At 63.4% G+C, this 55,644-nt stretch carries 58 protein-coding genes (1 of these 58 only partly in view); 29 read left to right on the top strand and 29 right to left on the bottom strand.

All coding sequences use genetic code 11. The annotated features are described in order from the left end of the window. Window positions 1-284: 284 nt before the first annotated feature. The 8 genes from AC0L25_RS15280 (at window position 285) to AC0L25_RS15315 (ending at window position 6,284) form a co-directional block, all read left to right on the top strand. Window positions 285-644 (top strand): endonuclease domain-containing protein, encoded by a 360-nt coding sequence (locus tag AC0L25_RS15280; RefSeq protein WP_473596265.1) that lies wholly within the window; start codon window positions 285-287, stop codon window positions 642-644. Further along, window positions 641-1,027, top strand: a complete 387-nt coding sequence (locus AC0L25_RS15285) for a VOC family protein (RefSeq protein ID WP_473596266.1) — start codon at window positions 641-643, stop codon at window positions 1,025-1,027. Before AC0L25_RS15280 ends, AC0L25_RS15285 begins: the two co-directional genes overlap by 4 nt. A gap of 4 nt (window positions 1,028-1,031) precedes the next feature. After that, window positions 1,032-1,523 (top strand): GFA family protein, encoded by a 492-nt coding sequence (locus AC0L25_RS15290; protein WP_473596267.1) that lies wholly within the window; start codon window positions 1,032-1,034, stop codon window positions 1,521-1,523. Continuing rightward, entirely contained in the window at window positions 1,520-1,996 is a 477-nt protein-coding gene (locus AC0L25_RS15295) for a GFA family protein (RefSeq protein WP_473596268.1), read from the top strand. The genes AC0L25_RS15290 and AC0L25_RS15295 overlap by 4 nt, the downstream gene beginning before the upstream one ends. Continuing rightward, on the top strand, window positions 1,993-2,949 hold the full coding sequence (gene pip / locus AC0L25_RS15300; protein ID WP_473596269.1) for a prolyl aminopeptidase: 957 nt from the start codon (window positions 1,993-1,995) through the stop codon (window positions 2,947-2,949). Before AC0L25_RS15295 ends, pip begins: the two co-directional genes overlap by 4 nt. 2 nt (window positions 2,950-2,951) lie before the next feature. After that, window positions 2,952-4,568, top strand: a complete 1,617-nt coding sequence (cimA, locus tag AC0L25_RS15305) for a citramalate synthase (protein WP_473596270.1) — start codon at window positions 2,952-2,954, stop codon at window positions 4,566-4,568. A gap of 83 nt (window positions 4,569-4,651) precedes the next feature. Beyond that, window positions 4,652-5,581, top strand: coding sequence for an EamA family transporter RarD (gene rarD, locus AC0L25_RS15310; protein ID WP_473596271.1), 930 nt, complete (start codon window positions 4,652-4,654; stop codon window positions 5,579-5,581). Between the two features lie 16 nt (window positions 5,582-5,597). After that, entirely contained in the window at window positions 5,598-6,284 is a 687-nt protein-coding gene (locus tag AC0L25_RS15315; protein ID WP_473596272.1) for a glutathione S-transferase family protein, read from the top strand. 9 nt (window positions 6,285-6,293) lie between these two features. Here the strand turns inward: AC0L25_RS15315 and AC0L25_RS15320 are convergent, their stop codons facing one another. Continuing rightward, on the bottom strand, window positions 6,294-7,295 hold the full coding sequence (locus tag AC0L25_RS15320; protein WP_473596273.1) for a transporter: 1,002 nt from the start codon (window positions 7,293-7,295) through the stop codon (window positions 6,294-6,296). 207 nt (window positions 7,296-7,502) lie between these two features. Here AC0L25_RS15320 and AC0L25_RS15325 point away from each other — a divergent pair, with 207 nt between their 5' ends. Beyond that, window positions 7,503-8,834 (top strand): PQQ-dependent sugar dehydrogenase, encoded by a 1,332-nt coding sequence (locus AC0L25_RS15325; RefSeq protein ID WP_473596274.1) that lies wholly within the window; start codon window positions 7,503-7,505, stop codon window positions 8,832-8,834. A gap of 115 nt (window positions 8,835-8,949) precedes the next feature. Here AC0L25_RS15325 and AC0L25_RS15330 read toward each other — a convergent pair whose 3' ends face one another. Beyond that, the gene (locus AC0L25_RS15330; protein ID WP_095496658.1) at window positions 8,950-9,561 is read right to left on the bottom strand and encodes an LOG family protein; all 612 of its coding nucleotides are present in this window, start codon (window positions 9,559-9,561) and stop codon (window positions 8,950-8,952) included. A gap of 147 nt (window positions 9,562-9,708) precedes the next feature. Between AC0L25_RS15330 and AC0L25_RS15335 the strand changes: the two genes are divergently transcribed. From AC0L25_RS15335 to AC0L25_RS15345, 3 genes are all read left to right on the top strand, one after another. After that, window positions 9,709-11,082 carry a LysM peptidoglycan-binding domain-containing protein gene (locus AC0L25_RS15335; protein WP_473596275.1) on the top strand — a complete coding sequence of 458 codons (1,374 nt, stop codon included), beginning with the start codon at window positions 9,709-9,711 and terminating at the stop codon, window positions 11,080-11,082. 62 nt (window positions 11,083-11,144) lie between these two features. Beyond that, window positions 11,145-11,471 (top strand): ArsR/SmtB family transcription factor, encoded by a 327-nt coding sequence (locus AC0L25_RS15340; protein WP_473596276.1) that lies wholly within the window; start codon window positions 11,145-11,147, stop codon window positions 11,469-11,471. Between the two features lie 77 nt (window positions 11,472-11,548). Further along, window positions 11,549-13,435 (top strand): ABCB family ABC transporter ATP-binding protein/permease, encoded by a 1,887-nt coding sequence (locus AC0L25_RS15345; protein WP_473596277.1) that lies wholly within the window; start codon window positions 11,549-11,551, stop codon window positions 13,433-13,435. Window positions 13,436-13,439: 4 nt separating this feature from the next. On the opposite strand, the gene AC0L25_RS15350 is transcribed toward AC0L25_RS15345, so the two are convergent. Continuing rightward, on the bottom strand, window positions 13,440-14,312 hold the full coding sequence (locus tag AC0L25_RS15350; RefSeq protein ID WP_473596278.1) for an SMP-30/gluconolactonase/LRE family protein: 873 nt from the start codon (window positions 14,310-14,312) through the stop codon (window positions 13,440-13,442). Window positions 14,313-14,569: 257 nt separating this feature from the next. Here AC0L25_RS15350 and AC0L25_RS15355 point away from each other — a divergent pair, with 257 nt between their 5' ends. The 3 genes from AC0L25_RS15355 (at window position 14,570) to AC0L25_RS15365 (ending at window position 16,606) form a co-directional block, all read left to right on the top strand. Beyond that, window positions 14,570-15,268, top strand: a complete 699-nt coding sequence (locus AC0L25_RS15355; protein ID WP_095483175.1) for a phosphatidylserine decarboxylase — start codon at window positions 14,570-14,572, stop codon at window positions 15,266-15,268. Between the two features lie 3 nt (window positions 15,269-15,271). After that, window positions 15,272-16,087: a CDP-alcohol phosphatidyltransferase family protein gene (locus tag AC0L25_RS15360; RefSeq protein ID WP_473596279.1), complete on the top strand. Its 816-nt coding sequence runs from the start codon at window positions 15,272-15,274 to the stop codon at window positions 16,085-16,087. Window positions 16,088-16,342: 255 nt separating this feature from the next. Beyond that, the gene (locus AC0L25_RS15365; protein WP_473596280.1) at window positions 16,343-16,606 is read left to right on the top strand and encodes a hypothetical protein; all 264 of its coding nucleotides are present in this window, start codon (window positions 16,343-16,345) and stop codon (window positions 16,604-16,606) included. Between the two features lie 3 nt (window positions 16,607-16,609). Here AC0L25_RS15365 and AC0L25_RS15370 read toward each other — a convergent pair whose 3' ends face one another. Continuing rightward, entirely contained in the window at window positions 16,610-18,832 is a 2,223-nt protein-coding gene (locus tag AC0L25_RS15370; protein ID WP_473596281.1) for an AMP-binding protein, read from the bottom strand. A 176-nt stretch (window positions 18,833-19,008) separates the two neighbouring features. Then, complete coding sequence (locus tag AC0L25_RS15375) at window positions 19,009-19,416, bottom strand: tautomerase family protein (protein ID WP_352955475.1); 408 nt, start codon at window positions 19,414-19,416, stop codon at window positions 19,009-19,011. Between the two features lie 110 nt (window positions 19,417-19,526). Here AC0L25_RS15375 and AC0L25_RS15380 point away from each other — a divergent pair, with 110 nt between their 5' ends. Beyond that, a complete protein-coding gene (locus tag AC0L25_RS15380; protein ID WP_473596282.1) occupies window positions 19,527-20,390 on the top strand; it encodes a LysR substrate-binding domain-containing protein in 864 nt (287 codons plus the stop codon). Window positions 20,391-20,511: 121 nt separating this feature from the next. Here AC0L25_RS15380 and AC0L25_RS15385 read toward each other — a convergent pair whose 3' ends face one another. Beyond that, window positions 20,512-21,426, bottom strand: coding sequence for a DMT family transporter (locus AC0L25_RS15385; RefSeq protein WP_473596283.1), 915 nt, complete (start codon window positions 21,424-21,426; stop codon window positions 20,512-20,514). A gap of 75 nt (window positions 21,427-21,501) precedes the next feature. Beyond that, window positions 21,502-21,756, bottom strand: coding sequence for a hypothetical protein (locus tag AC0L25_RS15390; RefSeq protein ID WP_473596284.1), 255 nt, complete (start codon window positions 21,754-21,756; stop codon window positions 21,502-21,504). A gap of 258 nt (window positions 21,757-22,014) precedes the next feature. Between AC0L25_RS15390 and AC0L25_RS15395 the strand changes: the two genes are divergently transcribed. After that, window positions 22,015-22,521 carry an OsmC family protein gene (locus AC0L25_RS15395; RefSeq protein WP_473596285.1) on the top strand — a complete coding sequence of 169 codons (507 nt, stop codon included), beginning with the start codon at window positions 22,015-22,017 and terminating at the stop codon, window positions 22,519-22,521. Window positions 22,522-22,532: 11 nt separating this feature from the next. On the opposite strand, the gene AC0L25_RS15400 is transcribed toward AC0L25_RS15395, so the two are convergent. From AC0L25_RS15400 to AC0L25_RS15465, 14 genes are all read right to left on the bottom strand, one after another. Further along, the gene (locus AC0L25_RS15400) at window positions 22,533-22,736 is read right to left on the bottom strand and encodes a hypothetical protein (protein ID WP_473596286.1); all 204 of its coding nucleotides are present in this window, start codon (window positions 22,734-22,736) and stop codon (window positions 22,533-22,535) included. Window positions 22,737-22,868: 132 nt separating this feature from the next. Next, window positions 22,869-23,498, bottom strand: a complete 630-nt coding sequence (locus AC0L25_RS15405; RefSeq protein ID WP_473596287.1) for a hypothetical protein — start codon at window positions 23,496-23,498, stop codon at window positions 22,869-22,871. Between the two features lie 81 nt (window positions 23,499-23,579). Next, complete coding sequence (locus AC0L25_RS15410; RefSeq protein ID WP_473596288.1) at window positions 23,580-24,326, bottom strand: SDR family NAD(P)-dependent oxidoreductase; 747 nt, start codon at window positions 24,324-24,326, stop codon at window positions 23,580-23,582. 112 nt (window positions 24,327-24,438) lie between these two features. Then, the gene (gene purF, locus AC0L25_RS15415) at window positions 24,439-25,908 is read right to left on the bottom strand and encodes an amidophosphoribosyltransferase (protein ID WP_473596289.1); all 1,470 of its coding nucleotides are present in this window, start codon (window positions 25,906-25,908) and stop codon (window positions 24,439-24,441) included. Window positions 25,909-25,986: 78 nt separating this feature from the next. Continuing rightward, the gene (locus AC0L25_RS15420; RefSeq protein ID WP_473596290.1) at window positions 25,987-26,640 is read right to left on the bottom strand and encodes a CvpA family protein; all 654 of its coding nucleotides are present in this window, start codon (window positions 26,638-26,640) and stop codon (window positions 25,987-25,989) included. Between the two features lie 27 nt (window positions 26,641-26,667). Next, a complete protein-coding gene (radA, locus tag AC0L25_RS15425; RefSeq protein WP_473596291.1) occupies window positions 26,668-28,071 on the bottom strand; it encodes a DNA repair protein RadA in 1,404 nt (467 codons plus the stop codon). 251 nt (window positions 28,072-28,322) lie between these two features. Continuing rightward, window positions 28,323-29,813: a replicative DNA helicase gene (locus tag AC0L25_RS15430; protein ID WP_473596292.1), complete on the bottom strand. Its 1,491-nt coding sequence runs from the start codon at window positions 29,811-29,813 to the stop codon at window positions 28,323-28,325. Between the two features lie 248 nt (window positions 29,814-30,061). Further along, window positions 30,062-31,024, bottom strand: a complete 963-nt coding sequence (locus AC0L25_RS15435; protein WP_473596293.1) for a small ribosomal subunit Rsm22 family protein — start codon at window positions 31,022-31,024, stop codon at window positions 30,062-30,064. Window positions 31,025-31,027: 3 nt separating this feature from the next. Then, on the bottom strand, window positions 31,028-31,351 hold the full coding sequence (locus AC0L25_RS15440) for a YnfA family protein (protein WP_091590534.1): 324 nt from the start codon (window positions 31,349-31,351) through the stop codon (window positions 31,028-31,030). Window positions 31,352-31,438: 87 nt separating this feature from the next. Then, on the bottom strand, window positions 31,439-32,728 hold the full coding sequence (locus AC0L25_RS15445) for a class I SAM-dependent methyltransferase (RefSeq protein ID WP_473596294.1): 1,290 nt from the start codon (window positions 32,726-32,728) through the stop codon (window positions 31,439-31,441). A 277-nt stretch (window positions 32,729-33,005) separates the two neighbouring features. Continuing rightward, complete coding sequence (gene rplI, locus AC0L25_RS15450) at window positions 33,006-33,590, bottom strand: 50S ribosomal protein L9 (protein ID WP_473596295.1); 585 nt, start codon at window positions 33,588-33,590, stop codon at window positions 33,006-33,008. A 210-nt stretch (window positions 33,591-33,800) separates the two neighbouring features. Then, on the bottom strand, window positions 33,801-34,049 hold the full coding sequence (gene rpsR / locus AC0L25_RS15455; RefSeq protein ID WP_006203718.1) for a 30S ribosomal protein S18: 249 nt from the start codon (window positions 34,047-34,049) through the stop codon (window positions 33,801-33,803). After that, window positions 34,049-34,543, bottom strand: a complete 495-nt coding sequence (gene rpsF, locus AC0L25_RS15460; RefSeq protein ID WP_029354402.1) for a 30S ribosomal protein S6 — start codon at window positions 34,541-34,543, stop codon at window positions 34,049-34,051. The genes rpsR and rpsF overlap by 1 nt, the downstream gene beginning before the upstream one ends. A gap of 302 nt (window positions 34,544-34,845) precedes the next feature. Then, the gene (locus tag AC0L25_RS15465) at window positions 34,846-36,771 is read right to left on the bottom strand and encodes an LTA synthase family protein (protein WP_473596296.1); all 1,926 of its coding nucleotides are present in this window, start codon (window positions 36,769-36,771) and stop codon (window positions 34,846-34,848) included. A 268-nt stretch (window positions 36,772-37,039) separates the two neighbouring features. Between AC0L25_RS15465 and fabD the strand changes: the two genes are divergently transcribed. From fabD to gmk, 9 genes are all read left to right on the top strand, one after another. Continuing rightward, window positions 37,040-37,993, top strand: a complete 954-nt coding sequence (fabD, locus tag AC0L25_RS15470) for an ACP S-malonyltransferase (protein WP_473596297.1) — start codon at window positions 37,040-37,042, stop codon at window positions 37,991-37,993. A gap of 69 nt (window positions 37,994-38,062) precedes the next feature. Next, the gene (gene relB / locus AC0L25_RS15475; protein ID WP_473596298.1) at window positions 38,063-38,284 is read left to right on the top strand and encodes a type II toxin-antitoxin system RelB family antitoxin; all 222 of its coding nucleotides are present in this window, start codon (window positions 38,063-38,065) and stop codon (window positions 38,282-38,284) included. Beyond that, window positions 38,268-38,534, top strand: coding sequence for a type II toxin-antitoxin system RelE family toxin (locus AC0L25_RS15480; RefSeq protein ID WP_473596299.1), 267 nt, complete (start codon window positions 38,268-38,270; stop codon window positions 38,532-38,534). The genes relB and AC0L25_RS15480 overlap by 17 nt, the downstream gene beginning before the upstream one ends. Window positions 38,535-38,574: 40 nt before the next feature. Next, window positions 38,575-39,312: a 3-oxoacyl-[acyl-carrier-protein] reductase gene (gene fabG / locus AC0L25_RS15485; protein WP_473596300.1), complete on the top strand. Its 738-nt coding sequence runs from the start codon at window positions 38,575-38,577 to the stop codon at window positions 39,310-39,312. 189 nt (window positions 39,313-39,501) lie between these two features. Then, window positions 39,502-39,738 (top strand): acyl carrier protein, encoded by a 237-nt coding sequence (locus tag AC0L25_RS15490; protein WP_006203723.1) that lies wholly within the window; start codon window positions 39,502-39,504, stop codon window positions 39,736-39,738. 34 nt (window positions 39,739-39,772) lie between these two features. Beyond that, a complete protein-coding gene (gene fabF, locus AC0L25_RS15495; protein WP_473596301.1) occupies window positions 39,773-41,035 on the top strand; it encodes a beta-ketoacyl-ACP synthase II in 1,263 nt (420 codons plus the stop codon). Between the two features lie 102 nt (window positions 41,036-41,137). Beyond that, the gene (gene mltG, locus AC0L25_RS15500; RefSeq protein WP_473596302.1) at window positions 41,138-42,379 is read left to right on the top strand and encodes an endolytic transglycosylase MltG; all 1,242 of its coding nucleotides are present in this window, start codon (window positions 41,138-41,140) and stop codon (window positions 42,377-42,379) included. Between the two features lie 175 nt (window positions 42,380-42,554). Beyond that, window positions 42,555-43,445 (top strand): YicC/YloC family endoribonuclease, encoded by an 891-nt coding sequence (locus AC0L25_RS15505; RefSeq protein WP_473596303.1) that lies wholly within the window; start codon window positions 42,555-42,557, stop codon window positions 43,443-43,445. Window positions 43,446-43,450: 5 nt separating this feature from the next. Next, window positions 43,451-44,125, top strand: coding sequence for a guanylate kinase (gene gmk, locus AC0L25_RS15510; RefSeq protein WP_167378860.1), 675 nt, complete (start codon window positions 43,451-43,453; stop codon window positions 44,123-44,125). A 137-nt stretch (window positions 44,126-44,262) separates the two neighbouring features. Here the strand turns inward: gmk and rsmA are convergent, their stop codons facing one another. The 6 genes from rsmA to lptF form a co-directional block, all read right to left on the bottom strand. After that, window positions 44,263-45,102 carry a 16S rRNA (adenine(1518)-N(6)/adenine(1519)-N(6))-dimethyltransferase RsmA gene (rsmA, locus tag AC0L25_RS15515; protein ID WP_473596304.1) on the bottom strand — a complete coding sequence of 280 codons (840 nt, stop codon included), beginning with the start codon at window positions 45,100-45,102 and terminating at the stop codon, window positions 44,263-44,265. Window positions 45,103-45,124: 22 nt separating this feature from the next. Beyond that, window positions 45,125-46,159 (bottom strand): 4-hydroxythreonine-4-phosphate dehydrogenase PdxA, encoded by a 1,035-nt coding sequence (gene pdxA, locus AC0L25_RS15520; RefSeq protein WP_473596359.1) that lies wholly within the window; start codon window positions 46,157-46,159, stop codon window positions 45,125-45,127. Continuing rightward, entirely contained in the window at window positions 46,156-47,088 is a 933-nt protein-coding gene (locus AC0L25_RS15525) for a SurA N-terminal domain-containing protein (protein ID WP_473596305.1), read from the bottom strand. Before AC0L25_RS15525 ends, pdxA begins: the two co-directional genes overlap by 4 nt. Window positions 47,089-47,324: 236 nt before the next feature. Continuing rightward, window positions 47,325-49,613, bottom strand: a complete 2,289-nt coding sequence (locus AC0L25_RS15530; protein WP_473596306.1) for an LPS-assembly protein LptD — start codon at window positions 49,611-49,613, stop codon at window positions 47,325-47,327. 128 nt (window positions 49,614-49,741) lie between these two features. Beyond that, window positions 49,742-50,824, bottom strand: coding sequence for an LPS export ABC transporter permease LptG (gene lptG / locus AC0L25_RS15535; protein ID WP_473596307.1), 1,083 nt, complete (start codon window positions 50,822-50,824; stop codon window positions 49,742-49,744). Window positions 50,825-50,840: 16 nt separating this feature from the next. Further along, window positions 50,841-52,043 carry an LPS export ABC transporter permease LptF gene (gene lptF / locus AC0L25_RS15540; RefSeq protein WP_473596308.1) on the bottom strand — a complete coding sequence of 401 codons (1,203 nt, stop codon included), beginning with the start codon at window positions 52,041-52,043 and terminating at the stop codon, window positions 50,841-50,843. Window positions 52,044-52,333: 290 nt separating this feature from the next. Between lptF and AC0L25_RS15545 the strand changes: the two genes are divergently transcribed. The 3 genes from AC0L25_RS15545 to AC0L25_RS15555 all read left to right on the top strand — a co-directional run bounded on the left by AC0L25_RS15545 (window position 52,334) and on the right by AC0L25_RS15555 (window position 54,577). Beyond that, entirely contained in the window at window positions 52,334-52,495 is a 162-nt protein-coding gene (locus AC0L25_RS15545) for a hypothetical protein (RefSeq protein WP_473596309.1), read from the top strand. Window positions 52,496-52,596: 101 nt separating this feature from the next. Then, complete coding sequence (locus AC0L25_RS15550) at window positions 52,597-54,108, top strand: leucyl aminopeptidase (RefSeq protein WP_473596360.1); 1,512 nt, start codon at window positions 52,597-52,599, stop codon at window positions 54,106-54,108. A gap of 19 nt (window positions 54,109-54,127) precedes the next feature. Then, a complete protein-coding gene (locus AC0L25_RS15555; RefSeq protein WP_473596310.1) occupies window positions 54,128-54,577 on the top strand; it encodes a DNA polymerase III subunit chi in 450 nt (149 codons plus the stop codon). A 51-nt stretch (window positions 54,578-54,628) separates the two neighbouring features. Here the strand turns inward: AC0L25_RS15555 and AC0L25_RS15560 are convergent, their stop codons facing one another. Both AC0L25_RS15560 and AC0L25_RS15565 read right to left on the bottom strand, forming a co-directional pair. Continuing rightward, complete coding sequence (locus AC0L25_RS15560; RefSeq protein ID WP_473596311.1) at window positions 54,629-55,381, bottom strand: haloacid dehalogenase type II; 753 nt, start codon at window positions 55,379-55,381, stop codon at window positions 54,629-54,631. Between the two features lie 159 nt (window positions 55,382-55,540). Continuing rightward, window positions 55,541-55,644: the final stretch of a RidA family protein gene (locus tag AC0L25_RS15565; RefSeq protein ID WP_473596312.1), read on the bottom strand. 385 nt of this gene lie beyond the right edge of the window; 104 of the gene's 489 nt are visible here — the last part of the coding sequence; its start codon lies beyond the right edge, outside the window; the stop codon is at window positions 55,541-55,543.

Raw genomic sequence — 55,644 nt, forward strand, 5'->3', positions numbered from 1 at the left:
ATCCACAACCCGCCAATTGGCAAGCAATTTCCCATCTACTCAAACGCGATTCCCCTGCCACAAGGGGGGAGATTGGCTGTTTCGCCGCCGGCGCCTCTCTTTCGACGTTGGCGATTGGCGAAACCAGTGATGACGGCCGATCTCCCCCCAAGTGGGGGAGATGTCCGGCAGGACAGAGGGGGGCGCCGTAGAGCGGCAACCTCAATTGTCCCGAAATCTTGCGGGAGGCACTGACGATGCCTCACACGTCATTGCCACCACGAAGTCGCGCAAATGCCAAGTCGATGCGCAAAGCCTTGACCGATGCCGAATTGAAGCTCTGGAACGAGCTTCGCGCACATCGGCTGATGGGGTTTGGGTTCCGGAGACAATTTCCGATCGCCGGTTACATCGTCGACTTCGCTTGCCCGAAGAGGAAACTCATCGTCGAAGTCGACGGCTCGCAGCACGCCGACGCGAATGCATCTGCAAGTGATGAAGCGAGAACAAAGCGTCTGGAACAGGACGGCTGGACCATCCTGCGTTTCTGGAACGACGACGTCATCCGCGATATCGACAATGTCTGCCAGCACATAGTGATCGAGGCCGGCTTGGCCGCTGCCGAAATGCCGGCCGGCGAACCAGCAAGGGAGGTAGTTCCATGATCGACCATCTTGGCATCACCGTTTCCGATTTCGACGTGTCGAAAGCTTTTTACGACAGGGCGATGGCGCCGCTCGGTGCCTCGCTGCTCTACATGGTGCCGCAGGAATACACCGGCGGCGCCAAGGTCGGCGGCTATGGTCGCGACCGGCCGGTGTTCTGGCTGCATGCCGGCAAGGACAAGCCGAAGGACCGTCAGCACGTCGCCTTCACCGCGCGCAGCCGCGCTGAGGTCGATGCCTTCCACGCAGCCGCCGTCGCCGCCGGCGGCAAGGACAATGGCGGGCCGGGCCTGCGTCCGCACTATCATGCGAACTACTATGGTGCCTTTGTCTTCGACCCCGACGGCAACAATGTTGAAGCCGTGTGCCATGCCGCGGAGTGAAGCAATGAGCCTAGACAACAGACCAGTCTACACAGGCGGTTGCCAGTGCGGCGCCGTGCGCTTCCGTGTCGAAGGCGCGCTGGGTGACGCCTCCGTCTGCCACTGCCGCATGTGCCAGAAGGCAAGCGGCAATTTCTACCTGCCGCTGGTGTCCGTGCATGGCGCAAAACTCGACTGGACGCGCGGCGAGCCCAAACGCTTCCGCTCCTCCAACGCCGCTTGGCGTGGTTTTTGCGCCGATTGCGGCACGCCGCTGACCTTCGAGGCGCCCGATGGCATCGCCCTCGCCATCGCCGCCTTCGACGATCCGGAGGACATCGCGCCGACCATCCAGTGGGGCATCGAAGCAAAACTCGCCTATGTCGATCACATCCACGAACTGCCCGGCGAGGACACGATGGCCGATATTTCGTCGTCCTCCTATCTTGCCGATCTCGTCTCTTACCAGCACCCCGACCACGACACCGAACAATGGCCGCCGGAGGAAAGATCATGACTGAAACCGTTCGAACCGGCGGCTGCCAGTGCGGCGCCGTACGTTTTCGCATTCGTGGGGCGCTTGGACGCCCGTCCATCTGCCATTGCCGTATGTGCCAGAAACAGTTCGGTTCCTTCTTCGGCGCGCTGGTGACGGTGCCGAAGGACGGCGTCGAATGGGTGCGCGAGGAGCCGAGCTATTTCCAGTCGTCGGTCAACATCGATCGCGGCTTCTGCGCCCGCTGCGGCACGCCACTGACCTATCGGCAGCCCGGCGGGCTCGAAATCGCCATCGGCGCTTTTGACGATCGCTCCGACCTCGCACCGCAGATCCAGATCAACTACGCCGCCCGGCTGCCCTGGGTGGAGAAGATCTTCGACGCGCCGATCCATGACGATCCCGACTACTACACCCGGCAGGAATCGATCATCTCCTTCCAGCATCCGGATCACGAGACGGCCAATTGGCCGCAGCAGGGCCTGAAATTATGAGCAGTGAACTGCGCACCCTCTATCCCGAGATAGAGGCCTACGAGTCCGGCATGCTGGATGTCGGCGACGGCCATCAGGTCTACTGGGAGCGTTCCGGCACCAGGGGTGCCAAGCCGGCCGTATTCCTGCATGGCGGACCGGGCGGCACGATTTCCCCGAAGCACCGGCGGCTGTTCGATCCGAAGCTTTACGATGTCATCCTGTTCGACCAGCGCGGCTGTGGGAAGTCGACGCCCAACGCCTCGCTCGAGGCCAACACCACCTGGCATCTGGTCGCCGACATCGAGCGCCTGCGCGACATGTGCGGCTTCGACAAATGGCTGGTGTTCGGCGGCTCGTGGGGCTCGACCTTGGCGCTGGCCTATGCCGAGACGCACCCCGAGCGGGTCAGCGAACTGGTCGTGCGCGGCATCTACACGCTGACGCGCGCGGAGCTCGAATGGTATTACCAGTTCGGCGTCTCGGAAATGTTCCCCGAGAAATGGGAGCGCTTCCTGGCGCCGATCCCCGACGCTGAGCGCGGCGACATGATGGCCGCCTATCGCAAGCGGCTGGTCGGCACCGACCGCAACGCACAGGTCGAGGCCGCCCGCGCCTGGAGCCTGTGGGAAGGCGAGACGATCACGCTGTTGCCCGATCCGGAAACCAGCGGCCCGTTTGGCGAAGACGACTACGCGGTCGCCTTCGCCCGCATAGAGAACCATTATTTCGTCCATGCCGGCTGGCTGGAGGAAGGGCAGCTGCTGCGCGACGCCTTCAAGTTGAAGGACATCCCCGGCACCATCGTCCATGGCCGCTACGACATGCCGTGCCCGGCGCGCTATGCCTGGGCGCTGCACAAGGCGTGGCCGAAAGCGGATTTCCACCTGATCGAGGGCGCCGGCCATGCCTATTCGGAGCCGGGCATTCTCGACCGGCTTATCCGGGCGACGGATCGGTTTGCGGGGAAATGATCATGAGCCGCGAACGCCTCTATCTCTTCGACACGACACTGCGTGATGGCCAACAGACCCCCGGCATCGACTTTTCCGTCGAGGACAAGATCGCCATCGCCGGGCTGCTCGACGAGTTCGGCGTCGACTACGTCGAGGGCGGCTATCCCGGCGCCAACCCGACCGACACCGCTTTCTTCGCCGAGCACCGCACGGCCAGTGCCAAATTCGTCGCCTTCGGCATGACCAAGCGGGCAGGGGTGTCGGCTTCGAACGATCCAGGCCTTGCCGCGCTGGTCCAGTCGAAGTCGGACGCCATCTGCTTTGTCGCCAAGAGCTGGGACTACCATGTCCGCGTCGCGCTGGGCTGCACCAACGAGGAAAACCTCGCAGCGATCAAAGCCTCGGTCGAGGCGGCGGTTGCCGCCGGGAAGGAAGCACTGGTCGACTGCGAGCATTTCTTCGACGGCTTCAAGGCCAATCCCGATTATGCGCTGGCCTGCGCCAGGACCGCTTACGACGCCGGCGCGCGCTGGGTGGTGCTGTGCGACACCAATGGCGGCACGCAGCCGTCGGAAGTGCGCGCTATCGTCGAGAAGGTCATCGCCTCAGGCATTCCCGGAGACCATCTAGGCATCCATGCCCATGACGACACCGGTCAGGCGGTGGCGAATTCGCTGGCCGCCGTCGAGGCCGGCCTGCGCCAGATCCAGGGCACGCTGAACGGCATCGGCGAGCGCTGCGGCAACGCCAATCTGATCTCGATCGTGCCGACTCTGGCGTTGAAGCCGGCCTTTTCCAATCGCTTCGAGACAGGCATCTCGGCCGAAGCATTGGCCGGCATATCGCGCCTGTCCCGCGCCTTTGACGAATTGCTGAACCGCGCGCCGGAAGCGCAGGCGCCCTATGTCGGCGCTTCTGCCTTCGCCACCAAGGCTGGCATCCATGCCTCGGCGCTGGCCAAGGAGCCCGCTACCTACGAGCATGTGCCACCGGAAGCGCTCGGCAACCGCCGCCGCGTCATGGTCTCGGACCAGGGCGGCAAAGCCAATTTCCTCGCCGAGTTGAAAAGTCGCGGCATCGACATGCCGAAGGACGACCACCGGCTCGATGCGCTGATATCAGTGGTCAAGGAGCGCGAGGCCGAGGGCTATGCCTATGAGGGTGCCGATGCCAGCTTCGAGCTGCTGGCGCGCAAGATGCTGCACGGCCTGCCGGAATTCTTCAGCGTCACCTCGTTCCGCTGCATGGTCGAGCGCCGCTTCGACGCCAACGGCCAGCTGAAGACGGTCTCGGAGGCAATCGTCAAGGTGCTGGTCGACGGCGAGGAGAAGATGTCGGTGGCGGAAGGACATGGCCCGGTCAATGCGCTCGACATCGCGCTGCGCAAAGATCTCGGAAAATTCCAGAACGAGATCGCCGACCTCGAGCTTGCCGACTTCAAGGTGCGTATTCTCAATGGCGGCACCGAGGCTATCACTCGCGTGCTGATCGAATCACATGATGCAACCGGCGCCCGCTGGTGGACGGTCGGCGTCTCAGAAAACATCATCGACGCCTCGTTCCAGGCGCTGATGGATTCGATCGTCTACAAGCTGATGAAGAACCGCGAGATGGCCGGGCTGGTTGCGGCGGAGTAGGATTGAACCATCAGCGAAAGTCCATTGATCCATCAGAACTTTGCGATGGTCTTGGCACGGCGGCTGGCGCATAGCGTTGGGCCATGGCCACGCAAGCAATTCAGCTCGAAGCAGACTCAAAGGCCCGGCGTGGCTTCCTGCTGGCGCTGGGCGCCTATCTCCTGTGGGGGCTGCTGCCCTTCTACATGAAGGCGGTAGCACATCTGCCGCTGGTCGAAGTCATCGCGCACCGCATCGTCTGGTCGGTGCCGATCGCGGCGGCCGTTTTGATCTGGGCCGGCCGCACGGCGGATTTCAAAGCAGCGTTGCGTTCGCCGCGCGTCATTTCTATGGCGGCGCTGACGGCGGCGCTGATTTCAGTCAATTGGGGCATCTATGTCTGGGCGATTGCGGTCGACCGTACCATCGAAACCGCGCTTGGCTACTATATCAACCCGCTTGTCAGCGTCGTTGTCGGCGCGCTGCTGCTCGGCGAACGGCTCGACCGGCTGCAGATCGCGGCGGTGGTGCTGGCGGCCATCGCGGTCGCGGTGCTGACGATCGACGCCGGCAAGCTGCCCTGGGTGTCGCTGGTGCTGGCGGTTTCCTTTGCCGCCTATGCCTTCTTCCGCAAGACGCTGCCAATTGGTCCCAGCCAGGGCTTTTTGCTTGAGGTGCTGTTGCTGTCGGTGCCGGCGCTCGGTTACATCATCTTCCTCATCGTCACAGGGCAGGACCATTTCGTCTCCAGCTCCCTGAGCGACACCTCACTGCTGATCGGCTGCGGCCCGGTCACTGCTATACCGCTGCTGCTGTTTGCCTTCGGGGCCAAGCTGTTGCGTCTCTCCACCATCGGCATCATGCAGTATATCGCGCCGACCATTGTGTTCCTGATCGCCGTGCTGATTTTCGGCGAACCTTTCGGCAGCACCCCGGCCATCGCCTTCGGCCTGATCTGGACGGCGCTGGCGATGTATTCGTGGTCGATGTTCCGTGGCCGGGAGATCCGGCCTGCCGCAACGGCAGCGCGGTAAAGGCGAGGGGTTTCCGATGTATGTCCTGCATATCGCCAACAAGAACTATTCCTCATGGTCGCTGCGGCCATGGGTGCTGATGCGAGAGCTGGGCATTCCGTTCGAGGAGCGGCTTACGCCGTTCCCGACCGGATCGAGTTGGAGCCTCTACCGGCCGTTCTCGCCCAGCGGTCGGGTACCGTGCCTGATCGACGATGGCTGGGCGGTGTGGGATTCGCTCGCCGTCACCGAATATCTGGCCGAGCGCCACGCTGGCATCTGGCCTGCCGACGCGAAGGCGCGAGCCTGGGCGCGGTCGGCAGCGGCCGAAATGCATTCGAGCTTCACCGCCTTGCGCGGCTCCTGTCCGATGAATTGCGGTGTCCGCGTCGCGCCGGCGCCGATGTCCGATGCGCTGAAACACGACCTCTTCCGCCTCGGTGACCTCTGGAACGACGGCCTTGCCAGCTTCGGTGGGCCATTCCTGGCCGGCGACCACTTCACCGCCGTCGACGCCTTCTTTGCCCCGGTGGCGTTTAGGGTTCAGTCCTATGGACTATCCTTCGAGGGCGCAGCCGCCACCTATCCGACGCGATTGCTGGCTCTGCCGGCGATGCGCGAATGGTACGCGGCAGCCCTTGCAGAGACGTGGCGCGAGCCAGCCCACGAAGCGGAGATGCGCGCCGCCGGCACTGTCATCAAGGATCTTCGCGCAACCGCGTAACGATTGCCGCTACATCCCGCCCCCCGGCCGCCTGACGAACAGGTAGACAACCGCCGCGACAACCAGCGATATCGCCGACGCCACCCAAAAGCCGATCGGCGTATCGACCAGCGGCAGCCCGCCGACATTCATGCCGAACAGGCCTGAGATGATCGTCATCGGCAACAGCACCGCGGTCATCACTGACAGCATGTAGAGCAACTGGTTCGACTGCGTCGTCAGCTTGGCCATCAGCTCGTCCTGCAAGAGCCGGGCGCGCGCCTGCAATTGCTCGCCGTCGTAATGCAATGTATGGGCGCGGTGCGAAAGCCGCGCCGCCATGTCGTTGATCGCCTCCGGCAAATCGTTGCGATGCGAATGGTCGAGATGGCGGAACAGGCTGGTCAGCGTCGCCATCTGCCGATGGATCACCACCAGTTGCCGGCGCGCATCGACCAGCGCCTGCCGCTCATTGTGCCATGAGTCGCAGACGATGCGGTCCTCGATGCCATCGAGCGTGTCGCCAAGCCCAGCGAGTTCCGTCGTCATGCCGTCGAGCGACTGGCCCATGACAGCCTCGATCAGTTCGGCCGGAGAGCGGAACTTTCGCGATCCGTTTTCTATCGCCTTGCGGATTTTGTCGACCGATTGCAGCGGTTGCTTGCGGCCGCCGATCAGCATCGTGTCGTTGAAGGCGAAGCGGAAATGGCCAAGCCCGCGCGCCTCCGCCGAATAGTCATGGCGCAGGTCCGGCAGATCGCCGTAGAGCCAGTCGCCCTCGAGGTCGATATGGCAGCCATGGCCGGCCGACAGGAAGGCATCGCGCACCGGCGGCGGCAAAGCCGGCTCGGTGGCGATTTCGTGGCGGGCGCGCATGTCGGAAAGCTGGTAGCTGCGCCATATCCAGTGTGTGGCGGCCGGGACTTTGGTTCTCGCGCCTTCGGCGGTGAAGTGATAGACGAAGAACAGCCCGTGCTCGTCTGGCAGATAAGGCGACAGATTGCTGCCTTCCGGGTTGAGGGTGATGTTCATGGTCGCGTCGCCAGTCTCTCGGAAACGCCGCCGTGCGGCGGCGACCAGACTGTGATTACTAGCACGGGCGAACCGGTTTCGTGTGACGGGTTTTGACGGTCATCCGAGGCGGCCCACCAACGCCGTTGTTTGGAGCAGTTTGGAATAATACGTCGTTGACTCGCGTTTGCGTAAAGAGCACGACGCAATCCATGCGGAGGACGTCCGATGCATGCCGGCTTCCCACGAAGCGTACTCATAGCGGTATTGGGAATCCTGATGGCGAGCTGCGCTGGCGTTCCGGCGCAGAAAACGAGGCCAATAATCGGCTATGGCCCCAACCCGACTTTGCCGAAACCAAGACCGACGCTGATACCGACCGTCAACATCGCTGAGGCGACAGGCTGGCAGAAAGGTGGGATGCCGACCCCAGCGAAGGGGCTGATGGTGAACGCCTTTGCCACCGGCCTCGACCATCCGCGCTGGCTGCACGTGCTTCCGAACGGCGACGTATTGGTCGCCGAAACCAATGCTCCTGCCAAGCATGACGAAGGCTTCAGCCTTAGAAAGGTCTTCATGGACCTGGCTATGAAGCGCGCCGGCGCTGCGACCAAAAGCGCCAACCGCATCACACTCCTGCGCGACACCAATAGCGACGGCATTGCGGATGTGCGCCGGACGTTCGCGGAAGGCCTCAATTCACCCTTCGGTATGACGCTGTCCAAAGGCAAGCTCTACGTCGCGAATACCGACGCGCTCGTCGCTTTCGCCTACTCCAACGGCCAGACCCGAGTCACCACGCCGCCGGAAAAGATCACCGACTTGCCGGCCGGGGATCTCAACCATCATTGGACCAAGGACGTGATCGCAAGCCCGGATGGACGCAAGCTCTATGTCACCGTCGGCTCCAACAGCAACGTTGGAGAAAACGGCATGGCCGCAGAGAAGAACCGCGCCGCGGTCCTTGAAGTGGACCGGTCGAGCCGCCGCACCCGGGTCTTCGCGTCAGGGCTGCGCAACCCGAACGGGCTATCCTGGAACCCTGAAACTGGCGTGCTTTGGGTCGCCGTGAACGAGCGTGACGAGATCGGCGACGATCTCGTCCCGGATTATATGACCTCGGTTCGTGACGGCGCTTTTTACGGCTGGCCCTACAGCTATTTCGGGCAGAACATCGACGACCGCGTCAAGCCGCAGCGCCCCGACCTCGTGGCGAGGGCAGTCAAGCCCGACTATGCGCTGGGTTCCCATACCGCCTCGCTGGGACTGACCTTCTCCAAAGGCGCGTCGCTCGGCCCAGCCTACCGCAACGGCGCCTTCGTCGGCCAGCACGGTTCGTGGAACAGAAGCGTGCTCAGCGGTTATAAGGTGATTTTCGTGCCGTTCCGCGGTGGTAGACCGAGCGGTCCGCCAAAAGATGTGCTCGCTGGCTTCGTCGGGCGAGATGGCAAGGCGATGGGCCGTCCGGTCGGCGTTGCCATCGATCGGACCGGCGCACTGCTCGCCGCCGACGATGTCGGCAATGTCATCTGGCGGGTCAGTAGGGCAGTAGGGCAGTAGGGCAGTAGGGCAGTAGGGCAGTAGGGCAGTAGGGCAGTAGGGCAGTAGGGCAGTAGGATAGCGCCTCATTAGCCGGCATGCACTACATACCGCCCTGCCTTACTCCCCTGCTGCCCTAAAGCTTGTCGATTACCGACTGCACACCTTCGGTCGGCGCATCGACCGAGGATCCCGCGACCATAATGGCGGCGACGATCGCTTCCGGATCGTCGACCACCAGCGGCTTGACCCGCTGCGCTGTGTGGATGAAGCCCTCGGCCATCATATGGTCGAGCAGCGCCAGCATCGGGTCCCAGAATCCCCCAACGTTGCCGAAGACGATCGGTTTGCGATGATGGCCGAGCTGGCCCCAGGTCATGATCTCGATGATTTCCTCGACCGTGCCGATGCCGCCCGGCAGCGCCACAAAGGCGTCGGATTTCTCGAACATCGTATGTTTGCGTTCGTGCATGTTGTCGGTGATCACGAGCTCGTCGAGCCGGTTAAGCGCGGTTTCGGTGGCCTCCCTGTTGATCAGGAAGCGCGGAATGATCCCCGTCACCTTGCCGCCAGCCCGCAACGCCCCTTCGGCAACGGCTCCCATGATGCCTCTGGTGCCGCCGCCATAGATCAGACGCAGGCCGGACTTGGCGATCGAACGCCCAAGCAGGTGTCCGGCCTTGGCATAGGTTTCATCGCGGCCTGGAGACGAGCCGCAATAGACGCAGATGGATCGAATCGTGTTCATGAGATGATTGGTGATTGGGTCTTTATTCGCGGTCAAGCCCGGGCGGGGTTTTTCTTGTCGGCCCCCTTTATCCTTGTCGGCCCCTTTTTCTTGTCGGTTTGGGCAAAACAGGCTAGACCGGCATTAGGTGGCTAAGGGCAGGGAAATATGACCATTAATCCAGTAAAGGCGCTTTTGTTCGCCGTCGGCGGCTCCCTCGCCGCGGCGGGAACCGCCTATGTGTCGGGCGCGCTCGACCCGTATCTCAATCGCGCGCAGCCGACGGAAGTGGCATCGCTGACGCCGCCGGTGGAGAAGCCGGCCGAGCCGGGGACCGATGGATCGGTTTCGCCCGCGCCGGACACAGGTGCGATGGCACCGGCAGCGCCGGGCAAGGCGGATTCGATCGCGCCGACCTTCGATATCGTTCGGGTCGAAGTCAAGGGCTCTATCGTCGTCGCCGGCAATGCCGCACCCAACGCCAAGGTGGAGATTCTCAACGGTTCGACAGTTCTCGGCTCAACGGTCGCCGGTGCCGATGGCGCTTTTGCCATCGTTCTCGACAATCCGCTGAAACCCGGTGATTACACGATCGCGCTGCGTTCATTGACCGGCAGTGTCATGACCTCCTCGGCGCAGACAGCCGTCGTCTCGATTCCCCAGAGCCCTGCTGGCCAGGTGCTGGCGATGATCGAGGAGCCGGGCAAGGCCTCCGAATTGCTCACCGTTCCTGCGCCCGAGCCTGAAACGCCGCCTGCCGGCGACAAGACGGCCGCTCCGGCTGCCGAGGACCCCGCCGCCGCAGCATCGGCCCCAGCCGCACTGGCTGCTTCGGCGCCGGCCACTGCCGAAGCTGCCCCCGCGCCGGCCCCGGACGTGCCGGCCGCACCTGCAACACCAGTTGCAGGGTCAAAGATCATCATCGAAGCGATCGAGATCGACGGCAACAAGATCTTCGTCGCCGGGCTCGCCGATCCAGGGCGCAAGGTGCGCGCCTATGCCAACGATATCTTGCTCGGCGATGCGAAAACTTCGCCCGACGGCCACTTCCTGGTCGAGGCGACGCGCAACATTCCGGTCGGCACCTACACCATCCATGTCGACGCACTCGATGCGGACGGGGTCAAGGTGGTTGCCCGTGCCGCCGTGCCGTTCGAGCGCGAGCCGGGCGAGTCGATCGCCGCCGTGGCGCCCGCCGAGCAGAAGCCTGCCACGCCGCCCGTGGCGGCTGACGCGACCGCGTCTGCTTCACCCGCCGCATCGGCTGAAATTCCCGAGACAGTGGCGCCCCAGCTGGAGCATGCCGATGGCGCCGTCATTATCCGCCGCCACGATACGCTGTGGCAGATCTCGCGGCGCGTCTATGGCCAAGGGGTGCGCTACTCGACCATCTACCTCGCCAATCAGGATCAGATCAGGAATCCAGACCGCATCTGGCCGGGGCAGGTGTTCAAGGTCCCGGAAAAATCGCAGGAAGGCGAAGCCGCCAACCTCAAGGCGATGGGCGACCAGATGACGACGGCCCCGACGAAGGCTGATTAGAATCCTGTTCTTCTTTCCGGCCTCTTGCGGAAAGTTCGTTCATCGTCTATCGCCGATAAACGATGAACGCTCCCTTGACCGAGAAGACCTGCGGCTTCGCCGACAGCCAGTCCGTCGCCGCGAAGTTCGCCGCGCTTTCGCATCCGGCGCGGATCGAGATCCTCAGGCATCTGTCGGCCAGCCGCTCCTGCTGCTGCCGGGAGGTCGTCGACCATCTCGACCTGGCGCAGTCCACGGTTTCGCAGCATCTGAGGATATTGGTCGACGCCGGGCTCGTCCGCTACGAGCCGGACCGGCAGCGCTCGCGCTATGAAGTCGACGGCGATGCACTTGCCGATGTTTCCGCATCACTGGCCGCGCTCGTCAATTCCTGCTGCTCTGGCCGCTAGACCATAACCTCGAAACTGGAAGCCGGTTTCGGAAAAGATCATGGTCAAGCAATAAGCATAAGAAAAAGGCAATAAAAATGGCCGAAAAAACCGTTTCCGCTGAGTCCGGTTCGACCTTCAAGACATTGCGCAACCTTTGGCCCTATATGTGGCCGGCCGATCGCGCCGACCTCCGGGCGCGGGTTGTATGGGCGACCGTGCTTCTGGTCGTCGCTAAGCTGACATTGGTTGCCGGCCCCTATTTCTTCAAATGGGCGACCGATGCGCTGGCTGGCGACGCCAAGTCGGTGCCGCCGTTGCCGGCCTTCCTTCTGGCGCCAGTCATGCTGGTCATCGCCTACAATGTCGTGCGGCTGGTGCAGCTCGGTTTCAACCAGCTGCGCGACGCGCTGTTTGCCCGCGTCGGACAATATGCAGTGCGCCAACTCGCCTTCCGCACCTTCATCCACATGCATCAACTGTCACTGCGCTTCCATCTCGAGCGCCGCACCGGCGGCCTGTCGCGCATCATCGAGCGCGGCACCAAGGGGATCGAGACGATCGTCCGCTTCACCGTGCTCAACACCTTGCCGACTATCCTCGAATTCGCGCTGACAGCCGGCATCTTCGCCGTCACCTATGGCTGGAAATACGTGGCTGTGGTGGCGGTGACGGTCTGGCTCTACATCTGGTTCACCATCAGGGCGAGCGACTGGCGCATCGTCATTCGCCGCGACATGAACGACAGCGACACCGACGCCAGCACTAAGGCGATCGACTCGCTGCTCAATTTCGAGACGGTCAAATATTTCAACAACGAGAGCATGGAAGCCGAGCGCTTCGACCGTTCGATGGCGCGCTACGAGGCCGCCGCCACCAGGATATGGACCTCGCTCGGCTGGCTGAACTTCGGCCAGGGCGTCATCTTCGGCCTCGGCACGGTTATCGTCATGTGCCTTTCGGCGCTGGAGGTGCAGGCTGGTACGCAGACGGTTGGCGACTTCGTCTTCATCAATGCCATGCTAATCCAGCTTTCGGTGCCACTCAACTTCATCGGCTTCATCTATCGCGAAATCCGCCAGGGCCTGACCGACATCGAGCAGATGTTCGATCTGCTCGATGTGCCGCAGGAGATCGTCGACAAGCCGGGCGCCAAGCCCCTGGTCGTCGGCGCCGGCAAGGTCGAGTTCCGCGACGTGCACTTTTCCTACGATCCCAACCGCAAGATCTTGAAAGGCATCAGCTTCGAGGTGCCGGCCGGCAAGACGGTTGCCATTGTCGGGCCGTCGGGCGCCGGCAAGTCGACGATTTCGCGGCTCCTGTTCCGCTTTTACGACATCCAGGGCGGCAATATCCTGATCGACGGCCAGGACATTCGCGACGTGAAGCAGGAGAGCCTGCGCGCGGCGATCGGCATGGTGCCGCAGGACACCGTGCTGTTCAACGACACCATCGCCTACAACATCCGCTACGGCCGCGTCGATGCCAGCGAGGAGGACGTGCGCAAGGCGGCTGAACTCGCTCAGATCGGGCCGTTCATCGAACGTCTGCCCGACGGCTACCGTTCGATGGTCGGTGAGCGCGGGCTGAAACTGTCCGGGGGCGAGAAGCAGCGCGTGGCGATCGCCCGCACCATTTTGAAAGCGCCGCCGATCCTGATGCTCGACGAGGCGACCTCGGCGCTGGACAGCCATACCGAACAGGAGATCCAGGCAGCGCTCGATCTCGTCAGCCAAGGCCGCACCACCATCGTCATCGCCCACCGGCTGTCGACGGTGATTTCGGCCGACGAGATCATCGTGCTGCAGGACGGCCAGATCGCCGAGCGCGGCACGCATGCCGCCTTGATGCGCAAGGCCGGCCTCTACGCCTCGATGTGGGACCGCCAGCGCGAGGCAACCGAGGCCGAGGAGCGGCTGCGCATTGCTCGCGAACGCGACGAGTTCGGCGTTGTCGTCCGCCGCCGCCCCTCGGAGGTGTCGTAGTCTCCTACGGCCAGCCGGCGCCTGGTGCGGGAGCCTCGATGCTGAGCACCTGGCCGGTGCGGGCATCGCTGATCATGTGTTCGAAGCCGCGCCATTCGGCGGCGACGATGAACAGCGTCTTGCCGTCGGCGCCGCCGAGCATGCAGGCAAAGCAGCCGCGATCGGCATCGACGCTCTCGAGCATTGCGCCGCCTTCGCGCACCCGCACGCAGTGCCGGTTGGGCACGTCGGCGTACCAGACCGCGCCCTCTGCATCGAGGCAGATGCCGTCGGGAAAGCCGTTGCCGAGGTCGGCCCATCGCCGCCGGTTGGCGAGGCTGCCATCGGCGGCGATGTCGAAGGCGGTCAGCCTGTTGGCGTGGGACTCGGCGACGATCAACGTCTTGTTGTCAGGCGTCACAGCCATCCCATTGGCGAACGCGATCTTGTCCGCCACCTGCCGTACGGACCCATCCGGTGCAATCAGCACGATGGTGCCGGGGCCGAAATGCTGGCCGGGAGCCGGCGCTGACCCACCGCCATTGACGTAGATGTTGCCGCGCCCGTCGACGACGATCTCGTTCCAAGGGTTCTCTGAAAGGTGTCGCAGATCGGCGTGGGTGACCAGCGTCCCGTCTGCTTCTTGCCGCAGCACCAGTCCCTCACGCCCGCAGACGACGACCAGGCGACCGTCCGGCAGCCAGTCGATAGAATAGGGCAGGGTGGCCGGCACGGTGAGCATGATCTCACTGTTGCCGTCGGCATCGACGGCGATGATCTGGCCGGTTCCCCAGTTGCAGAACCAAAGCCTGCCGTCATGCCAACGCGGCGACTCGCCGAACGCCAAGCCGTTCATCACGACATTTGCTTCTTTGGTTGCTGATTTCTGCGACAGCATTGCGGGCTTCCCAGGTTTCGTTCCGTAGGCGCCCCACTCGGCCGATATAAAGCGCCTCTCACCAAGGACGGGCGAGGCTGCCGCGCCCCGACAACTGCGACGGTTTTTTCGCAAAGGCCGGATCGGTTCCAATATGCGTGAACCGGACACGCGCCCGAGGCAACCGCCGCCGAACCGCCTTTCCCCATTGTTGCGTTGCGGCCACAGGGTGTTTCCGCTATTGAGGCCGGACCTGAAACTAGGGCTGTTCCTATCCCATGGACCTCGTCGATACGATCAAGAAAACGTTCGTTCCGATCCATCGCGAAGGCTATCCATTTATCGCCGCCTTCGCAGCGGTAACGCTTTTCCTCGGCTATTTCTCTTCGATCCTGTTCTGGGTCTGCCTGATCCTGACGGCCTGGTGCGTCTATTTCTTCCGCGATCCCGAGCGCGTCACGCCTGTCGATGACCGGCTGGTGGTGAGCCCGGCCGACGGCATCATCACGGCGGTCGGTCCGGCAGTGCCGCCGCGCGAACTTGGCCTCGGCGGCGGCGAGATGACCCGCATCTCGGTGTTCATGGACGTCTTCTCCTGCCACGTGAACCGGGCTCCGGTGCGCGGCCGCATCACAAGGATCGAGCATCGGCCGGGCCAGTTCCTCAACGCCGCACTTGACAAGGCGAGTGCCGACAATGAGCGCAACGGCCTGGTCATCGACAGCCCCAACGGCACGGTGGCCGCGGTGCAGATCGCCGGCCTGGTGGCGCGGCGCATCGTCTGCTGGGCCGAAACCGGCGGCACGATCGGCATCGGCGAGCGCTTCGGGCTGATCCGCTTCGGCTCGCGCGTCGATGTGTTCCTGCCGTCGACCGCGACGCCGCGTGTCGCCGTCGGCCAGACCGCGGTTGGTGGTGAAACCATACTGGCTGAATTCGGCGGCATTGCCGCAACGCCGCTCGTGCGGGTGTCCTGAGCCGTGGGCGCGCCGTTCAAAAAATTCGAGGCGCATGGCAGCGGTGGTCCGCGCATCCGTGAAATCCCGATGCGCATGGTGCTGCCCAATCTCGTCACAGTGCTCGCCATCTGCGCAGGCCTCTCCGGCATCCGCTTCGGCTTCGAAGGCCGTTTCGAGCCGGCAGTGGTGATGGTGCTGCTCGCCGCCTTCCTCGACGGCATCGATGGCCGCCTGGCGCGGATGCTGAAGGCGACGTCCAAATTCGGCGCGCAGATGGATTCGCTGGCCGACATCGTCAATTTCGGCGTCGCACCCGCGCTGGTGCTCTATGCCTTCCTGCTCGACCAGGCCGGCTCGCCGGGCTGGATTGCCGCGCTCCTGTTCACCATCGCCTGCGGGCTGAGACTTGCTCGCTACAACGTGCTCGACGAAGAAACAGATCGCCCGCAGTGGCAGACCGAGTATTTCGTCGGCGTTCCGGCGCCTGCGGGCGCCGTGCTGGTGATGCTGCCGCTTTATCTCTACTTCCTGCGGCTTGGCCTGGAGCCATCCCGCCCTGCCGCCTTTATCGCCGCCGGTTTCACCGTTCTGGTCGCCTTCCTGCTGGTCAGCCGGCTGCCGGTCTATTCTGGAAAAAGCCTGAAAGTCCCGGGCGACAAGGTGTTGCCGATCATCCTCGGCGTGGTCCTCTATATCCTCCTGTTGATGACCTATCCCTGGTACACGCTGACGGCGTCGGTTGCCGGCTATCTGCTGTTCCTGCCGTTCAGCATCCGCGCCTATTCAAAGCGCGCCAAGCGCGAAGGCGAGAAGGTGCCGCCTTCAGACATCGGCTGACAGACCTGCCGCCAATTCCCTCCGACGGTCGCCTCGAGCATTTTGCAGCCAAGTGGAATCACTTAGCGTCGCAGAAATGCAGCTAAACAAATAGATGGAGCGGGATGCCAGTTCAATTTGGACGCATCCCGCTCTAGCGGGAACCTGCCGGGCCTCTTGACCGTTCTGTCTCAGCGGGCGAGGCGAGCCACCTTGCGAAACGCCTCGCTATTTAGGCTGCTGCGCAGGCGCAGGAGCTGAAAAAGAGTGAGAGAAATGGCTGTCGTCCTCATTGGTGCGTTGCTCATTGTCGCTGGCGTTGTGTACATGGCTGGCGCAGCCTTAAGGCGTGGGCGGCTCAGCGATCCGGCGCCTGTTCGCGCGGCGCCGGATCGCTCGACGCCAAATCTCGCAACGCCCGGTCCGACACTTGAGCCTCAGCGGCGCGGGCTCGGTTTCCTCGGCCTCTCGCAGAATTGGCCGGGCCTGCTGATGATAGTGGTCGGGTTCATCCTGCTGTTGTCGGTGGTGGTTCTCTAGTCGCTAAGCTGCCGCGCTTAGCCCCAGCCGATCAATCGCCACTTTGCGGGTTAACACATAGTCGGTCTTGCCTGAACCCAGCACAGGGATTTCCTCAACCTTGACGATGTCGTTCGGCACCATCAGATCGGCGGCACCGGCTTGTCTGCCGAATTTGCGCAATTCATCGGGGTCGGCGTTATCCGCAGTGGTGACCAGCACGATACGCTCGCCGCGGCGCTTGTCCGGCACCGCCACCACAGCGTGGTGCTCTTCCGGCCACAGCGACTGCACCAGCATCTCGACCGCGCCCAGCGACACCATCTCGCCGGCGATCTTGGCGAAGCGCTTGGCCCGGCCGCGAATGGTGATGAAGCCTTCGCGGTCGACCGAAACGATGTCGCCGGTATCGTGCCAGCCGTCGAGCGGCTGCAATTCCCCGGGCCGATCTGATGTGATGTAGCCCATCATCAGGTTCGGTCCCTTTAGCCATAACCGTCCGGCGCCGCTAATGCCCTCGACCGGCTCGAGCTTCATGCGCATGGCCGGCAACAGCCGCCCGACCGTGCCGTCGCGGCCGTGGATGGCGGTGTTGACGGCAACGACGGGCGCTGCCTCGGTCAGCCCGAAACCTTCGATGATCTCGGCCTGGAAGCGCTCCCGGTAGACGCGGCGCGTCTCTGGTTTCACCGCCTCGGCGCCGGCCACGATGAAGCGCAGGCTGGAAAAATCGCCGTCCTTGGCGGTGCGCGCATAGTTGGCGAGGAACGTGTCGGTGCCGAACATGACGGTCGGCCTTGCATTGCGTGCGACCTCGGGGATCAGCTTGTAGTGGAGCGGCGAGGGATAGAGGAATAGTTTCACTCCGGTGACCAGCGGCAGGATGGTGCCGCCGGTGAGCCCGAACGAGTGGAACACCGGCAGCACGTTTAGCAGGATGTCGGCCGGCGAGATGGTGATGCGGGCCTCAGCCTGCATGGCGTTGGCGAGAAGATTTCTGTGTGACAGCACCACCGCTTTCGGCGTGCCTTCCGAGCCTGAGGTGAACAGGATCACTGCCGGCTTGGCCGCATTCTGCGGCTGCAGCGGCCATCGCCACAGCAAGGCGGCAGCGACCTTGTCCAGCACGGTTACGCTGGCCCGCACATCCTCCAGCCACAGCAGGTTGGCGCCGCCTTCTTCGATCGCCGCGACGATGTCAGCGAGGTTGGCCTTGTCGATAAAGGCTCGCGACGAGACCACGGTGCGGATCTCCGCCGTGCGCACGGCGGCGGTGACGCTGGCCGGGCCTGCGGTGTAGTTGATCATCGCCGCCACCCGGCTCGCCGACAACAGGCCAATGAGCGACAGCACGACGCCATTGGCGTTGGGCAGCAGCACTCCAACCGCTTCGCCCGGCGCCGTCACCGCCTCGAAGCGACGGCCCAGCACCCGCGCGCCGATGAACAGCTTTCTGTAATTCAACGTGCCGCTGACCACATCTTCGACGATAGGATGCGAGGCGCCGACTCGGTCGGCCGCGTCGCGCACCGCGAGGAACAGGCCGCGATTAAGATCGCTGCCGAAAAGCCGGGCTTCGGCGAAACGGTCGAACAGCGTATTGGTGTTCGAGGACTGATCAGGGTTTCGCGCTACCAGCTCCGCGATGGTCATCGGCTCCAGCACGCTGATCGACAGGCGCGGAAACCAGCGCCGCGGCGCCTTGTCCGCCGGCGTCAGCGACACCGGCAGAGTGCGCGCGCCGGCGACGAAGATCGGCACGATCCGGGCATCGGCCTGCATGGCGATGCGGGTGACGGCGCGAAACAGGCGAAATGTCTTGATATCAGGTTCGACCGCATCCGGCAGATAGACGGCAAGGCGGCCCTTGCCCTTCAGCACCCGCACCAGCCGGCGGCTGACGAAGATATGCTCGGCGTTGAAGGCGATGGTGCGGCCAAGCTCGCGCCATGGTTCGAGCCAGGGCGACCTGGCAGAGGCCTGGTCGAGAATGTGCAGCGTATCGTCCGGCAGCAGCGACAGCATCAGCGCCGGTTCGAACCGCGACTGGTGCGAAATGACGTAAATGACCGGGGCGGCTGTTCTGCGGGCGATCTTGATACGATCATCGGCGACCCGGTAGGCGAGCTTGAACGGCACGTAGAGCAGCGCCTGGGTGAAGCGCAGGCCGAGGCGGAATTTTTCCACCACGGCGATCAGCAGCCAGGCCGCGACGAGGCCCGCAAGCAGCGCCAGTGTCAGGATCATGCCGCGTCTCTCCCAACAGATTCTCACGTCGCGGCTCTTTCTTGGCCGCTTCAATGAGAACCTAGACGAAGTGGGGTCAACGTCAATGCTGCTCGGCTAGGGCTGACTGCCGGCCTGTCACGCTTCACCGTCGCCAACATGACTTGCGGGATGAGCGTGGAACTGGACGGCGCTGCTCAAGCCGCTTTCAACCTCCCGCTGATGAAGCGGAATTCCTGCGTCTTGCCGCCATAGCCATAGGCGGCAGCCGGCACTTCATGCACGAAGGCGTAGCTTTCTTCATGTATCTCACCCAGCAAGCGGCCAAAGGCGGCGAAGATCGCCTTGAGATAGGCCTCCAGCTCGAGCTTGGTGTTGGTGCCGTCGACCACCTTGATGTCGAGCCAGAAGGTCTTGACGCCATGCTCGGCCAGCGACCTGCCGCCGGCGAACCAGTGCTGCGGGTCGAGATAGGAAATGGCGACCGCGGTGATGGTCGGATCCTTGCGCAGATGCATTGCGGTAAGTTCGGTCACCTCCCTAGCGATGGTGGCGGACAGAGCGGCATCGGGTCTGCCGGTAACGCTGACATTGATGATCGGCATTTCGTTCTCCTAGGGGCTTGCGTCTTGCGCCGCTGGGAAAAACCATGCCCACGGCTCTAGCGCCAAAAAAATCGAATTGTTTGGAGCTAACACTTCGGTATAAATGAATTATGCAGACGCTCGACCCCGATCTCCTCAAAACCTTTCTCGCCTTCGTCGACGGCGGCTCGCTGGCGCAGGCAGCATCGATCGTCGGTCGCTCGCCTTCGGCGGTGACGGCGCAGATGCAGCGGCTGGAGGATATCGTCGGTGAACCGCTCTTGGCGCGGCAGGGGCGGGGCCGCGGCCTGACGCCGGCGGGGGAGGATCTGGTCGGCCATGCACGACGTATTCTGGCAGTGCATCGCGAGGCGTGGCTGGCCCTCAAGGGCGTGCGGGCCGACGGGCGCGTCGCCATCGGCACGACGCAGGATTTCGCCGACAGCGGCCTGCCGGATTTGCTCAGGGCCTTCGCCGCCAGCCATCCACGCGTCAGGATCGAATTGCGCGTCGGCCGCTCCGCCGAATTGGCACAGGAGCTGCAATCCGGCACCCTTGATCTGGCGATCGCCATGCGCCAAGCGCCGGGGCCGGACGAGGTCGGCGTGCTCCGCGAGCCGATGGTCTGGCTCTGTTCGCAAAAGGGTCTGGTCTCGCGCCAGGATGAGGTGCCGCTGGCACTGCTTGACCCGCATTGCGGCTTTCGCGAAGCGGCTATCACAGCACTTGATGCGGTTGGCCGCCGCTACCGCATCGCCGCCGGCAGTGCCAGCCTGGCCGGGCTGCGCACGGCGGTGAATGCCGGCATTGCTCTGACGCTGCGGACGGCGCGCTTTGCCCATTCCGGCATCGTCGAGGCACCGCGCGACCTTGGTCTGCCGCCGGTTCCCGTCGCCGAGTTCGCCATCCGGCTGCGCCAGGATGCCGAGCCCCCGGCACAGGATTTAGCTGCGCTGTTCAGCGGCAACCTTGCCTTGTCAGGCGCACCAAGCTGATTCGCAAAAGAAAAAGCCGACCTTGCGGTCGGCTATAGGTTAGACGGGCCGAGGGGTTTGGGGGACTTGGGATGACCCGTCGAATACAACAATGCCTGAACCCTATGATGGTTCCATGATTTTATAGATTTATTTCAGGGGCAGATTTTCCACCCGCAGAGCGCTGCCTCGCCGCTTGCCAGTCGCGCCCGGCATGGGCGAAGACCGCGCAGAGAACGATGGCGCCGCCGATCATGCTGGCGGCCGGCGGGACCTCGGCCAGGAACAGGAAGGCGAACAGGATCGCGAAGGGTACTTCAGCGGAGCCTAGCAGGCCGGATTCGGCCGCCGGGATGAGCCTCGCGCCCTCCGTCCACAAAATAGAGGCGAGCGCGAACGACATGCCGAAGGCGACGAGCAGCACTGCGTCCCTGGCCGAGACCGCCAGCGGATCGGTGACGAACCAGCCGAGCACAAACAAAAGAAACGCCGACACCGCTCCGGCCCATACCACAGGCGTGTCGCGGAAAGCGCGCACCATGATCATGTAGAGCGCGCTGCCGATTGTCATCAGCAGCGCCAGCCCGTCGCCGAACAGATGGCCGGTACCGAAGCCGGACCAGACCATGATCGCCACACCGCTGAGCGACACGGCGGCGGCGACAAGCGTCTGCAGCCGGAAGCGCTCACGCACCAGCACGAAGGCAAGTACCGCGGTGACGAAGGGCGCGGTGGCATAGATGATCGCGACATTGGCGACGAAGGTGAACTTGAACGCCGAGATGAAGGCGATGCTGGCGAGCGCTCCTTCTACCGCCAACAGCCAGCCGCGCCAGCCGAGGCGCAGGCTTTCACGCCTGCCGGAGCGGCGGCGCCGCCAAAACACATAGAGGGCGATCAGGATCGAGCCGACAAAGCCGCGCCAGCAGGTGATGGTCAGCGGGTCGGCATGGATCGACTTGGTCAACACGCCGGTGAGCCCGAAGACCGCCGCCGACGCCGAAACCAGGACGATGCCAAAGGTGCGCTCGGCTGCGGTGTCGGTGGTGGCTGGCATGCTTAGCGATTCCGTCATGTCACCAGACTATACTGCCTTGTCCTGACACCGCACTGTCAGCAGGGTTGCCGTATCCTACAGCCACTTGCAGAAATGTTCGTTGCCGGTGATCAGCAGGCCGGCCGCGACGATCAGCGCCACGGCGTACGCTACACGGACAGAACCCTGCGCGGCGCTGCGCCAGTGGCGAGCTTGCGTTGGGGCAGGGCTGGTCCCAGGGGTCGACCGCTTTTTCTGCTCACGCGCTCCTGCGCGATCCTGGACCTGACGGCCGTCGGCACCGACGAAGCGATCATCCTCTGCCCCGCCAATCACAGCCAGCCAATGCATGTCGCGCCGTACCCCGGCACTCCGGCTACGAGGCCGTCGCCACCTGCCTGGCCACACCCGAGGTACGGGCGCGGACGGATGGCGTCATCGCGTGGCGGTCTCAGGTCGTGTGAAAAAGCACCAGGTCTAATGACGCAGCAATCTCCGGAACGCTTGTCAGTCTGATCCAAATGTCGTGAAATCGAGATTTTAGGCCGTACCGGTTCTATTCGAGTATCGTGACGAGCAATGAAGACGACTGTCAAAAAAGGGTTGGACATGGACGCCACCAGACTGAAGGCCATGCAGGCGCCGCTCAAGGAGGCCTATCGCGATGACGCATCGCGCGCGCTGATCACGCTTCGGGCTAAGGGCTCGATCGACAACCAGTCGATCGCCTGCAAGGTCGAGACCGGCAGGACGCTCGCCGTTGCCGGTCTCCATCCGGCTACCGGCGGTTCGGGGCTCGAACTGTGCTCGGGCGACATGCTGCTGGAGGCCTTGGTCGCTTGCGCCGGCGTGACGCTGAAGGCGGTGGCGACGGCGCTGGAGTTCAAGCTCGGCGCCGCCACGGTGGAGGCCGAAGGCGATCTCGACTTTCGCGGCACCTTAGGTGTGACAAGAGATGCGCCGGTCGGCTTCCGCGCCATCCGGCTGAATTTCAGCCTCGACAGCGACGAGACACAAGAGCGCATCGACGCGCTGCTCAAACTGACCGAACGGTATTGCGTGGTTTTTCAGACCATCAATACCAGGCCGGAACTGACGGTCAGCGCTCAGCGCTGAACGCGCGCCGGCTACTCACTTTCGCCCTCGTCGGCGAAGGGCGAGGCGCTCGGCACGCACTGCACCGACCAGCCAGCCGGCGTTGGCTCCTTCTGATATTCGGTGACGGCGAAGGCGCACTGTTCGCGAGTGTCGAACGTGCTGGGCAGCACCACCATGCCGCCTTGCGGGCCGGCAATCACCAGATACCAGACCAACGCTACGCTCGAAGCCATGGAAATTTCCTCGTTTGTTGTGGGAGTCGGGCGATCCTATCAACTCCGCGCAATCGACGAAAGCGCGGCCGGACGCGGTGGTTCGCCACGGCATCACAGCCCGCGTGAATGTCCTACGTCTGTTGAAACAACTCAGTTCACGGCAAAGCAGTAGAACAGGCCGTCGCCGCCGGTGCTCCTCAGCGCCTCCTGGCTGCAGCCGCCGCGTGAAGCGGGCGAGGAATTCCACGATTTGGCGGCGGCCGAATCGTCGAGACCGGTGCGGTCGTGATGGCCCGTCATTGCCTCACCTTCTGCTCCGCTGAGCGTCCAGTCGCCGCAGGTCTGGTCGGCGATTTTCGTGCCGTCGGGCTTGGAGCCGGTGAGCACGTCGTGCCGGTTGGGCTTGTCGCCGCGGCCGTTGACCATTTCGCCCTTTTCGTCGAGCGCCGTCTGCTTGGTGATGGCGTTGGCATCGCTATGCAGCGAAGCAACGTCGTCGGCGATCTTGACGCCCTTGGCGTTGAACCAAGGTCCCTTACCGATGCGATCGCGCGCATCGGTATCGCTGGTCGAGAGATAGGCGCGCCATGTTTTGCCGGTAACGCCGGCGGCTTCGGCCAGCGAGGCGCAATGCGCATCGGCGCCTGCGAGGCCGCCGAGATCGGCGCCCTTGCCCGAGCCGACGCTGGTGACGAAGAAGCTCATTGTCGTATCCTGTGAGGATGCGACGCCGATGGCTGCTAGCGATGCAGCGGCGGTAACGAGAAGCAGTCTGCGCATGATGGTCCTCCGTTTGCGAAAACTTGGCATTCCAACAACGTCGGTGGCGGCGAAATTCTTCCGCCAAGATGCGCGATGCGTCTACTCCGGCTGCCGGTAGGCGACAAAGCGGTTGTGCTTGGCCTGGAAGATCAGCCCGGTTTCCCTAAGCGCAGGACTGGCCAGCGGCACGATGCGTTTGGCGATCTCCTGGGGATGCGGCAGTGTCTCCGGATCCTCGCCGGGCACCGCCTGCGCACGCATGGCGGTGCGGGTGGCGCCGGGATCGGCGGCATTGACCCTGAGCGGCAGGTTTTCCGTCTCATGCGCCCACGAACGCATCATGGTCTCGACTGCCGCCTTCGACGCCGCATAGGGCGCCCAGAAGGCGCGCGCCGAATGGGCGGCGTTGGAGGAAAGCACGATGGCACGGCCGGCGTCGGAGAGCCTGAGCAGCGGGTCGACCGAGCGGATCAGCCGCCACGTCGAGGTGACGTTGATGGTCATCACCTTTTCGAAGGTCTTGGCCTCGACATGGCCGATCGGCGAGATGACGCCGAGCACCGCCGCATTGGCGACCAAGACGTCGAGCTTGCCCCAGCGCTCGTGGATGGCGCCGCCCAGCCGATCGATGCCGGCCATGTCGGCAAGGTCGAGCGGCACAAGTGTGGCTTGTCCGCCCGCCGCCTTGATCTGGTCGTCGAGTTCTTCCAGCCCACCGACAGTGCGGGCAACCGCGATCACATGCGCTCCGGCAGCGGCAAGTTCCAGGGCGATGAAGTAGCCGATGCCGCGCGAGGCACCGGTGACGACCGCGACGCGGCCGGAAAGGTCGAGGGCAGGGGTCACCGGGCAGCTCCGAAGGTTAGCGCTCTATGATGTCCGGCAGGACAGAGGGGGCGCGACACAGCAATCGCGACGAAATTTGCAAACCGGCAAAATTCGCGGGTTGCAGCAAGACCTACGCCCCGCCCGCTGCCAAGAGCGACAGCGTGCGCACATTGTCGGAGCCTTCGAAGTCGGCGAGCCGAGTCGGATACTGCCCGGTGAAGCAGGCGTCGCAGAATTGCGGCTGCTCGTTATCGCGGCCGGCCTCGCCGACGGCGCGATAGAGCCCGTCGATCGACAGGAATCCGAGTGAATCGACGCGGATGAACTCGGCCATCTCTTCGACCGACATGCGCGACGCGAGCAGCTTCGATTTCTCCGGCGTGTCGACGCCGTAGAAGCAGGAAGCGCGTGTCGGCGGCGAGGCGATGCGCATGTGCACTTCCTTGGCGCCGGCATCGCGCACCATCTGCACGATCTTCTGGCTCGTGGTGCCGCGCACGATCGAATCATCGACCAGCACCACGCGCTTGCCTTCGATCATGCGGCGGTTGGCGTTGTGCTTGAGCTTGACACCCATGTGGCGGATCGAATCGCCGGGCTGGATGAAGGTACGGCCGACATAGTGATTGCGGATGATGCCGAGCTCGAACGGGATGCCCGCGGCTTGCGAAAAGCCGATCGCCGCCGGGGTGCCGCTGTCCGGCACCGGCACGACGATGTCGGCGTCGACCGGGCTTTCCAGCGCCAGCTCGGCGCCGATGCGCTTGCGCACCTCGTAGACGTTGCGGCCTTCGACCGACGAATCCGGGCGTGCGAAATAAACATACTCGAAGATGCAGAAGCGGGTCTTCTGCGGCTCGAACGGAAACAGGCTCTCGATGCCCTTGGCGGTGACGACGACCATCTCGCCGGGCTTCAGGTCGCGCACGAAACGGGCGCCGATGATGTCGAGCGCGCAGGTTTCGGAAGCCAGGATCGAGGCGCCGTCGAGATCGCCGAGCACCAGCGGGCGAATGCCGAGCGGATCGCGGCAACCGATCATCTTCTTGGAAGTCATCGCCACCAGCGAGAAGGCGCCTTCGACCTGGCGCACCGCATCGATGAAGCGCGAGTTGAGATCGCGTTCCCTGCTGGTGGCGACCAGATGCAGCAGCGTCTCGGTGTCGGAGGTCGACGAGAAGATCGCGCCTTGTTTCTGCAGCGCGCGCTGCACGGTCATGGCGTTGGTGAGGTTGCCGTTGTGGGCGACGGCGAAGCCGCCATCGGCGAGCTCGGCGAAAAACGGCTGGATGTTGCGCTGGCCGGCGCCGCCTGTGGTGGCGTAGCGCGTGTGGCCGATGGCGCGGTTGCCCTGCAGGCTGTCGATGACGCGCTGCTTGGTGAAGGTGTCGCCGATCAGGCCGACATGATGTTCGACATGGAACTGGGTGCCGTCATAGGAAACGATACCGGCCGCTTCCTGGCCGCGATGCTGCAACGCATGCAGGCCGAGCGTGACGATAGCCGCGGCGTCCTGCCGTCCAAAAATACCGAACACACCGCATTCGTCATGGAAATGATCGTCAGCTTCGGCGGAAAGCACGTCGTCTGCGTCTGCCATCTTCAGCTCCGCTAAAGTCGCTATATAGTGTGATGACTGCCCAAGAGCAACGTAGAGTTTGCGGCTTTCACATGATCGTCAGTTTGCCGGCGCCGGATTGGCCGGTGGCGCGTCGGTCGCGCTCCCGTCGAGCGCCGGAGCATCGTCGCCGGCTGCCGGTGCGTCCGCTGCCGGTGCGTCCGCTGCCGGAGGTGTCTCGGCGCCGGTCTCGGGTGCCGGCTGGTTCGGATTGAGCCTGTTGAGGATCGCGTTTTCCGGATCCTCGGGCAGCAGGCTTTCGAGCTTGGCGCCGATCGATTCGAGCAGCGGCCGCGACTTGGCGTTGGCGACCCAGCCCGGAGCCTTGGCGCCGGCCAGCCAGTTGAAGAACAGCAGGGCCACCGCGACGACCAGGATGCCGCGGGCCGCGCCATACAGGAAGCCGAGCGTGCGGTCGAGCGCGCCGACCCTGGAATCGATGATCCAGTCGGCGAGTTTCATGGTGATGACGGAAACGACGATCAGCGCGACGATGAAGACGATGCCGGCGGCGGCGGCCATGGCAATCTTCTCATTGTCGACATAGGGCTGAACGTAAGGCAGGACCGGTTGGTAGAAAAAGAACGCCGCCGCCGCCGCCGCTATCCAGGAGATGACGGAGAGGATCTCGCGCGAAAAGCCGCGAACCATAGCGAGCATCGCCGAGACCAAGGTGAAGCCGACGAGAATTCCGTCAAGCAGCGTAATCGGCATGTCTTTTGCCCCACTTCATGAGCCGCGTCACTCTTCCTCGTCGGCGCGGTTGCGCCGTGAGCCGGCTATGCGCGCCACGAGATCGGCAAGCTCGGTGGGCTGGAAAGCGCCGGCCCCTATCCCGCCGGCAAGCTCCTCGCTGCCCAAGGGCAGAACCGCGCTTCCAAAACCCAGCTTTTCGGCTTCCTTCAAGCGCTGCTGCGCATGCGCAACCGGCCTCACGGCGCCCGAAAGGCTGATTTCGCCGAAATAGACGCAATCGGCGGGAAGGGCAAGACCGGTGAGCGAGGAAACCAGTGCGGCCGCCACCGCCAGATCGGCAGCCGGCTCCGAGATACGGTAGCCGCCGGCGACGTTGAGATAGACGTCATGGGTGCCAAAGCGGACGCCGCAATGGGCTTCGAGAACGGCGAGGATCATCGACAGCCGGGCACCGTCCCAACCGACGACGGCGCGGCGCGGCGTGCCCAGCGATGACGGCGCCACCAGCGCCTGGATCTCGACCAGCACCGGCCTTGTACCTTCCATGCCGGCGAAAACCGCGGCGCCCGGCGCTTTCGCATGGCGTTCGCCGAGAAAAAGCTCGGACGGATTGGCGACCTCGCGCAGGCCCATGTCAGACATTTCGAAGACGCCGATCTCGTCGGTCGGTCCGAAGCGGTTCTTCACCGTGCGCAGGATGCGGTAGTGGTGGCCGCCTTCGCCCTCGAAATAGAGCACCGCATCGACCATATGCTCGACGACGCGCGGCCCGGCAATCTGGCCTTCCTTGGTGACGTGGCCGACGAGCACGATCGCCGCTCCTGTGGATTTCGCATAGCGGATCATCGCCTGGGCGGCGGCACGCACCTGGGTGACGGTGCCGGGGGCCGAATCGGCCATGTCGGTCCACAAGGTCTGGATCGAGTCCAGAATCACCAAATCCGGCCGCTTGCCGTCGGCGATGGTGGCGAGGATGTCCTCGACATTGGTTTCGGCGGCAAGCTCCACCGGAGTATCGGCGACGCCGAGCCGCTGCGCACGCAGTCTGATCTGGGCAACCGCCTCTTCGCCCGAGACATAGACGATGCGGTGGCCCTTGGACGCCAGCGCTGCGGCAGCCTGGGTCAACAGCGTCGACTTGCCGATGCCGGGATCGCCGCCGACCAGAAGGGCCGAGCCGCGCACGAACCCGCCGCCGGTGGCGCGGTCGAGTTCGCCGATGCCGGAGACGATGCGCGGCGCATCCTCGATATCGCCGGACAAAGTCGTGAGCACCACGGCGCGGCCCTTGCGCGCATTGCGGGTGTTGGCCGGGCCCGAGCCGATCCCGCCGGACGTGCCTTCCTCGACCAGCGTGTTCCACTCGCCGCAGGCATCGCATTTACCGGCCCAGCGCTGATGCACCGATCCGCAATTCTGGCAGATGAACTGGATGCGCGATTTAGCCAAGCTTTTACCTTCCCGCCTGCTGGCGGGGGCCGTGATCCTTCGCGCCCCCCTCTGTCCTGCCGGACATCTCCCCCACTTGGGGAGAGATCGGACTGCGCGTCGGGCTTCGCCAATTTTCAGCGTTGCAGAAAAGAGGGCCGGCGTAGGTGACGGCCAATCTCCCTCCTTGTGGGGGAGATGTCCGGCAGGACAGAGGGGGGCGCCGTAGAGCGCTGCTATCCCGCATCTTTGGTGCGACGTCGGACAAGCGCCTACTCAAACCTCTCCGCAATATGATGCTCCTCGGCGAGGTCGGAGAAGCGGGTGAACTCGCCCTGGAAGGCGAGGCTGACCGAGCCGGTCGGCCCATGGCGTTGCTTGGCGATGATGACTTCTGCCTTGCCGCGCATCTCGTTCATCTCGTTTTCCCATTTGATGTATTCGTCGGTGCCCGGCTTCGGCTCGCGGTTCTTCAGATAGTATTCCTCGCGGTAGACGAACATCACCACATCGGCGTCCTGCTCGATCGAGCCCGATTCACGCAGATCCGACAGCTGCGGGCGCTTGTCGTCACGGCTTTCGACCTGGCGCGACAGCTGCGACAGCGCGATGATCGGTACGGCAAGCTCCTTGGCCAGCGCCTTCAGGCCGGTGGTGATTTCGGTGATCTCCTGCACGCGGTTCTGTGAGGATTTCGCGCTCGATCCCTGCATCAGCTGGATATAGTCGATGACGATGACGTCGAGGCCGCGCTGGCGCTTCAGCCGCCGCGCGCGCGCCGAGAGCTGGGCGATCGAGATGCCGCCGGTCTGGTCGATGAACAGCGGGATCTTCTGCATCGTCTGCGAGCAAGCGACCAGCTTTTCGAAATCCATCTCGCTGATCTCGCCGCGGCGGATTTTCGACGACGGGATTTCGGTCTGCTCGGAAATGATGCGGGTGGCGAGCTGTTCCGACGACATTTCGAGCGAGAAGAAGCCGACGACGCCGCCATTGGCCGCCTTGAACGAGCCGTCGGCCTGTTGCGCCGGGACATAGGCTTCGGCGATGTTGAAGGCCATGTTGGTGGCGAGCGAGGTCTTGCCCATGCCGGGGCGGCCGGCGATGATGATCAGATCGGACGGCTGCAGGCCGCCCATGCGGCGGTCGAGATCGCGCAGGCCCGTGGCGACGCCCGACAGGTGCCCGTCGCGCATATAGGCGGCGTTGGCCATGTCGACGGCGGTTTTAACCGCGTCGGTGAAGCTCTCGAAGCCGCCATCGTAGCGGCCGGTCTCGGCCAGTTCGAACAGGCGCCGCTCGGCATCCTCGATCTGCTCGGACGGTGACATGTCGACTGGCGCGTCGTAGGCGATGTTGACCATGTCTTCGCCGACGGTGATCAGTGCGCGTCGCGTGGCGAGATCGTAGATGGCGCGGCCATAGTCGGCGGCGTTAACCACGGTGACCGCTTCGACGGCCAGCCGTACGACATATTGCGCAACCGTCATGTCGCCGACCTTCTCGTCGGCAGGCAGGAAGGTCTTCAGCGTGATCGGTGTCGCTAACTTCCCCATACGGATGAGTTCGGCGGCGACTTCGAAGATCTTTCTATGCAGCGGCTCGTAAAAATGGCCGGATTTCAGGAAATCCGAGACGCGGTAGAAGGCGTCGTTATTGACGAGGATGGCACCGAGCAGCGCCTGTTCGGCTTCGATGTTGTTCGGTGCCTCGCGATAGAGCGGTGTTTCCGCCACGCCGAATTTTCGTGCTGCCTCTGCCATAATGTCCCCGATTTCGATCCCGGTCTCTCGATATCAGAACGAGAAAAAGCCGGTGCTGACTTATATGCATCACTCGCGCTCAATCAGCGTTGATGCCCGCTGTTCACAGGAACGGCAAACCGTCCACAGGACAGAACTCCCGGGCTCTGATTCCATTTGACTCGGCAAGGTCGCGATTCTACGCGACGCTTTGAACAAAGCAAGAACAAAATCGAAGAGAAGGGAGCTGCACAGGAATCGATGCGAGATTAGACTGGGTCGCCCCAGTCCAACCGTCGCGCTATCTTGAACGCATCACCGTCGCGCTTGGTGAACAGTTTCTCGTCGGCACTGCCGTCCTTTTCGCAAAGTTTCAGCAGGACCTTGCCGGAGCCTGATTTCGGCGGTGCGATCACACGTGCCTGCGGTGGGGCAACAGCTTGGCGGGAGGCGGCGACGTAGATGAATTTCTCGTCCTCCCATGGCACGTCGGCGTCTTTGGCCAGCCGGTGCAGGCGCGAACGCGCGACGCGCCGCGAAAAATGGCACCAGTCGGGCGGCACGAGCGGGCAGGGCGCCTCATGCGGGCAAGGCGCAAGCACATGCGCGCCCGCCTCGACCAGCTGCCGGCGCACGGAAAGAATGCGCTGCCATCCGGCCGGCGTGCCCGGCTCGACGACCAGCAGCGTGTTGTCGGTCAGGTGCCAGAGCCGGTCGATGAGTTTTGGCACCGACGCCGGTCCGATCTCGTCCAGCACATAGGCGCAGGTGACCAACTCGGCCGGCTTGAGATCGGCGAGATCGAGGGTGACATCGCCGGCCAGCCAGGCGGTCCTTGCCGTCATCGCCTCAGTGGCAAGCGCCTCGCCGACCCGGCGCACCGCGGCGCTCGCCTCGATGAGCACCGCCTGCTCGAGGTCGGGCCAGAGATCGAGCGCGGCCCAAAGCACCGTACCAGGGCCGGCGCCTATATCGAGCAGGGTTTTCGGAGCATAATCGGATCTTGCCTCGCTGAGCGCATCGAGGCTGGCACGGACGGCGGCATAGGTCGCCGGCAGCCGCGTCGCCAGATAGGCCTTAACCGCCATCTCCTCGGCCATGTGCAGACGGCCGTCGCGCAGTTCGGCGCGGTAGCGGTCCGACAGCGTTTTTGCCGCTTGCTTCAGCGTCGGCAGCGGCACTTTCTCGAGGAGGCGCTCGACGCTCTGTCGAAGTGGGATAGGCAGTTCCATGGCTCAGGCACCCCGAGGTGCGAGCAGGATGACCGAGGCGCCAACGATGCAGAGCGCGGAACCGGCAAGATCCCAGCGGTCGGGGCGCACGCCTTCCACCAGCCATAGCCATCCGAGCGAGGCGGCGATGTAAATGCCGCCATAGGCAGCATAGGCACGGCCCGCCGCGCTGATGTCTACCAGCGCCAGCAGGAAGCCGAACAAAGCGAGCGAAACCAGGCCCGGCGCCAGCCACAGCGGTGACTTTTCCAGCCGCCACCAAGCCCAGATCGAAAAGCAGCCGGCGATCTCGGCAAGGGCAGCAACGATGTAGATGAGATAGGTCATGAAAAAAGGTCTCGCGGCGGGCGACGAGACCTTTTTTCAGCGTTAGGGCCGGCGATGGCAAGCGGCAATGGCGTGATCGCCGGCAGTCTATTCCGTGTCTGCCACCTTGCGGCGTCGCGCGGGCTTGGCGGCAGGGGCTTTTGGGCGATGCCCCATGTCGCGCATCTCCAGCGCCTTCTCGCATTTGGCCATATAGTCGCGAGACATTGGCAGCGTGTCGTTCTTCTTGGCGATCTGGATCTGGAAGATCACCAGATCCTGCCAGCGGAAGGCTGCTTCCGAGGCTCCCAGGTAGAACTCCCACATGCGGCAGAACCGTTCGTCATAGATCGCCTTGGCCTTGTCTCGATTGGCGGCGAAGCGCTCGCTCCAATGCCTCAGCGTCTCGGCATAATGCAGCCGCAGGATTTCGATGTCGGTGACGATGAGGCCCGACTTTTCGATCGCCGGCATTACTTCCGAGAGCGAGGGGATGTAGCCGCCCGGAAAGATGTATTTGCGGATGAAGGCGCTGGTTGCCCACGGCGCGCCGGAGCGGCCGATCGTGTGCAGCAGCATGACGCCGTCCGGCTTCAAGAGCGTCGCCGATTTCTCGAAGAAAGTGCGGTAGTGATTGACGCCGACATGCTCAAACATGCCGACCGAGACGATGCGGTCGAAGCGTTCGTTAAGCTCGCGATAATCCCTCACTTCGAAATGCACGCGGTTTTCCAGGCCTTGCGCATGGGCGCGGTCGGTGGCGACGCCATGCTGCTCGGTCGACAACGTCACACCTTGCACGTCCACATCGAAGGACTTGGCGAGATAGAGGCCGAGCCCGCCCCAGCCGGAGCCGATGTCGAGCACCGTCTGGCCGGCCTTCAGCCTGAGCTTGGCGGCGATGTGGCGCTTCTTGGCGGCCTGCGCCTCATCGAGCGTCATGTCCGGCTGCTCGAAATAGGCGCAGGAATACTGCATGTCCTCGTCGAGGAAGAGCCGGTAGAGGTCGCCCGACAGATCATAGTGGCGCTGCACGTTACGTCGCGCGCGCGCCGCCGTGTTGATCTGCTGCAGGCGGCGGAAAGCGTGGCGCAGGCCCTCGATCGCCTTAGACCAGGTGGCGTCGATGCCGCCGCTACCCATATTCTGGAAGGCGATGCGCATCACTCCCAGCACGCCGCCCTCGAGTATGTCGAGTTCGCCGTCCATATAGGCCTCCGGCACCGCCAGCATCGGATCGAAGGTGATGGCGCGCTCGGCATGCGCGGTCTTGATGTGCATGTGCACCGGCTCGCCGGTGCCATCGCCGAAAATCACCGAGAGGCCCTTCGGCCCGGTGACTTTGAGATTGCCGGTGCGCACCAGGCGGTCGAGAATGCGTTTCAGCAGAATATTCATGACCAATGTCCCCTCTCGGTCAGACACGCTGTCTCGGCGCACGACCCGAAGATCGAAATCGATTTTCGGAAGGATCATGCGCCAAACCAAAGTTCTACAGCATCCTTTGCGCGTCCAAAGGACGCGCGGCGCTGTACTCTGCCTCAACATATAGGGGTTCGGAAAGTTCCTTTTGGCACAAAAATGCCCAGGCTAGGGGCCCGGGCATTGGTCCAGAAATGACTGGAAGCCGACGAAACGTTTTGAAGCGCCGCTCTGAACGCCTTGTGACGTGCAATCAGCCGTTGTCTTCGCCGCCTTCGAACTCGGCATTGGGATCGAAGAAATTGTCCGGGCGCGCATTGTCGTTGATGTCGTCGCCATAGATGGCTTCGGCTGTGGTCAGCGTCTCGCCCTTGGCCTGGCGCTCGGCTTCGTCGGCCGTGCGGGCGATGTTGAGCGTGATCGTGACCTCGACTTCCGGATGCAGCGCGATCGCCACATTGGTGAGGCCGATGGTCTTGATCGGCTGGTTGAGCAGGATCTGGTTGCGGTTAACCGAAAAACCTTCCGCCGTCAGCAACTCGGCGATGTCGCGGGTCGACACCGAGCCGTAGAGCTGGCCGGTTTCGCCGGCCGAACGCACGGCGATGAAGCTCTTGCCGTCGAGCTTTTCCGAAATCTGCAGAGCCTCGGACTTGCGCTCGAGGTTGCGGGCTTCGAGTTGGGCGCGCTGACCTTCGAATTTCTTTTTGTTGGCTTCGTTGGCGCGCAGCGCCTTGCCCTGCGGCAGCAGGAAGTTGCGGGCGAATCCATCCTTGACCTTGACGGTGTCGCCCATCTGGCCGAGGCGGGAAACGCGCTCGAGAAGAATGACTTCCATGGTTTTGTTCCTTTGTTTGGGCGCCAAATCACTGGCATCGACGCCGAATTATCTGGGAACAGGTCAGGAAGCTGAGGGCGTCGCCGCCTGTGTCGCTGTCCTGCCTGTCGCGGCAGTTAGAGGTCTTCACCTCAACCCGGGATTTGATGGCAACCCTGCGGCGCCCGTCGCCGTGGGAAAAGCGGGCGGCGAACCGCCCGCTAAAGAGCGTTAGCGAACCACGTAGGGCAGCAGGCCGAGGAAGCGGGCGCGCTTGATCGCCTTGGCGAGTTCGCGCTGCTTCTTCTGGCTGACGGCGGTGATGCGGGACGGCACGATCTTGCCGCGCTCGGAAATGTAGCGCTGCAGAAGACGTACGTCCTTGTAGTCGATCTTAGGCGCGTTCGCGCCGGAGAACGGGCAGGTCTTGCGGCGGCGATGGAACGGGCGCCGGGTCGGGATCTGATTGATGTCGACCATTATTCTGCACCCCCTTCAACACCTTCGCGCGGACGGCGCGGACCACGGTCTGCACCCGCATCGCCACCGAAGCTGCGCGGCGGGCGATCGCCACGGTCGCCGCGATCACGGTCGCCGAACGAGCGCGGGCCACGGTCACGGTCGCCGAAGCCGCCGCGTTCCGAACGCTCTTCGCGCTTCTGCATCATCGCCGACGGGCCTTCCTCATGCGCATCGACCTTGATGGTGAGGAAACGCAGCACGTCCTCGGACAGGCCCATCTGGCGCTCCATCTCGTTGAGCGCGGCCGGCGGGCAGGTGATGTCCATCAGCGTATAATATGCCTTCCGGTTCTTGTTGACCCGGTAGGTGAGGGACTTCAGTCCCCAGTTCTCGACCCGGCCGACGGACCCGCCATTCGCGGAGATGACGCCCTTGTACTGTTCGACAAGCGCATCGACCTGCTGCTGCGAGAGGTCCTGCCGGGCAAGAAACACATGTTCGTAAAGAGCCATATTGTTCTTTGCCTTTCTTCGTTTCTCTCCCGGTTCCCGCGGCAAAAGCCTCTGCAACTTCTCTGACCCGCCGATCCCTAGAGGGGGCGGGGAAGAAAGGAGCATGACGAGACGGTCGAGAGCGGAGACACGGGAGGCGGAAGCGCTTCTGGCTCCACACGAAGGTCTTCGAAAAAACCTCCGGCCCTCCGTTCAGCCCCCAGCAAGGACCGGCAGATTGCGGGCGTCTATATAGGAATTTGGCCGCAAGGCAAGGGCGAGCCGAAAACCCGCCGCTCCAAGGACGACATGTCGCGGCGTCTTCAGCTTGTATGCGGGACGCGCTTGTTCACCGTTTCCGGGAAGAAATCGGGCGCCGCATGGCGCTGGCCGAACATCATGTCGTATTGCAGCAGACGGAAATCGCGAATGGCCGGATCGATCTTCTTCTGTCGCGCCCAATCGGGCGTGTCCTCGCCCGTCGGCGTCATCAGCAAATTACGGTCGACGACGCTGTAGCGGTCGCGCATCTGGCCGAGGAAGCCGGTGTAATAGGGATGGCTGATCCCGGCCGTGGTCAGGATATGGTAGGGCAGGAAAGCCGGGCTTACCGCGCCCATGTCCGCGGCCGGCCCGGTGCGGTTCGACCATACGACGAGCGGCGTCTGGTGATGCAGCAGCATCTGGTCAGGCGGCTCTTTGCGCGGCGCGACATTGTCCTTGAGGAAGCCGGTCTCGACATAGACCGGGCCGAGCGGCGGCAGATGGTCGCCGAAGAAGGCGATGACCGTCGGCCGCTTGCGGTTCTTCGCCCATTCGACAAGGCGCTCGAGGCCCTTATCGGCGTCGGATGCACCCTCGGTGAAGCTCAGCAGGGAATCCTTTGCCCACTGGCTGGTCGGCGCCTGCACCTTGTGGGTCGGATTGTAATAGCGATTCGGCTCGTAGGGTCCGTGATTCTGCAGGCTGACGGCGAAGAAGAAGAGCGGATCGTCGCTGGCATCGGCCTCGCGGATGATCTCGTCGGTCATTGCCGCGTCCGAGGCCAGCGGCCCGCGCTTTTCGAGATATGGCATATTTTCTTCCGACTTGAAGTCGTCGAAGCCGAAATCCGCGTAGACCGGCGTGCGGTTCCAGAACCAGCTCGTGCCGGGATGGATAGCGCGCGTCTCATAGCCCTGGCTCTTCAGGAACGTCGCCATCGACGGCACCGGGGCGCGGACATATTGCTGGTAGGGGATGCTGCCGGCCGGCAGGAAGGCGTTGGAAAAGCCGGTCAGCGCCTCGAATTCGACATTGGCGGTCATGCCGCCGAATTCGGGTGAGAACATGTAGCCCGAGCGCAGCGCCCGCACATTGGGAATCGGATCGGGCGTGATGGTGACGCCGGGCAGCTCGGTCGGATCCCAGAACGATTCGCTCATGACAATGATGATGTCGGGCTTCTCGGCCGGCACCGAGGCCGTCACAGCAGGCCTGTCGATTGCCGCGATCGACTTGTCGGAATAACCGGCAGGCGCCGAGACATGGGCCATCGGCACGTTGAGCGCAAAGGCGAGCGCAAAACCGTTGGAGGCGTAGTTTTCCTTCTGGTCCCACATGATCGGGATGATCTGCAGCCGGTCGCGCGTCCACGAGAAGGTTGCGTAGTCCATGATCGAGACGAAGAAGGCGAGCAGCGGCACGGTCAGCGTCAGCCGGGCAAGGCGCCCCTTGCGGCTGAGCGCCGGCACGCGGCGGCGCCACAGCCGCCAGCCATAAACGAGCAGCCACAGCCCACCGACGATGCCGCCCGCCAGGGCGAGGGCGGTTCCCGGGCGTTCGCGCACCAGAAGCGGCATCAGCGCCACGATCTGGCGTGAATAGAGGAAATCGGTCGGATAGAGCGGATCGCCGAGATAGAGCGATTTCTGATGGCCGACAAAGGCCAGCGCCAGGGTAAGCGGCGCGACGATCATCAGGCTCTGGTGGCTGCGGCCGAGCACGGCGTCGAGGCCGACCAGGATCAGCGCGAAGATGATGATGGTGGTCCAGCCCGGCTTGAAGGGCTGCAGGAAGAAGGCGACGGTTCCGGCAAAGTCGCCGCGCACGATCAGTTCGGTCGCAAAAACCAGGATGGTGGCGGCGAGAAGGCTGACGAGGCCATAGCGGATAACGGGCCATTTCCGGCCCGGCAGATAGCCGGTGGCCGGATCGCCTTCCAGAAACTGTGGCGCGGCTTTGCCAACGCCTTTCCTAGTCCTTGCCACCTTACAATTCCCCCGACCATACACAAAAGTGTCATTGAGCTGTCATCTATACGTCACGAAAAGCTAGCGCCTGTGGCTGAAATAAGAAGAGCCAGCAAACGAATCGTGAGCGATTTTCATCATGAGTGATCGAAAAAAAGCCTTTTGGAACAGGGACTCGGCCAGCGATACCGAGCCGGAGCGGCCCGGGTCGAGCCGATGGCGGACTTGACTTGCGCGCCCGCCTCGCGTCACAGGCAGGAAAAATCAGCCGCTTGGGGAGCCACACATGGCCGTCGCATTCACCTTTCCGGGACAGGGCAGCCAGGCTGTCGGCATGGGCAAGGACCTCGCCGACGCCTTTCCAGAATCGCGGAAGATATTCGAAGAGGTTGACGACGCGCTTGGCGAAAACCTGTCGAAGCTGATCTGGGATGGGCCGGAAGAGAGACTGACGCTGACCGCCAATGCCCAGCCGGCGCTGATGGCTGTGTCGCTCGCCGCGATCCGGGCGCTGGAATCGCGCGGCTTCTCGTTGAAGGACAAGGTCGCCTATGTCGCCGGCCATTCGCTCGGCGAATATTCAGCACTTGCCGCAACCGGTTTCGTTTCGGTCGCCGATGCCGCCCGGCTCTTGCGTATCCGCGGCAATGCCATGCAGGCTGCTGTGCCGGCCGGCGAAGGCGCCATGGCGGCGATCATCGGGCTGGAACAGGCCGATGTCGAAGCCGCCTGCGCTGAAGCGGCCAAAGGTTCAGCCAAAGATTCAGTTTGCCAGATCGCCAACGACAATGGCGGTGGCCAACTGGTGATCTCCGGCGCCAGGGCAGCGATCGAACTGGGGGCGAGACTGTGCACGGAAAAGGGCGCCAAGCGGGCGCTGATGCTGCAGGTTTCGGCGCCTTTCCATTCGGCGCTGATGGCGCCGGCGGCCGAGATCATGCGCGAGGCACTGGCCGAAGTCACGAAGAACGCGCCCGTCGTGCCGGTGGTCTCCAACGTGTCGGTCACCCCGTCCAGCGATCCGGACGCAATCGCCCGCAGCCTGGTCGAACAGGTGACGGGGCGCGTGCGCTGGCGCGAAACGGTGGAGTGGTTCGGCGCGAATGGCATTGCGACGCTATACGAGGTGGGCGCCGGCAAGGTGCTGTCGGGACTGGCGCGGCGCATCAACCGCGACATCGCCACCGGCGCCGTCGGCACGCCAGCCGATGTCGAGGCGGCGCTGGCGGCGCTGGGGTGAGCCGCCACTTGGCTTGAATTCACTGGCGCTTGGCGCTACATGAATACATGTATCGCAAGGAGGTCCGGCATGCCCACATCGATCCGCCTTTCTCCTGAAGTCGAACAGCGCCTGGATTTTCTCGCAGCCAAGACTGGTCGCAGCAAGGCCTACTATCTGCGCGAGCTCATCGAACGTGGTCTGGAAGACATGGAGGACTATTATTTGGCCGCCGAAGTCCTGGAGCGGATCAGGCGCGGTGAAGAGGACGTCATGAGAGCCGAGGACTTCTGGCGTGGCCTGGACGCTTGAATATGCCCGCTCGGCGCGTAAGTTCGTCGAAAAACTGGATCCGCAGACACGTCACCGCATCCGCGATTTTATTGAAAATCGCATTGCCGTCCTCGATAATCCGCGTGAACTCGGCAAGCCACTGAAGGGTCCGCTCGCAACCTTTTGGAGATATCGCGTCGGCGACTATAGGATCATTTGCGATGTCCAGGATAACCGGCTCGTCATTCTGGTGGTAACCATAGGCCACCGAGGCGATGTCTATAAATAGTCGAACTCACCGGCCTGTATGATTTGAAAAGGAATAATACATGTTTGAATTGACCGGCCGCAAGGCGCTCGTCACAGGCGCATCGGGGGGCATCGGCGAGGCGATCGCCCGGGTGCTGCATGCGCAGGGCGCCATCGTCGGCCTGCACGGCACCCGCGTCGAAAAGCTGGAGACGCTGGCCGCCGAGCTCGGCGACCGGGTCAAGCTGTTCCCGGCCAACCTTTCCAATCGCGACGAGGTCAAGGCGCTTGGCCAGAAGGTCGAGGCCGATCTCGAAGGCGTCGACATTCTTGTCAACAATGCCGGCATCGCCAAGGACGGCCTTTTCGTGCGCATGGCGGACGCCGACTGGGATACGGTGCTCGAGGTCAATCTGACCGCCGTGTTCCGGCTGACCCGCGAACTCACCCATCCGATGATGCGGCGCCGGCACGGCCGCATCATCAACATCACCTCTGTGGTTGGCGTTACCGGCAATCCCGGCCAGACCAATTACTGCGCCTCCAAGGCCGGCATGATCGGCTTTTCCAAGTCGCTGGCGCAGGAGATCGCCACCCGCAACATCACTGTCAACTGCGTCGCCCCGGGCTTCATCGAATCGGCGATGACCGACAAGCTCAACGACAAGCAGAAAGAGGCGATCATGGCGGCGATCCCGACACGGCGCATGGGCACCAGCGCCGAAGTCGCCTCCGCCGTCGCCTACCTCGCCTCCAACGAAGCTGCCTATGTCACCGGCCAGACCATTCATGTGAATGGCGGCATGGCGATGATTTGACAGTTGCGGGAAAACACCCGTTTTCGCCTTGGACCCAGGCCGATTTTCGTGTAATGCGGCCCGCAACCCGGCGGTTCGGGCAAAAACCGGTCCGGTGCCGTTGCGTTTCCGACAGGACCATCTTTCAGCTTGATTAGCGGCATTCTGCCCGCTAACGAAGACAGACAAACAAAAGACGAGGATGCCCAAATGAGTGACACCGCAGAGCGCGTCAAGAAGATCGTTATCGAGCACCTTGGCGTCGATGCCGACAAGGTGACGGAGCAGGCGAGCTTCATCGATGATCTGGGCGCGGACAGTCTCGACACGGTCGAACTCGTCATGGCGTTCGAAGAAGAATTCGGCGTCGAGATCCCGGACGATGCGGCCGAAACTATTCTGACTGTTGGCGATGCGGTGAAGTACATCGATAAGGCTTCGGCCTGACGCTATTTGCAGTCACCACCGAGGAGGACCTGCGATGAGGCGTGTCGTCGTCACGGGCCTTGGGCTGCTTTCGCCGTTCGGCGTGGGCTTCGAGCATGGCTGGAAGGAGCTTCTGACCGGCCGCAGCGCAGCCAAGCGCATCACCGAGTTCGAGGTGGAGGATCTTGCCTGCAAGGTCGCCCACGTCATTCCGCGCGGCAATGGTGAGAACGCCACCTTCAATCCCGAGGCCGTTCTCGAGCCGAAGGAACTGCGCAAGATCGGCGACTTCATCCTCTACGGGATCGCGGCTGCCGACGAGGCGCTGAAGGATTCGGGGTGGGCGCCGAAGTCGCATGAGGAGCAGTGCGCCACCGGGGTGCTGATCGGCTCCGGCATCGGCGGCATCGAAGGCATCGCCGAGAACGCGATGATCCTGAAGGAGCGCGGTCCACGCCGCATCAGCCCGTTCTTTATCCCCGGCCAGATCATCAATCTCGTATCCGGCCAGGTTTCGATCCGGCATGGGCTGAAAGGCCCCAACCACGCTGTCGTCACCGCTTGCTCCACCGGCGCGCACGCCATCGGCGATGCTGCCCGGCTGATCATGTGGGGCGATGCCGACGTGATGGTCGCAGGCGGCGCGGAAGCGCCGGTGACGCGGCTGTCGATCGCCGGTTTCGCGGCCTGCCGGGCGCTGTCGACCGACCGCAACGACGCTCCGGAAACGGCCTCGCGTCCCTATGACCGCGACCGCGATGGCTTCGTCATGGGTGAGGGCGCCGGCGTCGTCATTCTGGAGGAGCTGGAGCACGCCAAGGCTCGCGGCGCCAAGATCTATGCGGAAGTCACCGGTTACGGCCTGACCGGCGATGCCTATCACATCACCGCGCCGGCCGAAGATGGCGACGGCGCCTTCCGCTGCATGGTTGCGGCGCTGAACCGGGCCAAGCTGACGCCCGCAGACGTCGACTACATCAACGCGCACGGCACCTCGACCATGGCCGACACGATCGAGCTCGGCGCCGTCGAGCGGCTGGTCGGCAACGCCGCGTCGAAAATATCGATGTCGTCGACCAAGTCGTCGATAGGCCATCTTCTGGGTGCGGCGGGCGCCGCCGAGGCGATCTTTTCGATCCTCGCCATTCGCGATAACATCGCGCCGGCCACCATCAATCTCGACAATCCGGAACGCGAAACGGCGATCGACCTGGTGCCGCACAAGCCGCGCGCCCGCCAGATCGACGTGGCGCTGTCCAATTCCTTCGGCTTCGGCGGCACCAACGCCTCGCTGGTTTTCCAGCGCTACAATGGCTGACCGGTCCGCCGGCCGGCACGGTGTATGCCTGCCGTCAATTTTGCCATATTCGCCCCTACTCTGCCCAAGGGGATTCGTTGCAGGACCAAACGGTAGGGCGCCATGAACACGAATGCGGCGGACAACGGGGAATTCGGGCGACGATCCACACCGTCGAGTCCGATCGTGCCGAAGACGGCCAGCGAGGCATTGCGGCCTGAAGCCGGCACGCCGCCGCCCAAGCGCTCGCGCGCCTCGCGCAGCCAGTTCGTTGTGTTCATGAACTTCGTCATCTCCTTGGTGATGCTGTTGGTTCTGGCGGCCGGTTTTGCATTGTATTTCGGCAAGCAGGAATTCAACGAGCCCGGCCCGTCTGCCAATGCCGACACTTTCCTGGTCAAGCCGAACACCGGCGTCCAGGAAATTGCAGAGCAGCTCGAGCGGCGCGGACTGATCAGCGACGCGCGCATCTTCCGCCTTGGCGTGCGTGCCTTTGGCAATGATTCGGCACTGAAGGCCGGCGAATACGAGATCAAACCGCAGGCCTCCATGCGCGACATCATGGAGTTGCTGAAGAGCGGCAAGTCGGTGATGTATTCGCTGACCGTCCCCGAGGGACTGACGGTCGAGCAGGCGCTGCAGCGCATCGCCGATCAGGCAGCGCTCGACGGCGATATGCCGGCGATCATTCCACCCGAGGGCAGCCTTGCTACCGACACGCTGCGTTTCACCCGCGGCGCGACACGCCAGCAGATGGTCGATAAGCTTTTGGCGGATCAGAAGAAGCTGGTCGAGGACGTCTGGCAGCGACGCGCCCCCGATCTGCCTCTGGCCAATGTCGACGACTTCGTCATCCTGGCTTCGATCGTCGAGAAGGAGACGGGCAAGGGCGACGAACGCTCACGGGTCGCCGCCGTCTTTCTCAATCGGCTGGCCAAGGGCATGCGGCTGCAGTCCGATCCGACCATTATTTACGGCCTGTTCGGCGGCAAGGGCAAACCCGCGGACCGCCCGATCTACCAGTCGGACATCAAGAAGCCGACGCCTTACAACACTTATCTGATCAATGGCTTGCCGCCGACGCCGATCGCCAATCCTGGCCGCGCGGCGCTGGAGGCGGTGGCCAACCCGTCGAAGACCGACGACCTCTATTTCGTCGCCGACGGCACCGGCGGTCACGTCTTTGCCGCGACGCTCGCCGAGCACAACGAGAACGTCGCCCGCTACCGGGCGCTGCAGAAGAAGCTGGCCGATGAGGCCGCCAAGGCCGGTGCTGCCAAGGCCGACGCCGCCAAGGTGGAAGGTCAGACCGATGCGCCGGTGGACGGCGGCGACGACGGCGATGCGGGAGCGGCGGCGCAGTAGCGCCGGACGGTTCTGGGATCGTCCCTCCGATTCGTTTGACGGCAGGGACGTGCTGATTTTGTGATCAGGAGCCTCTTGCGTCCGATTCGGCGAAGGCGCTCCGTCATTTGAAGCCGCGCATGGTCTGGCCCGGAACCGCTTCCGGGCTCATGCGCCAGGGGGAAGCAAGGGCATCATGAATTTGCAGAGCATGACCGGTTTTGCACGGGCCGTCGCCGAACATGACGGCACGTCGATCGCCTGGGAGGTCAAGTCGGTCAACGGCAAGAGCGCCGAGGTCAGACTGCGGCTGCCGCAGGGCCTCGAGCGGCTGGAGCCGGCCGTCAGGCAGACAGTCCAAAAGCGCTTTGCGCGCGGCAATTTCCAGGCAACGCTGACCGTCGGCCGCGCCGCCGGCCAGCAGGCGCAGCCCGTGGTCAACGAGGACTTCCTGAGGGATCTGGCCGGGCTGGCCAAGCGGCTGCAGGAGCAGTTCGGCGCAGCGCCTGCGACAGCCGACGGGCTGCTTTCGCTACGCGGCGTGCTCGACATCCCTGAAACCACCGAAACCGAAGAGGCGCGGGCGGCGCTCGACAACGCGATTCTTTCAACGCTCGAAGTGGCGCTGGGCGGGCTGGAGCAGGCACGCCAGGGCGAGGGAGCCGCCCTGCGCTCGCTGCTGTCCGGCCATATCGACGCTATCGAGGCGCTGACGCTGCGCGCCGAGGCCGATCCGTCGCGCGAGCCGGCGGTGATCCGTGAACGGATTGCCGAGCAGGTTCGGCTGCTGATGGATGCTTCCGCCAATCTCGACGCCAGCCGGTTGCATATGGAAGCGGCGTTCCTGGCTACCAAGGCCGACATCCGCGAGGAGATCGACCGACTGAAGACGCATGTGGCGTCCGGTCGGGTGCTGCTGGCAGGCGGCGGCGCCATCGGCCGCAAGCTCGATTTTCTGGCGCAGGAATTCAACCGCGAATCGAATACGCTGTGTTCGAAGTCGAACGCCGCTGCGATCACCGCCATAGGGCTGGAGCTGAAGGCGGTCGTCGACCAGTTTCGCGAACAGGTCCAGAATCTGGAGTAGCCCTGATGGTCGCCAAGGAGCCTATGGTTGCCAGGGACTTGGGTTCCCGCATTCGCCGCCGGGGTTTGATGCTCGTGCTGTCGTCGCCGTCCGGCGCCGGCAAGTCGACCATCGCGCGCAATCTTCTGGAGAGCGATTCCAGTCTCGAACTGTCGGTCTCCGTCACCACGCGGCCGCGCCGCGGCAGCGAGATCGAAGGCGTCCACTATCATTTCCGCACCATGCGTGAGTTCGAGCGGCTGCGCGATTCCGACGAACTGCTCGAATGGGCCGAAGTGCATGGCAATTGCTATGCGACGCCGCGTGAACCGGCCGAACTGGCGCTGGCACAGGGCCGCGACATGCTGTTCGACATCGACTGGCAGGGCGCCCAGCAGCTCAAGGAGAAGATGCGCGCCGACATCGTCTCGATCTTCATCCTGCCGCCCTCGATGAAAGAATTGAAGGCGCGGCTGAAGCGCCGGGCCGAGGACCAGGAATCGGTGATCGAGACGCGTCTGAAGAACGCCCGCAACGAGATCGAGCACTGGAAGGAATATGATTTCGTCATCATCAACGACGATCTCGACCGTGCCTTCGCCGAAGTGCGCGGCATTGTCACCGCCGAGCGGCTCAGACGCGATCGCCGGCCCGGCCTGTTCGATTTCGTCTCGGGATTGCTCGACGAGAAGACGGATTGATGCCTCTTCCTTCTCCCCGTTCACGGGGAGAAGGTGGCCCGAAGGGCCGGATGAGGGGCGGCGCCGCTCCTTCGTTGGTTCGCGCTGCCCTTCATCTGCCTGCCGGCATCTTCTCCCCGCAAACGGGGAGAAGAGAGCTAAACCGCGTTGGTCAGTCGCACGAATTCCTCGACGTCAAGCGTTTCGGCGCGCCGCGTCGGGTCAATGCCGGCGCGGGTGAGCAGGGCTTCGCCGCCGAGGCTCTTGACGCTCTGCCGCAGCATTTTACGGCGCTGGCCGAAAGCCGCTTCGGTGACGCGGCTGAGCTTCTTGACCTCGGTGGGCAGGGGACTTGCCCGCGGCACCAGATGCACCACCGACGACACCACCTTGGGAGGCGGCGTGAACGCTTGCGGCGGCACGTCGAAAGCGATTTTTGCCTCCGTCCGCCAGCCAGCCAGCACGCCGAGCCGGCCATAGGCATCGCTGCCGGGGCGAGCGACGATGCGCTCGGCCACCTCGCGCTGGAACATCAGCGTCATCGATGCATAGAAGGGTGGCCACTCGGCGACGGTCAGCCAGCGTATCAAAAGTTCGGTGCCGATATTGTAGGGCAGGTTGGCGATGATCCTCACAGATCCATTGCCCCCATGTGCGCCTTTGGCAAGCGCTGCAAAATCCGTTTTCAGCGCATCGCCGGCAATGATCTCGAGCCGGCCCGGATAGTGGTCTGACACCTCCGCAAGCGCTGCCAGGCAACGCTCGTCGCGCTCGATGGCGATGACCCGACCAGCGCCGTGGGAAAGCAGCGCCCGGGTTAGGCCGCCGGGACCCGGACCAACCTCGATTACCGTGGCGTCCGTCAGATCGCCGGCGGCGCGCGCGATCTTGCCGGTCAGGTTGAGGTCGAGCAGAAAATTCTGGCCGAGCGCCTTTTTCGCCTGCAGCCCATGGCGTTCGATCACCGCGCGCAACGGCGGCAGCCCGTCGATGCTCATGCGACCGCTCTCATGCAAAGGCTCATGCGGCGGCAGCCTTCGTCTCGGTGTCGGCAAGCCTGCGGGCGAGCCTTAGCGCCGCGATCAGGCTGTCGGCCCGGGCGATGCCCTTGCCGGCGATATCGAAGGCCGTGCCGTGATCCGGTGAGGTGCGGATGAAGGGTAGGCCGAGCGTGACGTTGACCGCCTCGTCGAACGCCAGCGCCTTGGCCGGGATCAGCGCCTGGTCGTGATACATGCACAGCGCCACATCGTAGCCGGCTCGGGCACGGGCATGGAACAGCGTGTCGGCCGGCAACGGCCCGAAAGCGTCGATGCCCTCCGCCCTCAGCCTGTCGATCGCCGGGCGGATGACGTGCTCGTCCTCGGCGCCCATCGCGCCGCCTTCGCCGGCATGCGGATTGAGTCCGGCAATGGCAAGCCGCGGCTTGGCGATGCCGAAGCGATGTTCGAGGTCGGCGGCGGTGACGCGGGCGGTCGCGACGATCAAGTCCGTGGTCAGTGCTTTCGGCACCTCGCACAGCGCAATGTGGATAGTGACCGGGACCGTGCGCAACTGGGGACCGGCAAGCATCATCACCGGCATCGCTTGTGCGCCGGTGTGGAGCGTCGCCAGATGCGCCAGATATTCGGTGTGGCCGGGGAAACGGAAGCCGGCATCATAGAGCGGTTTCTTGGCGATCGGGCAGGTGACGACTGCCGCTGCGCGGCCGCCAAGGCAGTCGTCAACAGCGCGGTCGATGGCCTCGATGATGCCGGCGGCGTTGGCTGGGTCCGGCCGTCCGGGGTTGTCGACGAAGCGGGCGACAGGCGGCATGACGGGCAGGGCGCGCGCAAAGACGCGCGCCGCTTCGGCTGGCATTATTTCCGTGATTGGCACATCGGCGCCGAGCAGGCGCGCCCGTGCGGCAATCAGCGCCGGATCGGCGATAAGATAGAAGGGCGGCACAGCGGCGCTGTCGCGCGCCTGCCAGGCGGCAATGGCGATTTCCGGCCCGACGCCGGATGGATCGCCGGCGCTCAGCGCCAGCGGCAGTGCTGCCTCTGGCGACTTCAGCGCTCGACGATGCGGGCTTTCTTCCGCAACTCCTCGACATATTTCTTGGAGAGCTCGTCGGCGTCCTTGCCGCTCGCGCCTTCGCTCTGGAATACCATCTGGGCGGCCTTGTCGTCGGACACTTCGCGCGACGAACAGATGCCGATGAACTCGACGCCGCGGTCTGTTTCGCGCGTGGGGGTGGCGCCGCCGACCTTGGTGGCCTTGATCTGGTCGGCCCAGTCCGGCGGCAATTGCGGCGCCAGTATCCGGCCGAGATCGCGAACTGTGACGTCGATCAGGCCCTTGGCAAATTCGCGCGAGGTGTTGCAGCCGTTGAAGCGGGCGCGCATGGCGTCGGCCTCGCGCTTGCGCTTGGCCAACGTCGCGCTGCGCTCGGCCGCCGGCACAACGAAGATGACCTGCTGCAGCATGTACTCCATGGCGGTCGGCTTGGTGCCGCCATTGTCGAGCATGCGCCTGACCACGTCCTGCTCGCTCATGGCGCCGCCGCTGTCGGAGCGATGGCGCGCGGTCAGCGCCTGGTTCCAGGCCATCTGGGAGCGGATGAATTCCTTGAAATGCTCCTTGCCGACGCCGGACTGCGCCATGACGCCGTCGAGTTGCTTGAGCTGCATCTTGTTGGTCGTGGCAAAGCGCTGATAGGCGGCGTCGACCTGGGCGTCGCCGATGCGGATGCCGAGACGCCTGGCTTCGGCGACGCGCAGCGTCTGCTCGATCATCTCCTGGGCGGCGTCGCCTTTCTTGCGCTGCAGGCGCAGGAAGGCAGCCCGATGCTGGATGTCGCCGGTGGTGATCGGTACGTTGTTGACGACGTATTTGATCTGGCTGGCGAAAGCCGGCGGCGTCATCATGGTGATCGAGGCCGAGGTCGCCGCCACCAGCAGCGCGAACCCTGCCGAAAAGAGGTATTTCCTCATCGAAAGCATCCCAATTCTATCTCGGTTCCGGCCCAATTCTATCCCATTTTGAGGGAGCTGAAATCCGTGCCTGCGCTATGCGGCGAAACGATGTCGTTAGGAGCGATGTGCGTCCACTTGGACGCACAAGATACGCTCTAACCCTTTGAAATCTACGCATCGTGCTTTCTGAAAATCAATTCCGATTTTCGGCCGATGCGTTGGCCGGCCGCCCGTGCCGCCGTCTGTTATTGGCCAGGCGCCTGCTACTGGACAGCGTTGAAGGAGCTTTGTGTCGAGCCGAAATCGCCGAGCGTGCGGAACGACAGGTTGAAACCGATGTTCTGCGACACTTCCTTGGTGCTCAGGTCGCGGGATTCCGAGAATGTCATCAAGTAGGTGAAACATGAATCGCTATAGGCAAAGCCGACCCCGTCCTTGACCAGGACACTTTGCTCCAGATCGTAGGTGCCGGTACCGAAGACACGCCAATTCTCGGCAAGTTGCGTCGAGGCGCCGAGCGTGACCTCGTGGCGATCGGTCGTGAAGCCATAGAGCGGCTGCGCTTGGATGAAGGCGTATTTGGCGCTGAACGAAATCGGCAGGCCCGAATAGGCTGCCTTCACCTCGGCGCGGCGAACCTCGAAGCTCTGCTCGTCGAACCGGCCGCTGACCGAGCCGGACAGGCCGCTGGGGCTGTTGAAGCCGACAAGGCCGACATAATCGGAGGTCGCGGTCTCCAGGCCCGAATCGGCGCCGACGTTGACCAGGTCCGGCGCGGCGAAGGAGTTCTGGCCGTCAAGCTGGTAGGATTGGCCGAACAGCGCGTTGGTGCTCCAGCCATTGTCATAGGCGCCGGAATAGCGCAGCCCGACATTGGCGCGCGTGCCGCCTTCCAAGCGGTCGTAACCGGAGAACTTGTCGCGCTCGAACAATGTCGTGGCGTCAAAGACAAAGCTCTGCGCGTCCTCATTGGGGACAGCGAGGCCGCCGACATATTGCTCGTTCGGACGCACGAACACCTGCGCCATCGGCTCGAATACGTGGCTGGAACTGGTTGAGGAGAACAGCACCGGCCAACGCATTTCCAGCCCGGCGGTCGCCATGAAGCGGGCGAGCGACGATCGCATATCGTCGTCGACGCCGAGGTTAGACGCCATCTGATTGATGGCATTGAGCGATCCCGAAGAGGCATTGACATAGCCGGCGTCGCCGCGCAGCGCCAGCAGCGGCGTCAGCAGCAGCCCGCCATCGGTGGTGAAGGTGCGCTTCCATTCCGCTTCGGCGGTGAGACGGCCCGACTGGCCATCGATGCCGCGTACACTAGTCACGGACGCAGCGTTGTTCGGATCGGCAAGGACCCTGTCCAGCCTGTCGCGGCTGATGGCCTGCGCGTTGACATTGAACGACAACTGCCCGCCGCCCACCGCCATGTCGGGGATGTAGGCGTAGTCGAGCGAGGGCAGCACCCAGGGCTGCTTGCCGGCGCGCGCGGTCGGATCGTCAGAGAGCGTCTCTTCCTGGACCTCGAAACGCATGGCGCGCACGTCGAAATAGTTGCGGCCGTTGAGGCCGGTCAGGTAGATCGAGGAGTGATGCACGCTGTCGTTGAAGTCTTCGATGGCGTAGGTGCGGGAGAAGTTCTTGTCGGTCTGCAGCAGGACATCCCAGCCGAAGTCCCAGCGCGGATTGATGGCGAACTGGCCCTTGGTGCCCATCATGCCGCGGAACTTGTTCGGATCGCCGGCCGCACCCGAATCGACATTGTGCCCGTCGCTGTCGATGAACTCGTCGGGATCCACTTGCCGGATGCCGGCGATCTTCAGGCTGTACTGGCCGTTGTTGAAGCGCTGGCGCCACTCGGCTTCGCCGAGAAAGCCCTGCTTGGTGTAGCCGCTGCCGGTGACGGTCAGGTCGTAGGTCGGTGAGAGCGCGAAATAATAGGGGACTTTGACGCCGACGCCGAGATCGCTCTTGTAGGCGATGCCTGGAATCAGGAAGCCGCTCTTGCGCTTGACGGTCGGGTCGGCAATCTCGAAAGCCGGCAGATAGGCGAGCGGAAAGCCGAAGAACTCGAAATTCGAATTCTCGAACCGAACCGTCTTCTTTTCGCCGTTCCAGATGATCTTTCTGGCCTTGATGCGCCAGGTCGGCGCTTTGTCGGGTTTGTCCTCGCACGGCTCACAGGCCGTGTAGACGCCGTTGTGGAACGTCGTCAGCACGCCGCCCATGCGTTCCGCGCTTTCGGCGGCGAAATAGGCCTTGTCGACGGTTTCGACACGCAGCGCGTTGACGAAGCCGTCGGCGAAATCGTCGGTGATGTCGACGTGCTGCGAATAGATCTTGGTGCCGTCGCTGTTGACGACCTCGACATTGCCGCTGGCGACGAGCCGCTTGGTGTTGCGATTGTATTCGACCCGCTGCGCGACGAGGCGGTTGCCGCCATAATCGATCTGCACGCCGCCGACGGCCGTCACTGTCTGGTTGTCGTTGTCATAGACCAGCGTATCTGCCGCCAGCAGCATTTGCGAGCCGGCGGGGACGTCGGCTGCCATGCCGCTGATATCCTGGCCAAAAGCCGGGATATTCGGGACGACACAAGCGAGCAGGCATGCCAAGGCGCTCGCCCCATAGAGGCGCGCCAAACCGGCCTGCCTATGGATGCGCAAAACCGCCCCCCTCACTAGCCGTCTTCCTTGTACAGCAAGAAAGTCACCCCGAAGAACATAGCCACGACAACCGGAACCCATGCAGCCACGACTGTGGGTACGAATCCCGCCACGCCGAATGCCTTGACCAGCACTGTCACGACATAAAGCAGAAACCCGGCCAGGACGCCACCCAGAATCATCGTCGCGGATTGTCCCATCCTCGCAAATCGCATCGACACCGTTGCGGCGATCAGCGTCATGGCGACGAGAAGGAACGGCAACGCCACCAGCGAATCGAACTGCATGGCAAAGGCATTTGCCTTGAGGCCGAAGGAGCGGGCAACCTCGATCTTGCCGGGCAGATCGTAGAAAGGGATGGTTTCCGGGCGCGCCAGCCTTTCTTGCACGAATTCGGGCTTGAGATTGGTCGGCACCCGGTCGCTTGCCACCGATTGAATGTTGCCGTCCCGGAAAACCTTGACGTCCTGCAGTTCCCAGTAGCCATCCCGCAAATAGGCGTGCACCGCGTCCTTGCGTTCGACGATGTCGCCTTGCGGGTTGAGGACGAAGAAGACGGTGTCGGCCATCTCCAGGCCCTGATTGAGAATGGCGCGCGCGCCGATGATGGTATCGCCGGAACTGGTCTTCTGCCGGATCCAGGGCTCGGCGTCGGCCGACACGATGTTCGACTTGCCGGAGCGGAGCTGGGTTTCGATTTTTTCGGACCAGGAAAACGCGTACGCTGCGATCGGATTGATGACGCCGACCGACAACACCCCGAACAGCAGCGCCCCGATGCAGCACGGCAGCAGGAATTGCCATGCGGACACGCCGGCGGAACGCGCGATGACCAGTTCATATCTGCGATTGAGCGAGACCAGCGTCGCCATCGCCGAGAACAGGCCGACGAACGGCACCGTCTGCAGCATGATCATCGGCATCCGCAACCCTGAAATGGCGAACGCCGTGCCATAGGTGAAACCCGGCAAGCCAGTCGTGCGGCCGGAAAGCTCGGTGAAGTCGATCAGGAACACAAGCGCCAGGAGGCCGATGAAGAACCAGATGGTGATCGTCACGTAGCGGAAGAAGAAGTATCTGCCCAGAGTCCAGCCCATTAGCGTGTCCAGCCCATCAGCCGGCCCCTTGGCCAGAAGCGCCGCGCCCGGCGAAGCGGAGCTTCAGGGCGCTCCAGCCGTCACCGAAGCGGCCGGCGAAATTCGTCATCCAGTCGGCCCAGGCGACCGGCAGTTCCATGGTCCGGTTGGAGACGATGAACCATGTCGCGACCGCGGATGCCGCGATAGGGACGCCATAGACCATATAGGCATATTGCGGAACGTTGTCGGCCTTGCCGGCGGCAAAGAAACCAAGCCAGCGCACGAAAAGCGCAATCGCGATCGCCGTGATCAACGGATGAATGCGCGCCTCGCGATGGGAGCGCGCGTCTCCCGCGACCGCAAGCGCGATCAGCGCGAAGACGAGTGAATAGGACCATTCGGAAAAACGCTGGTGGAGCTCGGCCAGGTACTTGTTCGGCCTTTTCTGGAACACCTTGTCGTTCGGACTGGGATTGAGCAGGTACTGGGTCGTCCGGTCCTTCGGTAAAAGCAAGACGTCCGATGAAGCCGACATGAAGGCGGACAGGTCGAAGGCATAGGAGGTGAACCGGATGACCGAAAGATCGCCGGCCAGTGTTTCGCGATGGATGACGCCGTCGTTCATCATCAGCACCTTCTCGTCGCCGCTTTCGATGATGGCGCCCCCCTTGGCGTAGTAGATGAGGTTGACGCCTTCTTCGCGTGAATCGGCGACGAAAATGCCGCCAAGGCGGTTGTCCGGAAGCCGCTCGCCAATCTGCAGGAACAGGCCGTCATCGATCTTGCGGAAGGTGCCTTCCTGGATAATCAGCGACAACAGATCGGCGCGCGACGACGCCACCAGTTCGCGGTTTTTCTGTCGTGCATAGGGATCGACGCCATTGTCGACGGCGAACGAAAAAACACTGGCCGCCAGCGCCAGGAGCATGATCGGCCTGACGATGGTCCAGCGCGAAGCGCCCGCGGCGTTCAAGACGGCAAGCTCAGAATCGGAATTCATCGCGCTCAATGTCTGAGCGACCGCGACCACCAGGGCGAAAGGCACGACGACCGGGACGATGGACGGAATGATCAGCGCAGCGACCTCGAAGAAGGTCAGCGCCGACTGCCCGCTGTCAGTGACGAGGTCGATGCGGGCGAGCACCTGCGTCGTCCACACGATCGCCAGCGTCCAGATAAGCGCTGCCAGGAAGACCGCCAACGTACGACGCATGATGTAGCGCTCAACGACCTTCATGAAGGCTTTTCTCGATTTTGCCGAACGGCATCATGCCTCCAGACAAGGTAGTCGCCCGGCGACGCCTGTACAACCGGTCCGTTGGCGGTTCGATCTGGTTCCCGTCCCACATCGATATTTCCGGTGGGCCGGAGTGTCGGTGGCAATGGATAAGAAAGGGCGAACATCAATGGTTAACAACACGTTGCGGCAGGAAAGCGGGGCCGTACCGCGACGAATCGCCATCGATTCCATCCGCCATATGGGATCGGATTCCGGCAAAGTCTTGCCAAATGCCGGAAAACGACCAAATGTCGCGCCGATCTCTCGGTTATGACCGCCGTGGCTGCAACGGCGACGAGATTGCCCGGCCTGTGGTTTACCGGCATTCGGCCAGCATTCGCGGTTGCTTCGCCAATGCCCGGATCCAGGCCAAGGCAGTCTCCCAGCAGATCGTCAGGCAGGGGCGATGATTAAAAAATAGGGTGGTGCTTCCGGTCGGAAACAGCCAAATATCTAGTTTCGCCAAGGTACTCTCCCAAAAACCCAACGCCGTTCCCGAAAGCAGGACATGATGACTTCGAGACCTTCGATCGCCTTCGCCAAATTCGCGGCGCCCAAAAAGGGCAGTGTCTTCGTGCTGGCGGCCAACGATAGCGGTCTCGGCGACGCGGCAAAGGCTTGCGATCCGGCAAAGACCCTGGAGCGGGCGTTTCCAGTAGCCGACTTTTCCGGCAAGTTTGCCGGCCTGGTCGAAGTGCTGGCGCCGGAGGGCACATCGCTCGACCGGCTGGTGGCGGTCGGCGCTGGCAAGGTCTCGGGGCTCGACGATCATGCCTGGCTCAAGCTTGGCGGCACTATCGCTGCGTCCTTGCGCAAGGCAACAGAGGTGGCCGTCGTGCTCGATCTTGCGGGTGCTGACGTCGGCGGCAGGCAAGCGGCACAGCTTGCCGCGGGCATCCTTCTGCGCAGCTATGCCTTCGACAAATACAAGACGAAAAAAGACAATGGCGACGGCCAGCGCGACGGCAAGAAGGCCGAGCCCAAAAAGCCGGTCAAGGTGACCATCCACACCACCGATCCGGCGTTGGCGAAAAAGGCCTTCGCCGACGAGGTGGCGGTGATCGACGGGGTACTCCTGGCGCGCGATCTGGTCAATGAACCGGCCAATATACTCGGACCAGTGGAGTTCGCCGCCCGCGTCAACGAACTGGAAGCGCTCGGCATCACGGTGGAGATCCTGGTCGAGAAGGACATGAAGAAGCTCGGCATGGGCGCGCTGCTCGGCGTCGCGCAAGGCTCGCCGCGTGGCGCCCGCCTGGCTGTCATGCGATGGAACGGTGGTAAGGCCAAGGACAGCCCGGTTGCTTTCGTCGGCAAAGGCGTCACTTTCGACACCGGCGGCAATTCGATAAAGACCGCCTCCGGCATGGAGGACATGAAGGGCGATATGGGCGGCGCGGCCGCGGTGACCGGGCTCATGCACGCGCTGGCCGCCCGCAAGGCCAAGGCCAATGTCGTCGGCGTAATCGGGCTGGTGGAAAATGCCGTCGACGGCCATGCGCAGCGCCCCGGCGACATCGTCACGTCGATGTCGGGCCAGACCATCGAGGTGCTCAACACCGACGCCGAAGGCCGCCTCGTTCTGGCCGATGCACTGTGGTACTGCAACGATCGTTTCCAGCCGAAATTCATGGTCAATCTGGCGACGCTGACCGGCGCCATCATGGTCGCGCTCGGCCAGCACTATGCCGGCCTGTTCTCCAACAATGACGAATTGGCGAACAGGCTGACGAGCGCCGGGCAGGCGACGCAGGAACGAGTGTGGCGGATGCCGCTCGGCACCGAATATGACAAGCTGATCGACTCGAAAAATGCCGACATGAAGAATATCGGCGGCCGCTATGGCGGCGCCATCATCGCGGCGCAGTTCCTGCAGCGCTTCGTCAAGGATACGCCCTGGGCGCATCTCGACATCGCCGGCACCGCGTTGGGCGCGCCGTCCAGCGAGATCAACCAGTCATGGGCCTCCGGCTTCGGCGTCAGGCTGCTCGACCGGCTGGTGCGCGACAACTACGAGGGGTGAGGGCTTTCAAGGCGCGATCATGGCCGACGTCCTGTTTTATCACCTCACCGAATCGACGCTGGAGGATGCGCTGCCCGGCCTGCTCGAACGCAGTGTCGATCGCGGTTGGCGTGCCGTGGTGCAGACTGGCACCGAGGAGCGGCGCGACGTGCTGGACCAGCATCTATGGACCTTCAGGGACGATTCGTTCCTGGCGCATGCGACGGACCGCGAATCCTATCTGGCCGAGCAGCCGATCCTTTTGACAACCGGCCAGGACAATCCGAACGAGGCGAAGATACGCTTTCTGGTCGACGGCGCGGTGCCGCCGGAGCTTGTCGGCTATGAACGCGCCGTGTTCCTGTTCGACGGCCACGATGCGGCCCAGCTCGAGGCGGCGCGCACGCACTGGAAGACGATGAAGGAAGCCGGCCACGCGGTCACCTACTGGCAGCAGACTTCAGACCGGCGCTGGGAACGCAAGGCGTAAGGTCTGCCGGAAGAAGCCTGAAGGGGGTGGTTTGCTGATCGTTGAGACGCGCTACGACTGAAGCCGTTCAGCCAAGTCAATGAAGTCGCTGGCCACCAGGTCCCAGGCCTGATCGGGGTGCAAGTCCGTGGTCTGCGCTAACCCGTGCTCGGTCGGTCGCGGGACAAAGGCTGTTCGCAATCCGCATGCCCGAGCCGCTGCAAGGTCGCCATTGTGGGCGGCCACAAGACAGATCTCATCCGGCTTCATTGCCAGGACGTCAGCGGTGCGAAGATAGGCTTGCGGCATCGGCTTGTACGCTTGCACGACTTCGGCGCCGAGAATCGCATCCCAGGGGATACGACTACGCTTCGCCATGTTGAGCATGAGGACGATGTTGCCGTTCGAGAGCGGCGCGATGATATAGCGGGCCTTCAGCCGCGTGAGGCCGGACACCACGTCCGGCCATGGCTCCAATCGGTGCCATGCCAGGTTCAGTTCGTCCAGCTCGGACGCCGGCACCGAAGCCGGGTCGACCCCGAATTCCGGCAAAACAGCTTCCAGATTCTCCCGATGCAGCACGTCGAGCCGTGTAAAAGGCCGCCGGCCGCTGCGCACCTCCTCCATGGATGGGGAGTAACGGCTGCGCCACGCATCCGCGAAAGCGGTAGGAATGGCGGATCCTGCTCCATGCCGCTTCAGGAACGGTTCAGCTTCGCGCGCCACGCCGCTGCGCCAATCGACGACAGTGCCGAAAACGTCGAATACCAAGGCACGCACACCATCCAATGTCATCACATTCGGCTCCTCGATCCGCACATGCATGACCTCCGCATTCGGGTGGCGAGCGCCCTTGCGGCTATCGCAAAAAATCGGTCGCGAGACACCCATTTTTGCGAGAGACATTTGCGACAGTCAAACCTGGATGGACAGGGTGAAACTATTCGCGAAGCCTAGGATATTTGCGAAAGGCGACCGGCACCACTAATCCAGAATGACGACAGCCTCCACCTCGAAGAGCATGGGGTCAATTGCAAGCTTGGGAACGGGAATCAGGGTCTGCGCCGGCAGCGCCTCGCCGAACATTT

Source organism: Mesorhizobium sp. WSM4813, assembly GCF_055811555.1.

Coding starts and splice junctions, on each gene's coding strand:
- rpsF (WP_029354402.1), bottom strand. CDS start 34,543: ATGGCTCTTTACGAACATGTGTTTCTTGCCCGGCAGGACCTCTCGCAG.
- AC0L25_RS15490 (WP_006203723.1), top strand. CDS start 39,502: ATGAGTGACACCGCAGAGCGCGTCAAGAAGATCGTTATCGAGCACCTT.
- AC0L25_RS15285 (WP_473596266.1), top strand. CDS start 641: ATGATCGACCATCTTGGCATCACCGTTTCCGATTTCGACGTGTCGAAA.
- AC0L25_RS15435 (WP_473596293.1), bottom strand. CDS start 31,024: ATGGAACTGCCTATCCCACTTCGACAGAGCGTCGAGCGCCTCCTCGAG.
- relB (WP_473596298.1), top strand. CDS start 38,063: ATGCCCACATCGATCCGCCTTTCTCCTGAAGTCGAACAGCGCCTGGAT.
- fabD (WP_473596297.1), top strand. CDS start 37,040: ATGGCCGTCGCATTCACCTTTCCGGGACAGGGCAGCCAGGCTGTCGGC.
- AC0L25_RS15405 (WP_473596287.1), bottom strand. CDS start 23,498: ATGCGCAGACTGCTTCTCGTTACCGCCGCTGCATCGCTAGCAGCCATC.
- AC0L25_RS15320 (WP_473596273.1), bottom strand. CDS start 7,295: ATGAACATCACCCTCAACCCGGAAGGCAGCAATCTGTCGCCTTATCTG.
- AC0L25_RS15295 (WP_473596268.1), top strand. CDS start 1,520: ATGACTGAAACCGTTCGAACCGGCGGCTGCCAGTGCGGCGCCGTACGT.
- fabF (WP_473596301.1), top strand. CDS start 39,773: ATGAGGCGTGTCGTCGTCACGGGCCTTGGGCTGCTTTCGCCGTTCGGC.
- AC0L25_RS15330 (WP_095496658.1), bottom strand. CDS start 9,561: ATGAACACGATTCGATCCATCTGCGTCTATTGCGGCTCGTCTCCAGGC.
- AC0L25_RS15280 (WP_473596265.1), top strand. CDS start 285: ATGCGCAAAGCCTTGACCGATGCCGAATTGAAGCTCTGGAACGAGCTT.
- AC0L25_RS15350 (WP_473596278.1), bottom strand. CDS start 14,312: ATGCTGTCGCAGAAATCAGCAACCAAAGAAGCAAATGTCGTGATGAAC.
- AC0L25_RS15445 (WP_473596294.1), bottom strand. CDS start 32,728: ATGAATATTCTGCTGAAACGCATTCTCGACCGCCTGGTGCGCACCGGC.
- AC0L25_RS15420 (WP_473596290.1), bottom strand. CDS start 26,640: ATGCCGATTACGCTGCTTGACGGAATTCTCGTCGGCTTCACCTTGGTC.
- AC0L25_RS15370 (WP_473596281.1), bottom strand. CDS start 18,832: ATGATCCTGACACTGGCGCTGCTTGCGGGCCTCGTCGCGGCCTGGCTG.
- rsmA (WP_473596304.1), bottom strand. CDS start 45,102: ATGAGCATCGACGGGCTGCCGCCGTTGCGCGCGGTGATCGAACGCCAT.
- lptF (WP_473596308.1), bottom strand. CDS start 52,043: ATGAAGGTCGTTGAGCGCTACATCATGCGTCGTACGTTGGCGGTCTTC.
- AC0L25_RS15340 (WP_473596276.1), top strand. CDS start 11,145: ATGAACGCTCCCTTGACCGAGAAGACCTGCGGCTTCGCCGACAGCCAG.
- AC0L25_RS15560 (WP_473596311.1), bottom strand. CDS start 55,381: ATGCATGTGCGGATCGAGGAGCCGAATGTGATGACATTGGATGGTGTG.
- fabG (WP_473596300.1), top strand. CDS start 38,575: ATGTTTGAATTGACCGGCCGCAAGGCGCTCGTCACAGGCGCATCGGGG.
- AC0L25_RS15385 (WP_473596283.1), bottom strand. CDS start 21,426: ATGCCAGCCACCACCGACACCGCAGCCGAGCGCACCTTTGGCATCGTC.
- rplI (WP_473596295.1), bottom strand. CDS start 33,590: ATGGAAGTCATTCTTCTCGAGCGCGTTTCCCGCCTCGGCCAGATGGGC.
- AC0L25_RS15345 (WP_473596277.1), top strand. CDS start 11,549: ATGGCCGAAAAAACCGTTTCCGCTGAGTCCGGTTCGACCTTCAAGACA.
- AC0L25_RS15395 (WP_473596285.1), top strand. CDS start 22,015: ATGGACGCCACCAGACTGAAGGCCATGCAGGCGCCGCTCAAGGAGGCC.
- AC0L25_RS15335 (WP_473596275.1), top strand. CDS start 9,709: ATGACCATTAATCCAGTAAAGGCGCTTTTGTTCGCCGTCGGCGGCTCC.
- AC0L25_RS15380 (WP_473596282.1), top strand. CDS start 19,527: ATGCAGACGCTCGACCCCGATCTCCTCAAAACCTTTCTCGCCTTCGTC.
- AC0L25_RS15550 (WP_473596360.1), top strand. CDS start 52,597: ATGACTTCGAGACCTTCGATCGCCTTCGCCAAATTCGCGGCGCCCAAA.
- AC0L25_RS15290 (WP_473596267.1), top strand. CDS start 1,032: ATGAGCCTAGACAACAGACCAGTCTACACAGGCGGTTGCCAGTGCGGC.
- AC0L25_RS15325 (WP_473596274.1), top strand. CDS start 7,503: ATGCATGCCGGCTTCCCACGAAGCGTACTCATAGCGGTATTGGGAATC.
- AC0L25_RS15365 (WP_473596280.1), top strand. CDS start 16,343: ATGGCTGTCGTCCTCATTGGTGCGTTGCTCATTGTCGCTGGCGTTGTG.
- AC0L25_RS15400 (WP_473596286.1), bottom strand. CDS start 22,736: ATGGCTTCGAGCGTAGCGTTGGTCTGGTATCTGGTGATTGCCGGCCCG.
- rarD (WP_473596271.1), top strand. CDS start 4,652: ATGGCCACGCAAGCAATTCAGCTCGAAGCAGACTCAAAGGCCCGGCGT.
- purF (WP_473596289.1), bottom strand. CDS start 25,908: ATGGCAGACGCAGACGACGTGCTTTCCGCCGAAGCTGACGATCATTTC.
- cimA (WP_473596270.1), top strand. CDS start 2,952: ATGAGCCGCGAACGCCTCTATCTCTTCGACACGACACTGCGTGATGGC.
- AC0L25_RS15555 (WP_473596310.1), top strand. CDS start 54,128: ATGGCCGACGTCCTGTTTTATCACCTCACCGAATCGACGCTGGAGGAT.
- lptG (WP_473596307.1), bottom strand. CDS start 50,824: ATGGGCTGGACTCTGGGCAGATACTTCTTCTTCCGCTACGTGACGATC.
- AC0L25_RS15390 (WP_473596284.1), bottom strand. CDS start 21,756: ATGCATTGGCTGGCTGTGATTGGCGGGGCAGAGGATGATCGCTTCGTC.
- AC0L25_RS15375 (WP_352955475.1), bottom strand. CDS start 19,416: ATGCCGATCATCAATGTCAGCGTTACCGGCAGACCCGATGCCGCTCTG.
- AC0L25_RS15530 (WP_473596306.1), bottom strand. CDS start 49,613: ATGGCAGCCGACGTCCCCGCCGGCTCGCAAATGCTGCTGGCGGCAGAT.
- AC0L25_RS15545 (WP_473596309.1), top strand. CDS start 52,334: ATGTCGCGCCGATCTCTCGGTTATGACCGCCGTGGCTGCAACGGCGAC.
- gmk (WP_167378860.1), top strand. CDS start 43,451: ATGGTCGCCAAGGAGCCTATGGTTGCCAGGGACTTGGGTTCCCGCATT.
- AC0L25_RS15315 (WP_473596272.1), top strand. CDS start 5,598: ATGTATGTCCTGCATATCGCCAACAAGAACTATTCCTCATGGTCGCTG.
- AC0L25_RS15355 (WP_095483175.1), top strand. CDS start 14,570: ATGGACCTCGTCGATACGATCAAGAAAACGTTCGTTCCGATCCATCGC.
- rpsR (WP_006203718.1), bottom strand. CDS start 34,049: ATGGTCGACATCAATCAGATCCCGACCCGGCGCCCGTTCCATCGCCGC.
- AC0L25_RS15440 (WP_091590534.1), bottom strand. CDS start 31,351: ATGACCTATCTCATCTACATCGTTGCTGCCCTTGCCGAGATCGCCGGC.
- AC0L25_RS15430 (WP_473596292.1), bottom strand. CDS start 29,813: ATGGCAGAGGCAGCACGAAAATTCGGCGTGGCGGAAACACCGCTCTAT.
- mltG (WP_473596302.1), top strand. CDS start 41,138: ATGAACACGAATGCGGCGGACAACGGGGAATTCGGGCGACGATCCACA.
- AC0L25_RS15525 (WP_473596305.1), bottom strand. CDS start 47,088: ATGCTTTCGATGAGGAAATACCTCTTTTCGGCAGGGTTCGCGCTGCTG.
- AC0L25_RS15505 (WP_473596303.1), top strand. CDS start 42,555: ATGAATTTGCAGAGCATGACCGGTTTTGCACGGGCCGTCGCCGAACAT.
- pip (WP_473596269.1), top strand. CDS start 1,993: ATGAGCAGTGAACTGCGCACCCTCTATCCCGAGATAGAGGCCTACGAG.